Origin of the sequence: Micromonospora sp. NPDC048986, assembly GCF_040649335.1 — a bacterium.
In the GTDB taxonomy this organism is placed as follows: domain Bacteria; phylum Actinomycetota; class Actinomycetes; order Mycobacteriales; family Micromonosporaceae; genus Micromonospora; species Micromonospora alfalfae.
The window spans coordinates 1-55,961 of the sequence record NZ_JBEZFJ010000021.1 but is presented as its reverse complement, the minus strand read 5'-3'; the positions used below and the strand labels follow the sequence as shown (position 1 = coordinate 55,961).

56 protein-coding genes and 1 riboswitch (1 of these 57 running past the window's edge) are annotated in these 55,961 nt (G+C 72.2%); of the genes, 45 read left to right on the top strand and 11 right to left on the bottom strand.

The window, feature by feature from the left end; all coding sequences use genetic code 11:
• Positions 1-507, top strand: partial view of a primosomal protein N' gene (locus tag AB0B94_RS31575; protein ID WP_357289062.1) — the 3' end only. It extends 1,404 nt beyond the left edge of the window; only the last 507 of its 1,911 coding nucleotides appear in the window; its start codon lies off the left edge, out of view; the stop codon is at positions 505-507.
• Between the two features lie 257 nt (positions 508-764).
• Positions 765-1,748: an AAA family ATPase gene (locus tag AB0B94_RS31570; protein WP_357289059.1), complete on the top strand. Its 984-nt coding sequence runs from the start codon at positions 765-767 to the stop codon at positions 1,746-1,748.
• A gap of 79 nt (positions 1,749-1,827) precedes the next feature.
• On the opposite strand, the gene AB0B94_RS31565 is transcribed toward AB0B94_RS31570, so the two are convergent.
• Positions 1,828-3,108 carry a hypothetical protein gene (locus AB0B94_RS31565; RefSeq protein WP_357289056.1) on the bottom strand — a complete coding sequence of 427 codons (1,281 nt, stop codon included), beginning with the start codon at positions 3,106-3,108 and terminating at the stop codon, positions 1,828-1,830.
• A 239-nt stretch (positions 3,109-3,347) separates the two neighbouring features.
• On the opposite strand from AB0B94_RS31565, the gene AB0B94_RS31560 reads away from it, so the two are divergent.
• The 4 genes from AB0B94_RS31560 to AB0B94_RS31545 all read left to right on the top strand — a co-directional run bounded on the left by AB0B94_RS31560 (position 3,348) and on the right by AB0B94_RS31545 (position 8,833).
• A complete protein-coding gene (locus AB0B94_RS31560) occupies positions 3,348-5,825 on the top strand; it encodes a tetratricopeptide repeat protein (RefSeq protein WP_357289053.1) in 2,478 nt (825 codons plus the stop codon).
• Positions 5,826-5,910: 85 nt separating this feature from the next.
• Positions 5,911-6,468 carry a peptide deformylase gene (gene def, locus AB0B94_RS31555; RefSeq protein ID WP_091401921.1) on the top strand — a complete coding sequence of 186 codons (558 nt, stop codon included), beginning with the start codon at positions 5,911-5,913 and terminating at the stop codon, positions 6,466-6,468.
• Between the two features lie 5 nt (positions 6,469-6,473).
• The gene (gene fmt / locus AB0B94_RS31550; RefSeq protein WP_357289049.1) at positions 6,474-7,400 is read left to right on the top strand and encodes a methionyl-tRNA formyltransferase; all 927 of its coding nucleotides are present in this window, start codon (positions 6,474-6,476) and stop codon (positions 7,398-7,400) included.
• Positions 7,397-8,833, top strand: a complete 1,437-nt coding sequence (locus AB0B94_RS31545) for a transcription antitermination factor NusB (protein ID WP_238671591.1) — start codon at positions 7,397-7,399, stop codon at positions 8,831-8,833. The genes fmt and AB0B94_RS31545 overlap by 4 nt, the downstream gene beginning before the upstream one ends.
• A 133-nt stretch (positions 8,834-8,966) precedes the next feature.
• Here AB0B94_RS31545 and AB0B94_RS31540 read toward each other — a convergent pair whose 3' ends face one another.
• Both AB0B94_RS31540 and AB0B94_RS31535 read right to left on the bottom strand, forming a co-directional pair.
• Positions 8,967-9,857 carry a septum formation family protein gene (locus tag AB0B94_RS31540; protein WP_357289164.1) on the bottom strand — a complete coding sequence of 297 codons (891 nt, stop codon included), beginning with the start codon at positions 9,855-9,857 and terminating at the stop codon, positions 8,967-8,969.
• Between the two features lie 82 nt (positions 9,858-9,939).
• Entirely contained in the window at positions 9,940-10,830 is an 891-nt protein-coding gene (locus tag AB0B94_RS31535) for a septum formation family protein (RefSeq protein WP_357289044.1), read from the bottom strand.
• A gap of 254 nt (positions 10,831-11,084) precedes the next feature.
• Between AB0B94_RS31535 and rpe the strand changes: the two genes are divergently transcribed.
• The 7 genes from rpe (at position 11,085) to ribH (ending at position 17,300) form a co-directional block, all read left to right on the top strand.
• A complete protein-coding gene (rpe, locus tag AB0B94_RS31530; protein ID WP_238671589.1) occupies positions 11,085-11,765 on the top strand; it encodes a ribulose-phosphate 3-epimerase in 681 nt (226 codons plus the stop codon).
• A gap of 1 nt (position 11,766) precedes the next feature.
• On the top strand, positions 11,767-12,723 hold the full coding sequence (locus tag AB0B94_RS31525; protein WP_238671588.1) for a response regulator: 957 nt from the start codon (positions 11,767-11,769) through the stop codon (positions 12,721-12,723).
• A gap of 78 nt (positions 12,724-12,801) precedes the next feature.
• A riboswitch (FMN riboswitch) is annotated at positions 12,802-12,972 on the top strand.
• A gap of 166 nt (positions 12,973-13,138) precedes the next feature.
• Positions 13,139-14,200: a bifunctional diaminohydroxyphosphoribosylaminopyrimidine deaminase/5-amino-6-(5-phosphoribosylamino)uracil reductase RibD gene (ribD, locus tag AB0B94_RS31520; RefSeq protein ID WP_357289039.1), complete on the top strand. Its 1,062-nt coding sequence runs from the start codon at positions 13,139-13,141 to the stop codon at positions 14,198-14,200.
• A 1-nt stretch (position 14,201) separates the two neighbouring features.
• Positions 14,202-14,846 carry a riboflavin synthase gene (locus tag AB0B94_RS31515; RefSeq protein ID WP_357289036.1) on the top strand — a complete coding sequence of 215 codons (645 nt, stop codon included), beginning with the start codon at positions 14,202-14,204 and terminating at the stop codon, positions 14,844-14,846.
• The gene (gene pnuC, locus AB0B94_RS31510; protein WP_357289033.1) at positions 14,846-15,535 is read left to right on the top strand and encodes a nicotinamide riboside transporter PnuC; all 690 of its coding nucleotides are present in this window, start codon (positions 14,846-14,848) and stop codon (positions 15,533-15,535) included. Before AB0B94_RS31515 ends, pnuC begins: the two co-directional genes overlap by 1 nt.
• Complete coding sequence (locus AB0B94_RS31505; protein WP_357289030.1) at positions 15,532-16,797, top strand: bifunctional 3,4-dihydroxy-2-butanone-4-phosphate synthase/GTP cyclohydrolase II; 1,266 nt, start codon at positions 15,532-15,534, stop codon at positions 16,795-16,797. Before pnuC ends, AB0B94_RS31505 begins: the two co-directional genes overlap by 4 nt.
• 2 nt (positions 16,798-16,799) lie before the next feature.
• Positions 16,800-17,300 carry a 6,7-dimethyl-8-ribityllumazine synthase gene (ribH, locus tag AB0B94_RS31500; RefSeq protein ID WP_091401939.1) on the top strand — a complete coding sequence of 167 codons (501 nt, stop codon included), beginning with the start codon at positions 16,800-16,802 and terminating at the stop codon, positions 17,298-17,300.
• Between the two features lie 46 nt (positions 17,301-17,346).
• Here the strand turns inward: ribH and AB0B94_RS31495 are convergent, their stop codons facing one another.
• From AB0B94_RS31495 to AB0B94_RS31485, 3 genes are read right to left on the bottom strand one after another with little or no spacing between them, the layout of a single operon-like run.
• The gene (locus AB0B94_RS31495; protein ID WP_357289027.1) at positions 17,347-18,090 is read right to left on the bottom strand and encodes an amino acid ABC transporter ATP-binding protein; all 744 of its coding nucleotides are present in this window, start codon (positions 18,088-18,090) and stop codon (positions 17,347-17,349) included.
• A 3-nt stretch (positions 18,091-18,093) separates the two neighbouring features.
• Positions 18,094-18,930: an amino acid ABC transporter permease gene (locus AB0B94_RS31490; protein WP_357289160.1), complete on the bottom strand. Its 837-nt coding sequence runs from the start codon at positions 18,928-18,930 to the stop codon at positions 18,094-18,096.
• A 5-nt stretch (positions 18,931-18,935) separates the two neighbouring features.
• Positions 18,936-19,799, bottom strand: a complete 864-nt coding sequence (locus tag AB0B94_RS31485) for an ABC transporter substrate-binding protein (protein WP_357289024.1) — start codon at positions 19,797-19,799, stop codon at positions 18,936-18,938.
• A 133-nt stretch (positions 19,800-19,932) separates the two neighbouring features.
• Between AB0B94_RS31485 and AB0B94_RS31480 the strand changes: the two genes are divergently transcribed.
• From AB0B94_RS31480 to argH, 21 genes are all read left to right on the top strand, one after another.
• Positions 19,933-20,196, top strand: coding sequence for a phosphoribosyl-ATP diphosphatase (locus AB0B94_RS31480; protein WP_030335709.1), 264 nt, complete (start codon positions 19,933-19,935; stop codon positions 20,194-20,196).
• A gap of 49 nt (positions 20,197-20,245) precedes the next feature.
• Entirely contained in the window at positions 20,246-21,091 is an 846-nt protein-coding gene (gene hisG / locus AB0B94_RS31475) for an ATP phosphoribosyltransferase (protein WP_030488425.1), read from the top strand.
• Positions 21,092-21,390: 299 nt separating this feature from the next.
• Complete coding sequence (locus tag AB0B94_RS31470; protein WP_357289021.1) at positions 21,391-21,675, top strand: hypothetical protein; 285 nt, start codon at positions 21,391-21,393, stop codon at positions 21,673-21,675.
• Complete coding sequence (locus tag AB0B94_RS31465) at positions 21,668-22,141, top strand: PH domain-containing protein (protein ID WP_357289018.1); 474 nt, start codon at positions 21,668-21,670, stop codon at positions 22,139-22,141. The genes AB0B94_RS31470 and AB0B94_RS31465 overlap by 8 nt, the downstream gene beginning before the upstream one ends.
• 639 nt (positions 22,142-22,780) lie before the next feature.
• Positions 22,781-23,431 (top strand): translation initiation factor IF-3, encoded by a 651-nt coding sequence (gene infC / locus AB0B94_RS31460; RefSeq protein WP_091401946.1) that lies wholly within the window; start codon positions 22,781-22,783, stop codon positions 23,429-23,431.
• A 20-nt stretch (positions 23,432-23,451) separates the two neighbouring features.
• Entirely contained in the window at positions 23,452-23,646 is a 195-nt protein-coding gene (gene rpmI / locus AB0B94_RS31455) for a 50S ribosomal protein L35 (RefSeq protein ID WP_007458415.1), read from the top strand.
• Positions 23,647-23,677: 31 nt separating this feature from the next.
• Positions 23,678-24,070: a 50S ribosomal protein L20 gene (rplT, locus tag AB0B94_RS31450; RefSeq protein WP_030488429.1), complete on the top strand. Its 393-nt coding sequence runs from the start codon at positions 23,678-23,680 to the stop codon at positions 24,068-24,070.
• 29 nt (positions 24,071-24,099) lie between these two features.
• Positions 24,100-24,951 carry an RNA methyltransferase gene (locus AB0B94_RS31445; RefSeq protein ID WP_357289013.1) on the top strand — a complete coding sequence of 284 codons (852 nt, stop codon included), beginning with the start codon at positions 24,100-24,102 and terminating at the stop codon, positions 24,949-24,951.
• A 219-nt stretch (positions 24,952-25,170) separates the two neighbouring features.
• Positions 25,171-26,238, top strand: a complete 1,068-nt coding sequence (gene pheS / locus AB0B94_RS31440) for a phenylalanine--tRNA ligase subunit alpha (RefSeq protein ID WP_030335722.1) — start codon at positions 25,171-25,173, stop codon at positions 26,236-26,238.
• Positions 26,239-26,278: 40 nt separating this feature from the next.
• Complete coding sequence (pheT, locus tag AB0B94_RS31435; protein WP_357289008.1) at positions 26,279-28,828, top strand: phenylalanine--tRNA ligase subunit beta; 2,550 nt, start codon at positions 26,279-26,281, stop codon at positions 28,826-28,828.
• Between the two features lie 337 nt (positions 28,829-29,165).
• Positions 29,166-29,492, top strand: a complete 327-nt coding sequence (locus tag AB0B94_RS31430; RefSeq protein WP_357289005.1) for a hypothetical protein — start codon at positions 29,166-29,168, stop codon at positions 29,490-29,492.
• Between the two features lie 15 nt (positions 29,493-29,507).
• On the top strand, positions 29,508-31,616 hold the full coding sequence (locus AB0B94_RS31425) for an NB-ARC domain-containing protein (RefSeq protein ID WP_357289001.1): 2,109 nt from the start codon (positions 29,508-29,510) through the stop codon (positions 31,614-31,616).
• Positions 31,613-34,570, top strand: a complete 2,958-nt coding sequence (locus AB0B94_RS31420) for a hypothetical protein (RefSeq protein ID WP_357288998.1) — start codon at positions 31,613-31,615, stop codon at positions 34,568-34,570. Before AB0B94_RS31425 ends, AB0B94_RS31420 begins: the two co-directional genes overlap by 4 nt.
• Positions 34,571-34,628: 58 nt before the next feature.
• A complete protein-coding gene (argC, locus tag AB0B94_RS31415) occupies positions 34,629-35,630 on the top strand; it encodes an N-acetyl-gamma-glutamyl-phosphate reductase (protein WP_357288995.1) in 1,002 nt (333 codons plus the stop codon).
• Positions 35,627-36,799: a bifunctional glutamate N-acetyltransferase/amino-acid acetyltransferase ArgJ gene (gene argJ, locus AB0B94_RS31410; RefSeq protein WP_357288992.1), complete on the top strand. Its 1,173-nt coding sequence runs from the start codon at positions 35,627-35,629 to the stop codon at positions 36,797-36,799. The genes argC and argJ overlap by 4 nt, the downstream gene beginning before the upstream one ends.
• Positions 36,800-36,855: 56 nt before the next feature.
• Complete coding sequence (gene argB / locus AB0B94_RS31405; RefSeq protein ID WP_238671102.1) at positions 36,856-37,761, top strand: acetylglutamate kinase; 906 nt, start codon at positions 36,856-36,858, stop codon at positions 37,759-37,761.
• Complete coding sequence (locus tag AB0B94_RS31400; protein ID WP_357288988.1) at positions 37,758-38,987, top strand: acetylornithine transaminase; 1,230 nt, start codon at positions 37,758-37,760, stop codon at positions 38,985-38,987. The genes argB and AB0B94_RS31400 overlap by 4 nt, the downstream gene beginning before the upstream one ends.
• Positions 38,984-39,952, top strand: coding sequence for an ornithine carbamoyltransferase (argF, locus tag AB0B94_RS31395; protein WP_357288985.1), 969 nt, complete (start codon positions 38,984-38,986; stop codon positions 39,950-39,952). Before AB0B94_RS31400 ends, argF begins: the two co-directional genes overlap by 4 nt.
• A complete protein-coding gene (locus tag AB0B94_RS31390; RefSeq protein WP_238671099.1) occupies positions 39,949-40,464 on the top strand; it encodes an arginine repressor in 516 nt (171 codons plus the stop codon). The genes argF and AB0B94_RS31390 overlap by 4 nt, the downstream gene beginning before the upstream one ends.
• Complete coding sequence (locus AB0B94_RS31385) at positions 40,461-40,646, top strand: hypothetical protein (RefSeq protein ID WP_357289178.1); 186 nt, start codon at positions 40,461-40,463, stop codon at positions 40,644-40,646. Before AB0B94_RS31390 ends, AB0B94_RS31385 begins: the two co-directional genes overlap by 4 nt.
• A gap of 76 nt (positions 40,647-40,722) precedes the next feature.
• Positions 40,723-42,186 (top strand): argininosuccinate lyase, encoded by a 1,464-nt coding sequence (gene argH, locus AB0B94_RS31380; protein WP_357288981.1) that lies wholly within the window; start codon positions 40,723-40,725, stop codon positions 42,184-42,186.
• 43 nt (positions 42,187-42,229) lie between these two features.
• On the opposite strand, the gene AB0B94_RS31375 is transcribed toward argH, so the two are convergent.
• The 3 genes from AB0B94_RS31375 to AB0B94_RS31365 form a co-directional block, all read right to left on the bottom strand.
• On the bottom strand, positions 42,230-42,583 hold the full coding sequence (locus tag AB0B94_RS31375) for an MmcQ/YjbR family DNA-binding protein (RefSeq protein ID WP_238671096.1): 354 nt from the start codon (positions 42,581-42,583) through the stop codon (positions 42,230-42,232).
• Positions 42,584-42,675: 92 nt separating this feature from the next.
• Positions 42,676-43,101, bottom strand: a complete 426-nt coding sequence (locus tag AB0B94_RS31370) for a DNA-binding protein (RefSeq protein WP_210786251.1) — start codon at positions 43,099-43,101, stop codon at positions 42,676-42,678.
• 87 nt (positions 43,102-43,188) lie between these two features.
• The gene (locus AB0B94_RS31365) at positions 43,189-43,644 is read right to left on the bottom strand and encodes a hypothetical protein (protein WP_357288973.1); all 456 of its coding nucleotides are present in this window, start codon (positions 43,642-43,644) and stop codon (positions 43,189-43,191) included.
• A gap of 175 nt (positions 43,645-43,819) precedes the next feature.
• Here AB0B94_RS31365 and AB0B94_RS31360 point away from each other — a divergent pair, with 175 nt between their 5' ends.
• From AB0B94_RS31360 to AB0B94_RS31340, 5 genes are all read left to right on the top strand, one after another.
• Positions 43,820-44,461: a DNA-3-methyladenine glycosylase gene (locus AB0B94_RS31360; RefSeq protein ID WP_357288970.1), complete on the top strand. Its 642-nt coding sequence runs from the start codon at positions 43,820-43,822 to the stop codon at positions 44,459-44,461.
• Between the two features lie 87 nt (positions 44,462-44,548).
• Entirely contained in the window at positions 44,549-45,634 is a 1,086-nt protein-coding gene (locus tag AB0B94_RS31355) for an exo-alpha-sialidase (protein ID WP_357288967.1), read from the top strand.
• A 2-nt stretch (positions 45,635-45,636) separates the two neighbouring features.
• Complete coding sequence (locus AB0B94_RS31350; RefSeq protein WP_357288963.1) at positions 45,637-45,912, top strand: ubiquitin-like small modifier protein 1; 276 nt, start codon at positions 45,637-45,639, stop codon at positions 45,910-45,912.
• Between the two features lie 162 nt (positions 45,913-46,074).
• Positions 46,075-47,217, top strand: coding sequence for an LLM class flavin-dependent oxidoreductase (locus tag AB0B94_RS31345; protein WP_357288959.1), 1,143 nt, complete (start codon positions 46,075-46,077; stop codon positions 47,215-47,217).
• Positions 47,214-47,849, top strand: a complete 636-nt coding sequence (locus AB0B94_RS31340; RefSeq protein WP_357288956.1) for an FMN reductase — start codon at positions 47,214-47,216, stop codon at positions 47,847-47,849. The genes AB0B94_RS31345 and AB0B94_RS31340 overlap by 4 nt, the downstream gene beginning before the upstream one ends.
• On the opposite strand, the gene AB0B94_RS31335 is transcribed toward AB0B94_RS31340, so the two are convergent.
• Positions 47,842-48,714, bottom strand: coding sequence for a universal stress protein (locus AB0B94_RS31335; protein WP_357288953.1), 873 nt, complete (start codon positions 48,712-48,714; stop codon positions 47,842-47,844). The two genes, AB0B94_RS31340 and AB0B94_RS31335, sit on opposite strands and share 8 nt — an antisense overlap.
• Before the next feature lie 128 nt (positions 48,715-48,842).
• Here AB0B94_RS31335 and AB0B94_RS31330 point away from each other — a divergent pair, with 128 nt between their 5' ends.
• From AB0B94_RS31330 to AB0B94_RS31310, 5 genes are all read left to right on the top strand, one after another.
• Positions 48,843-49,346, top strand: coding sequence for a helix-turn-helix domain-containing protein (locus AB0B94_RS31330; RefSeq protein WP_357288950.1), 504 nt, complete (start codon positions 48,843-48,845; stop codon positions 49,344-49,346).
• A 49-nt stretch (positions 49,347-49,395) separates the two neighbouring features.
• A complete protein-coding gene (locus AB0B94_RS31325) occupies positions 49,396-50,871 on the top strand; it encodes a serine hydrolase domain-containing protein (RefSeq protein WP_357288947.1) in 1,476 nt (491 codons plus the stop codon).
• A 39-nt stretch (positions 50,872-50,910) separates the two neighbouring features.
• The gene (locus AB0B94_RS31320; protein ID WP_357288944.1) at positions 50,911-51,411 is read left to right on the top strand and encodes a GNAT family N-acetyltransferase; all 501 of its coding nucleotides are present in this window, start codon (positions 50,911-50,913) and stop codon (positions 51,409-51,411) included.
• Between the two features lie 9 nt (positions 51,412-51,420).
• Complete coding sequence (locus AB0B94_RS31315; protein WP_238671087.1) at positions 51,421-52,062, top strand: YgjV family protein; 642 nt, start codon at positions 51,421-51,423, stop codon at positions 52,060-52,062.
• 202 nt (positions 52,063-52,264) lie between these two features.
• Positions 52,265-53,602 carry a hemolysin family protein gene (locus AB0B94_RS31310; protein ID WP_357288940.1) on the top strand — a complete coding sequence of 446 codons (1,338 nt, stop codon included), beginning with the start codon at positions 52,265-52,267 and terminating at the stop codon, positions 53,600-53,602.
• Positions 53,603-53,624: 22 nt separating this feature from the next.
• Here AB0B94_RS31310 and AB0B94_RS31305 read toward each other — a convergent pair whose 3' ends face one another.
• Positions 53,625-54,014, bottom strand: coding sequence for a PaaI family thioesterase (locus AB0B94_RS31305; protein ID WP_357288937.1), 390 nt, complete (start codon positions 54,012-54,014; stop codon positions 53,625-53,627).
• Positions 54,015-54,113: 99 nt separating this feature from the next.
• Here AB0B94_RS31305 and tyrS point away from each other — a divergent pair, with 99 nt between their 5' ends.
• Complete coding sequence (gene tyrS / locus AB0B94_RS31300) at positions 54,114-55,406, top strand: tyrosine--tRNA ligase (RefSeq protein WP_357289155.1); 1,293 nt, start codon at positions 54,114-54,116, stop codon at positions 55,404-55,406.
• The last annotated feature ends 555 nt before the right edge of the window (positions 55,407-55,961 follow it).

Below are 55,961 nucleotides of genomic sequence, written 5' to 3'. Positions count from 1 at the left end.
GCCGAGGGCGGCTACGGCGCGGTGCTGCTGCTCGACTCGTGGGCCCTGCTGACCCGCGCCGATCTGCGCGCCGGTGAGGAGGCGCTGCGCCGCTGGCTGGCGGCGGCGGCCCTGGCCCGCCCGGCGCCGGCCGGTCGGGTGGTGGTGGTCGCCGACGGCGCGCTCGCCCCCGTGCAGGCGCTGCTGCGCTGGGACGCCGCCTGGTTCGCCGGTCGGGAGCTGGCCGAGCGTCGGGAGCTGGGCTTCCCGCCGGCCGTGCGGATGGCGAGCGTCACCGGAGCGGCCGAGGCGGTGGCGGACCTGCTGGCGGCGGCCCGGCTGCCGGACGACGCCGAGGTGCTCGGGCCGGTGCCGGCCGAGGAGGGCCGGGAGCGGATGTTGGTCCGGGTGCCCCGGGCCCGCGCCGCAGCGCTGGCCGAGGCGTTGCACTCGGCCGCTGGCGTCCGGGCCGCTCGCAAGGCCGCCGATCCGGTTCGTCTCCAGGTCGATCCGCTGAGCCTGTTCTGAGGTGTTTCGGCCGGTGCCGGCGGTCGCGGACCTCGCCCGCTGCCGGCGGCCCTCGCACACCGCGTCCGGCAGGGCGGTGGCGTCCGAGTGGTAGCATCGCCCGTCATGCCAAGGCGTACGACGGGCTCCAGGTCGCGAGGGGGCGTCAGCCGCGCCGAGCTGGAGCCGTCGTGGGATGCCGCGACGATGGCGGGAACGCGTCGCTCGGGCGCGAGGTCGATGATGTCAGTGAGCCGGTGATCAGGGGTGGACCAGTCGTGACCGTTGGACAATCGATCGTCTTCAACGGCGACCTCGGCAGCGGCAAGAGCACCGTGTCGGTCGAGATCGCCAAGCGGCTCGGCATGCGCCGGGTCAGCGTGGGGGACCTCTACCGGGAGATGGCGCAGCAGCGGCAGATGACCGCCCTGCAACTCAATCTGCACGCCGAGCTCGACCAGGCAGTGGACGGCTACGTCGACCAGCTCCAGCGGGACATCGCCGCCTCCGGTGAGCGCCTCGTGATGGACTCCCGGCTGGCCTGGCACTTCTTCACCGACGCGCTCAAGGTGCACATGATCACCGAGCCGGGCGAGGCGGCCCGCCGGGTGCTCGCCCGACCGTCCGGCCCGGCCGAGAGCTACGCCTCCCTGGACGAGGCCAAGGCCAAGCTCCGGGAGCGCAGCGTGAGCGAGCGCAGCCGGTTCATCATCCGGTACGGGGTGGACAAGGCCCGCCTGCGCAACTACGACCTGATCTGCGACACCACCCGGGCCACCGCCACCGAGGTGATCGAGCACATCGTGGCCGCGTACGAGGGCACGCTCGGCGCCGAGGTGCTGCGTGACGGGCCACCGCTGCTGCTGCTGGACCCGGCCCGGGTCTACCCGACCGAGGACATCGCCACCCTGCGGGGTCTGTGGGACACCGACTTCGTCGGTGGGGTGGCCGAGGCCGGCGACGAGGCCCTCGAACCGTTGAAGATCGGGTTCACGGGTGAGTACTTCTTCGTCGTCGACGGTCATCGCCGCCTCAGCGCCGCTCTGCAGAACGGGTTCTCCTTGGTGCCCGCCCAGTTGGTCGCCGAGGTCGACGAGCCGGTGGTGGGCGGGATGACCGCTATCGACTACTTCGCCGCCCAGGTGCGCCCCGGCCTGATCTACGACTGGGAGGCGGCTCACAAGATCCAACTGCCGTTGCCCGAGCCCGCGCTGCTCCGTGGCGACGCGGTGCTCGCGGGGGACCCGGGCGCCAGCGTCTGAACCGGCCTGTGGCCGGGCCGACGCGCGGGGTACGCGCGCCGGCCCGGCCACCGAGTCGTTCGGCGGTCGCCGAGACGGCTCAGCCGAGGACGACGCCCGAGGCGCCGACGCCGGCCATGCCGGAGAAGATGTCCTCGTAGTAGAACCGCCAGGCGCAGACCCGGCCGGCCTTCACGTAGCCGGTGCAGGCCGTCGACGTGTTGGTGTCGTCGATGGCGGTGTTGGTGCCGGTGGCCCAGACCTGGAGCGTGTTCGCCGAGTTCACGATCTCCACCGGGCCCCCGCTGTCGCCCTGACCGACGGCGTTGGTGCCGGTGGTGTTCTCCGCCTGGACCTGGCCGCAGACCTGACCAAAGTCACGCACGTTGATGCAGAGGTTGCGGGCCTTCACCTGGATCGAGCAGCGGGTGCCGGAGTACGCGCCGGAGGTGCACACCCAGTTGCCGACCTGGCTGGCCGACGCGCCGATCACCTGGTTGCTGAACTCGCTGACCACGTCGCCGTTCGCGGCGGTGCTGTTGTTGAAGACCCGACCGCCCGAGGCGCCGGAGAGCAGCAGGGTGTCGGTGCCGGCGTTGCGGGTGCCGACGATGCCCATCGACTGCCCGGTCGGGTCGGTCGCGGCGTTGTTGATGTTGCCGCAGTGTGCGGCGGAGAGGATGCGCGCGGACCCGCCCTGGAAGACCCCGAAGCCGGTCGAGCAGCCGCCGCCGGTGTTGGCGTTGCGCCAGGCGGCGCCGCCCCACCACGGCGCGGTGTCGTCCCACCGGGTCGCGGGCGCGGCGGCGACCTTGGTCTGCACGGTCACCGGCACGCCGGCCATCGCCGTCGCGCCGAGCAGCCCGTCCTGCGTGCCGACGAGCAGGCCGGCGCCGTCGGCGCGTGGCCCGACAGTGGTGATCTCGTCGCCGGCCTTGGCCCGCAGCCGATCGGCCGCGGCGAGAAGTTCCCGCTGCGAGTACGCGGCGGGCAGCACCTGGGTGGCGACGGTGGCCCGGGCGGTGGCCACCAGGCTCGCCGGCGCTTCGCCCTTCCAGTAGACCTGGAGGTGGCGGGTGGTGGGGTCGGCCACGATGCCGGCGAAGCCGGAGTTCGGGCTGCGCTGGGCCACCTTCGTGATCCGGTCGGCGGCGTTGTTCATGCGCTGTTGCAGTCGGAGCAGCTCCGACCAGGAGGCGAAGCCGCCGGGTACCGGCGTGCTGTCGACGAAGGAGCCGGTGGCGGCGGCCTTGCCGCCAGGAGCGGCGGTGGCCGGTGTGGCGGCCACGCCCGCGGCGAGCAGCGCGAGACTGACCGCGGTGATGGCGACGCGACGCAGCAGCGCCACGGGGCGTCGGGTGGTCGGTTGTGGACGGATCATCGGGTACCTCTTCCCCCAGGTGTCGTGGAGCGGGCCGGGCCCGCACCAGGACGGTGGCACTGGTGTCGACGCCTCGGGGCGGATCCTGGACGGGGCTGGACACCGTTGGACACCGCCGGACGGGGACACCGTCCGTAGTGGAACTGTCATACATTGGCAACCGTCTATCGAGCGGCGCGGGGTCGGAATTACCCTGCCCGTGCGCATCCGGGGGGCCGGATGACCGGGGTGGGGGTCGCATGTCTGAACAGTGGATACCGTCCGGCACTCATCAGACGTCACATGGGTTGCCCGAGCTGGCCCGCGCCGGCACCGAGGCGCAGACACTGCCCGAGTTGGCCGGACTGCTGCGCCAGCTACGTCGCCGCGAAGCCCGTCAGCAGGGCGAGACCCTGCTGACGTACCGGCAGTTGGCCGCGAAGACCGGCTGGTCGCGCGGGATCATCGGGGAGTACTTCGCCGGCAACATCCTGCCGCCGCCGGAACGGTTCGACGCTCTCATCCGACTGCTCGGGGCCACCCCCGCCGAACAGGGAGTGCTGGCCACCGCGCGGGACCGGGTCGAGGAACGGCGTCGCAGCCCGAACCGCGACCGGCCCACCACCGGGCGGGCGGCGGCGCGGGCCAGGGCCGGCGGCCCCGGCGCCACGTTTCACCGGTTCCCGACGCCCCGTCAACTGCCCCCGGCGCTGCCCGGGTTCGTCGGGCGCGCGGCCCAACTCGCCCAGCTCGACGACGAATGCGCTCGCGCCGGGGGGTCCGAGGACGACGGCGTGGCGTCGGTCACCGTCATGACGTTGTCCGGTACGGCCGGGGTCGGCAAGACGACCCTCGCCGTGAACTTCGCGCACCGGGTCGCCGATCGCTTCCCGGACGGCCAGCTCTACGTCGACCTGCGCGGGTTCGACGCCACCGGAACTGTGGTGACGGCCGTCGAGGCGGTCCGCGGTTTCCTGGAAGCCCTCGAGGTGCCGCCCGAGCGCATCCCCACCCACCTGCCCGCGCAGGTGGGCCTCTACCGCAGCCTGCTCGCCGGCCGCCGGATGCTGGTGCTGCTGGACAACGCCCGCGACGCCGACCAGATCCGACCCCTGCTGGTCGGCAGCCCGACCTGCCTGGTCCTGGTGACCAGCCGCAACCGGCTCGCCGGGCTGATCGCCGCCGAGGGTGCCCGGCCGATCGGCGTCGACCTGCTCAGCGCCGCCGAGGCCTGGCAACTGTTGGCCCGGCGGCTCGGCACCGACCGGTTGGCGGCCGAGCCGCAGGCGGTGGACGAGATCATCGAGCGGTGCGCGCGGCTGCCGCTGGCGCTGGCGGTGCTCGCCGCGAGAGCCGCGGAGAAGCCGACGTTCCCGCTGGCCACCCTCGCGGCCGAACTGCGGGCGGCGCCGCGACCACTCGACTCGTTCGACGGAGGGGACACCGGCACCGACGTGCAGGCCGTCTTCTCCTGGTCGTACCGGAGCCTGACCCCGGCGGCGGCCCGCCTGTTCCGGCTCTTCGGCTGCCATCCCGGACCGGACATCGGGTTCGCCGCGGCGGCCAGTCTGGCCGGGCTGCCCCGGGCCCAGGTGCCCCGACTGCTGGCCGAGCTGGCCCACGCGCACCTCGTCACCGAACACGCCCCCGGCCGGTTCGGCGCGCACGACCTGCTCCGGGCGTACGCGGCCGAGCAGGTCGAACGCCTCGAACCGGAGGGGGCCCGGCGGGCCGCCATCCGGCGTGGGCTGGACCACTACCTGCACACCGCGCACGCGGCGGCGCTGCTGCTGCAACCGGGACGGGACCCGGTCACCCTCACCGCCGCCGCGCCGGGTGTGCTGCCCGAGGAGATCGCCGACCTCAATCAGGCGCTCGCCTGGTTCAGCGTCGAGTATCCGGTGCTGCTGGCGGCGGTCGCCCACGCGAGGCGGGTCGGGTTCGACTGCCATGCGTGGCAGCTGGCCTGGACACTTGTGGACTTCCTGCAACGCCGGGGGCGGTGGCCGGACCTGGCCGTGGCCCAGCGGAACGCCCTGGCCGGGGCGCAGCGGGCCGGCGACCGACAGGGGCAGGCGAACGCCCACCGCGACCTCGCCCGGGTGCTGTCCCGGCTGGGTCGGGTGAACGAGGCGGCGAGGAACTACCGGCAGGCCCTGGTGATCTTCGCGGAGCTGGCTGACCACACCGGGCAGGCCCGCACCCACCGGGCGTTCGGCGCGATGCTCGACGGGCTCGGCCGGCACGCCGAGTCCCTGGAGCAGAGCGAGCGGGCGCTGGCGCTGTACCGGGCCGCCGGGCACGTCGCCGGGGAGGCCAGCGCCCGCAACGCGGTGGGGTGGGCCTACGCCCAGCTCGGCCGGTACGAGCCGGCGCTCGGGCACTGCCGGGAGGCGTTGGCGCTGCTGCGGACGACGGGCGACCGGCACGGCGAGGCGAACACCTGGGACAGCCTCGGCTTCATCCACGCCCGACTGGCCGACCACCGGGCCGCGATCCGCTGTTTCCAGCGGGCCCTCGGGCTGTACCGGCGGGTCAGCGACCGCTACGACGAGGCGGACACCCTGTCCCGGCTCGGCGAGAGCCGGCGGGCGGTGGGGGACGTGGCCGGCGCCGCGCGCACCTGGCGGCGGGCACTGGTCATCCTCGACGATCTCGGCCACCCGGACGCCGAGCGGGTGCGGGAGCTGTTGGCCGGGGAGCCCGCCGGTGACGCTGGGCACACCGGCGGTGGTTGAGCGAGGTGCGCCGCCCGCCGCCCGGCCGGGCACTCCGTAGACTGGTACGGCACCGCTCGTCCACCCGAAGAAGGAGCCGTCCCGCGTGACCGTCCAGCCCATCCGTCTGTTTGGGGATCCGGTGCTGCGCACGCCGGCCGATCCGGTGGTCGACTTCGACGCCGAGCTACGTCGGCTCGTCGCCGACCTCACCGACACGATGCGTGAGCAGAACGGCGCCGGCCTGGCCGCGCCGCAGCTCGGTGTGAGCCTACGGGTGTTCACCTTCGACGTCGACGACGTCCTCGGGCACCTGATCAACCCGGTGCTGGAGTTCCCCGACGAGGAGGAGCAGGACGGCCCGGAGGGCTGCCTGTCCATCCCCGGGCTCTACTTCGACACCAAACGTCGGCAGAACGTCGTCGCCAAGGGCTTCAGCTCGTTCGGCGACCCGATGCAGATCGTCGGCACCGGCCTGATGGCGCGCTGCGTGCAGCACGAGACCGACCACCTCGACGGGGTGCTCTTCCTGGACCGACTGGACCCGGAGGGGCGCAAGGAAGCCATGAAGGCGATCCGCCAGGCCGAGTGGTACGACGCGGCGGCCCCGCCCACCGTCAAGCTCAGCCCGCACATCAGCGACCCCTTCGGTCTGGGGCGCTGACCCGGATGCGCGTGATCTTCGCCGGCACGCCGGCCGTCGCCGTTCCCGCCCTGGCCGCCGTCGCCGCCTCCCGACACGAGCTGGTGGCAGTGGTCACCCGACCCGACGCGCCCGCCGGGCGTGGGCGGGGCCTGTCCCGCTCGCCGGTCGGCGCGTGGGCCGACGAGCACGGCGTCGAGGTGCTCACACCGGCCCGCCCCCGCGAGCCGGAGTTCCTCGACCGGCTACGCGAGTTGGAGCCGGCCTGCGTGCCGGTGGTCGCCTACGGCGCGCTGGTGCCGCCGGCGGCCCTGGAGATCCCCCGGCACGGCTGGATCAACCTGCACTTCTCCCTGCTGCCCGCGTGGCGTGGCGCCGCACCCGTGCAACACGCCGTGCTGCACGGTGACGAGCTGACCGGGGCCAGCGTCTTCCAGTTGGAGGAGGGCCTGGACACCGGCCCGGTCTACGGCACGCTGACCGACGAGATCCGCGCCACCGACACCTCCGGTGACCTGCTGGGGCGGCTCGCCGATTCCGGTGCCGGGCTGCTGGTGGCGGTGCTCGACGCGATCGCCGACGGCACCGCCCGCGCCGAGCCGCAGCCGGCCGACGGGGTGTCGCTGGCGCCGAAGCTGACAGTGGATGACGCGCGGGTGCGCTGGAGCGACCCGGCCTTCGCCGTGGACCGGCGGATCCGGGCCTGCACGCCCGCGCCGGGTGGCTGGACCACGTTCCGCGACGAGCGGGTGAAACTCGGCCCGGTCGTCCCGGTGCCCGATGGCCCCGAGTTGAAGCCGGGGGAGTTGCTGGTGGAGAAGTCCCGGGTGCTGGCCGGCACGGCGACAGTGCCGGTACGTCTCGGCGAGGTCCGCGCCGCGGGCAAGCGGGCGATGGACGCTACCGACTGGGCGCGCGGCGTCCGGGTCGGCACTGGAGAGGACTTCGCGTGACGGCACCGGAGGGAACCCGACCGACGCGCTCCGGCCCGTCGACCGGCCGTGGCGGGGACCGGCGTCCGGTCCGACCACCGCTGGACCGACCGCGCCGTGCCGCGTACGAGGCGGTGGCGGCGGTGCACCGGGACGACGCGTTCGCCAACCTGGTGCTGCCCATCATCCTGCGGGAAGAGGGGTTGTTCGGTCGGGACGCGGCCTTCGCCACCGAGCTGACCTACGGCACCCTGCGCCACCTGGGCACGTTGGACGCGATCCTGACCGATGCTGCCGGCCGGGACGTGGCCCGGATCGACCCGCCGGTACGCGACGCGCTGCGGCTCGGGGCGTACCAACTCCTGCACACCCGGGTGCCACCGCACGCCGCTGTCTCCTCGACTGTGGATCTGGTCCGTTCGGTAGCACCGGGCGCGACCGGCTTCGCCAACGCGGTGCTGCGCGAGGTGTCCACCCGTGACGCCGACGCCTGGGTGGCGAAGCTCGCTCCACCGATGGAGACCGACCCGGTCGGGCACCTCGCGCTGGCGTACAGCCACCCGCAGTGGATCGTGCGGGCCTTCTCCGAGGCGCTCGGCGGCGATCTGGGCGAGACGGAGCGTCTCCTGATCGAGGACAATGAGCGCCCGCCGGTGCACCTGTGCGCCCGGCCCGGCCTGATCGACCCGGTCGAGCTCGCCGACCAGGTCGGTGGTGCGCCAGGTGCCTTCTCGCCGTACGCCGTCTATCTGCCCGGCGGGTCGCCGGGCGACATCCCGGCGGTGGTCGACGGCCGGGCCCACGTCCAGGACGAGGGCTCCCAGCTGGTGGCCACCGCGCTCGCCGACGCGCCGCTGGACGGCCCGGACGGACGTTGGCTGGACCTGTGCGCCGGCCCGGGTGGCAAGGCCGGGTTGCTCGGCGCGCTGGCCGCGCAGCGGGGTGCCCGGGTGACAGCGGTGGAGGTGGCCGAGCACCGCGCCCGGCTGGTCTCCCTGGCGACCCGGGACCTGCCGGTGGCCGTGCTGACCATGGACGGCCGTGAGGTCGGCGGCGACCCGAAACTGCCGGAACAGCACTTCGACAGGGTGCTTGTCGACGCGCCGTGTACCGGGCTGGGGTCGCTGCGCCGTCGGCCGGAGTCGCGCTGGCGTCGCCAACCGTCCGACCTGCCGCCGCTGACCCGGCTGCAACGGGAACTGCTCGGCGCGGCGCTGCGGGCGGTCCGCCCGGGTGGCCTGGTCGCCTATGTCACCTGTTCGCCGCACACCGTCGAGACGCACGTGACGGTGACCGAGGCGGCCCGCCGTAGCGGGGTTCCGGTGGACTTCGTGGACGCCCGCCCGTTGCTGCCGGCCGGCATGCCCGGTCTCGGTGACGGGCCGACAGTGCAGCTCTGGCCACACCGCCACGGCACCGACGCGATGTTCCTCGCCGTCCTGCGCCGGGGCTGATCCGTTCCAGGCGTCCGGCCGGTCAGCCGACCGGCCGGACGCCGTGCGCTCACGCTCGGCTCGACCGACGCTCCCGAAACACGCCCGGGCCTGTGCTGAGCCCGCAGGCCGGCCGGGGGCTTTGACACAGGCCCTAGGTGACCGGGAGGCCCTTGGTGCCGGCGCTCTTCATCGAGCGGGTCAGGTTCCGGTCGGAGATCCAGAGGAAGCACTGCACGCCCCGGTTCCCGTTGCGCCACTCCTCCTCGTACGGCTGGTAGTAGATCGTGCCGGCGCGGAAGTCGAGCTGGGAGTTGTCCGGAACCTTGGCGTACTTGGCGATCATCGTCTGGCAGGCCCGGTGGGTCCGCTTGGTGCTGCGGGTGAACTCGGCGTAGCTGGTGTCCGGCGCCTGCCAGACGCCGACGAACTCGGCGTGGTGCTTGGCGGTGCAGGAGACCGGCACCATCTCGTCGATGTCGTCCTTCACCAGCTTCGGGTTGAAGCAGCGGTACGCCAGCGGGGCCGCTCCGGACAGCGCGCCCCGCAGGGTGCCGGTGCGCAGGTCGACCGCCGTGTCGTCGATGCTGGCGATCTCGGTGACGTCGCAGCGGTACCAGCGGGCTCCGCCCGACCAGGCCTGCGGCGACGGCAGCACGACGGTCAGGCCGAGTCGCCCGGAACGCCAGTCGGCCCCCACCGCCTTGTTGACAGCCGTGTCGCACCCGGTCTGCGCGGCCCGCATGCCGGCCGAGCCGGGCTGCGGGGGTGTGCCGCCGTCGGCGCCCGGGCCGGTGAGGGTGCCGACGTGCATGGTCTCCACCCGGTGCGCCTCGGTGCACGCCGTCGGGTTGTAGCCGGTCAGGAAGCCGACCTGCTGGGAGCTCTGGTGGCAGACGTCGGCAGCGGGGACGAACTGCTGCGCCGCGACGGGCGCCGGCCAGTCGTCGATGAGGTCACTGTCGATGCCGGCGGGTGCGCCGCACCCGGCCAGCGCCAGGGCCAGCGCCCCACCCCCGGCGAACGCCGCCAGCCACCGTCGCATCCCGACCTCCCGCCGCTGCTGGCCCCCGACCGGACCCGGCCGGTCGATAGCGCCACGGCGCAGCAGCATACGGCAACGATGCTCAGATCGCGGGCAGTCCCTCGGGACCGGCGCCGCGCATCGAGCGGGTGAGTTTGCGGTCGTCGCTCCACAGGAAACAGCGCACTCCACGGTCGCCCTCCTCCCACTCCCGCTGCGACGGCGGGTAGTAGATGGACCCGGCCCGGTACGGCAGCTCGCTGTTGTTGGGCACCGCGGCGTACTCGGCGATCAGCGCCATGCAGCGCTGGTGCGCCTGTTCGGCGGACTTGGCGAACTCCGCCCAGCTCATGTCCCGCTCCTCGTAGACGCCAACGAACTCGGCGCGGTGCGGCTCGGTGCAGAGCACCGGCGCCATGTAGTTGAGGTTGTCGCCGATCAGCTTGGGGTCGAAGCAGCGGTGCGTCAGCGGCGTGTCGCCGATCAACGCGCCGCGCAGGCTGCCGGTGCGGTTCACCGGGCGGGTGTTGTCGATGCTGCCGGTCTCGCTGATGTCGCAGCGGAACCAGCGGGCGCCGCCGGCCCACGCGGCCGCGGACGGCAACGCGAGCGACAGCGCGAGTCGGGCCGTGTGCCAGTCGCCGCCGAGCACCTGCCGGGCCCGCTGGTCGCACTCGGCGCGAGCCGTGCGCAGCGCCGAAGATCCGGGTTCCGGTCGGGCCTCGGTCAGCGCGTCGGGCCCGACGAAGGTGCCGACGTGGATGGTCTCGGCCAGGTGGTTGCGTGCGCAGTCCACCGTCTCGTACGTGCTGGCCTGCACGACAGTGGCGATCCGCGGCAGGCAGGTGTCGGTGGCGGGGGTGAACGGCTTCGGAACCCGCAGCGTCGGCCAGTCGTCGGTGAGATCACCGTCCGCGCCCCGGGCCGGCGTGCAGCCGGCCAGCAGCATCGTCGTGACGCTGGCCAGCACCAGCGCTGGAAGCCACCGTCGCATCGTCCGCCCTCCCGGGAGCTGGCGGCCGGTCGCCGCGCCCCGCGGCGAGACCCCGGCGGGCGTGCAGCCTACGGCACCGTCCCGGTTGGAGTGTCGTCGCGTTTCCGTCGATCGGCCAGTGGCTGATGTCTGTTCGTCCGGATTCGGAGGTCCGGAGCGTCCAATTCTGCACCAATGGTCATTGCTGGGTCACAGGGCGTCCCCAAAGGTGCCGCGATGCGGGTGGCGGGTGGCCACGTTCGTACACTGGCCCCGTGACCGTACCGCCGCCGATCGTCGCGCCGAGCATCCTGGCCGCCGATTTCGCCCGCCTCGCCGAAGAGGTCCGTGCCGTCGAGGACGCCGCGGACTGGTTGCACGTCGACGTGATGGACAACCATTTCGTGCCGAACCTGACCATTGGGCTGCCCGTGGTGCAGAGCCTGCGGGCCGTCACGGCGATGCCCTTCGACGTGCACCTGATGATCGAGGACCCGCGCCGGTGGGCCCCCGGGTACGCCGACGCCGGGGCGTACAACGTCACCTTCCACGCGGAGGCGTCCGACGACCCGGTGGCGCTCGCCAAGGACCTGCGTTCGGCCGGTGCGAAGGCGGGCCTGGCCATCGACCGGGACACCCCGATCGAGCCCTACCTGGACCTGCTGCCCAGCTTCGACACCCTGCTGATCATGACGATCAAGGCGGGCTTCGGTGGGCAGCGGTTCATTCCGCAGCTACTGGAGAAGGTGCGGACGGCCCGGCGGCACGCGTCGGCCGGGCACCTGGAGCTGCGCATCGAGGTGGACGGCGGGATCGCCGCCGACACCATCGAGCAGGCGGCGGCGGCGGGCGCCGACGCGTTCGTGGCCGGCACCGCCGTGTACGGGGCCGCCGACCCGGCAGAGGCGGTACGGCACCTGCGGGCACTGGCGGAACGCGCGGCGCCCGGGGCCTGAGGTGGAGCCCGAGGCCGACCGCAAGGACATCATTCTCGTCGTCGACGACGACGAGGACATCGCCCGGTTCGTCGAGTTCAACCTGCGGTTGCACGGCTTCGAGGTGATTCACGCCAACGACGGCCAGGAGGCGCTGGAGGTCATCGAGCGCCAGCGGCCGGACCTGGCGGTGGTCGACCTCATGATGCCCCGCATCGACGGGCTGGAGCTGACCCGCCGGCTGCGCGCCGACCCGATGACGTCCGCCCTTCCGGTGATCATGCTGACCGCCAAGGGGATGACTGTCGACAAGGTGCACGGGCTCAGCGCCGGCGCGGACGACTACCTGGTCAAGCCGTTCGACACCGCGGAGCTGGTGGCCCGGGTCTCGTCCACGTTGCGCCGCAACAAGGAGTTCCGGGAGGTCTCCCCGCTGACCGGGCTGCCCGGCAACAGCCGGATCCGTCGGGAGATCAGCGATCGGGTCCGAAACGGCGTGGACTACGCCGTCGGCTACGTCGACATCGACCGGTTCAAGAGCGTCAACGACCGGTACGGCTTCGTGCGCGGCGACGACTTCATCTCCGCGCTGGCCCGCAGCCTGCACCGGGCGGTGGTGGGCGTCGGCCTGCCACCGGCCTTCCTCGGTCACGTCGGCGGTGACGACTTCGTCATCGTCTGCGCCCCGGACCAGGTGCGCCCACTGACGTCCCGGGCGGTCGTCGACTTCGAGAACGCCGCCGACACGCTCTACGACCAGACCGACCGGGAGCGCGGCTTCGTCGAGTTGAAGGATCGGCGCGGCAACATCCGGCGGGCGGCTCTGGTCACGCTCTCCATCGGGGTGTCCCTCTCCGACGCCGGCAAGCGGTTCACCGACCCGCTCGAAGCGATAGCGGTGGCCTCGGAGATGAAGACGGTGGCCAAGAGTCAACCGGGCTCCTACGTGGCGGTGGACCGGCGTCGCGGCGTCACCTGAGCGTGATACCGCTGTGAAGTAGCTCGCCTAGGTGGCGGCAGAGCCGGATGAACGTGTAAGACTTCCCGTGTACCCACCACGCGCTGGCGGGACTCGGTGAAATTCCGAACCGGCGGTGATCCACGGTCCAACCGTGGTCAGCCCGCGACCCGGACGGCTGTGCCGTCCGGTGGACCTGGTGAAAATCCGGGGCCGACGGTTGGGGGCGGTTCGTCCGCGCCCAGACAGTCCGGATGGGAGACAGCGCGCGGGACGGACGGGTCCTCACCGGCCGCTGGCTTCAGCGTGCCGTGCCGACCCCCCGGGGCGGCTGTGCCGTTCCCGGAATCCGCCACCGCCTGCCAGTGGCCCCATGGCCACCGCCTCCCTGACCGCCCGCGCGCGGACCGGCGAGTGAGAGGGCAGGGGCAGGGCGATGGCCAGCGTCTCCGTTGATGAGGCGATGCGGCGTGCGATCGAGTTGGCAGCACGCGGGCTCGGCACCACCAGCCCCAACCCCGTGGTCGGGTGCGTGCTCCTCGACTCCGACGGCGAGGTGGTGGGCGAGGGCTTCCACGCGTACGCCGGGGGTCCGCACGCCGAGATCGTCGCCCTGGCGCAGGCCGGGCAGCGGGCCAAGGGCGGCACAGCTGTCGTCACACTGGAGCCCTGCGACCACACCGGCCGCACCGGCCCCTGTAGTTCGGCGCTCGTCCAGGCCGGGGTGGGCCGGGTGGTCATCGCCGTACCCGACCCGACCCCTGTCGCTTCCGGGGGCGCGGCCACCTTGCGCGCCGCCGGGGTCCGGGTCGATCTGGGGGTACGCGGCGAGGAGGCCGAGGCCGGCAACGTCGCCTGGTTGACCTCGATGCGCCGAGGCTGGCCGTACGTGATCTGGAAGTACGCCGCCACGCTCGACGGGCGCTCCGCCGCTGTCGACGGCACCAGCATGTGGATCACCTCGGAGGCGGCCCGGATCGACGTGCACGCGCTGCGCGGCACCGTCGACGCGGTCATCGCCGGGGTGGGCACGGTGCTCGCCGACGACCCCCGGTTGACCGCCCGCAACCTGCGCGACGGCAGCCTGGCCATCCGGCAGCCGCTGCGGGTGGTGGTGGACAGCTCGGGGCGTACCCCGGCTGACGCCCGGGTCCGCGACGGCGCCGCGCGCACGTGGATCGCGACCGCCGACGAGGTCGGCGCCGACCCGGACGGCCGGGTCGACCTGTCGGCGCTGCTCGCGGCGCTGCACCAGCGCGGGGTGCGCGCGGTGCTGTTGGAGGGCGGCCCCCGGCTGGCCGGCGCGTTCCTGGAGGCCGGCCTGGTCGACAAGATCGTCGGGTACGTCGCGCCGCGGTTGCTCGGCGCCGGCCCGACCGCTCTGGTCGACGCGGGAGTGACCACCATCGCCGAGGCCATCGATCTGGAGTTCGTCGACGTTACGCAGATCGGTCCGGATCTCCGGATCACCGCTTTGCCCCGCAAAAGGGAGGGCTGAGATGTTCACCGGCATTATCGAGGAATTGGGCGAGATCGTCCGGGTGGCGCCGACGGCAGGCGATTCGGCGCTGCTGGGCGTACGCGGCCCGTTGGTCACCTCCGACGCCCGGCACGGCGACTCGATCGCCGTCAACGGTGTCTGCCTGACCGTCGTGGAGGTGGCCGACGGGGTCTTCACCGCCGACGTGATGGGGGAGACGCTGCGCCGCTCCGCGCTGGGCGCGCTGCGCCCCGGCGACCCGGTCAACCTGGAGCGGGCCGCCGCGCTCGGCAGCCGGCTCGGCGGGCACCTGGTGCAGGGCCACGTCGACGGCGTCGGTGAGCTGATCTCCCGGAAGCCGGCCGAGCAGTGGGAGACCGTCCGGTTCCGACTGCCCGCCGCCCTGTCCCGGTACGTGGTGGAGAAGGGCTCGATCACCATCGACGGTGTCTCGTTGACGGTGGCCGCCGTCGGCGCGGACGAGTTCGCCGTCGGGTTGATCCCGACCACGCTGAAGCTGACCACGCTCGGCGCGAAGGGCGTCGGCGACCCGGTCAACCTGGAGGTCGACGTGCTGGCCAAGTACGTCGAGCGGCTGCTCGGCGACCGGCTCACCCAGGCCGACGCCAGCGGGGCGGCCGCGCGGCCGGGCGGGGTGGCGTGATGGGTCCGCTCGGTTGGCTGCTGGATGCCCAGGTACACGTCGCCGGTTCTCCGGTGCTGGCCAGGGAGATCGTCGGCAACGCGTTCGGGCTGGTCTCGGCGCTGCTCGGGTTGCGCCGGCTGGTCTGGGCGTGGCCGGTCGGCATGATCGGCAACGCGCTGCTCCTCACCGTCTTCCTCGGCGGGGTGTTCGCCACCCCGCAGGAGCACGACCTGTACGGGCAGGCCGGCCGGCAGGTGTTCTTCTTCGCGGTCAGCGTCTACGGCTGGTGGCGCTGGCAGCGCAACCGTCGCGCCGACGCCGGGCAGGCCGCGGTCGTGCCGCGCTGGGCCACCGGACGGGAGCGACTGATGCTGCTGGTGGCCGCCGTGATCGGCACCGCCGCGGCGTACCCGCTGCTCAAGGCCCTGGGCTCGTGGGGCCCGCTGCCCGACGCCTGGATCCTCACCGGCAGCCTGCTGGCCACGTACGGCATGGCCCGCGGCTGGGTGGAGTTCTGGCTGCTCTGGATCGCCGTGGACGCGGTGGGCGTGCCGCTGCTGCTGCGCGGCGGGTTCTACCCCTCGGCCGTCATGTACCTGATCTACGGCGCCCTCTGCGTCTGGGGCTTCGCCGCCTGGTGGCGCACCTCCCGCGCCGCCCGACCGGCGACCGTCCGTACGCCCATCTACACGGAGGCTGTCGCATGACCAGTTTTGGGGATATCGAGCAGGCGGTCGCGGACATCGCGGCCGGCCGGCCGGTCGTCGTGGTCGACGACGCGGACCGGGAGAACGAGGGCGACCTGATCTTCGCGGCCGAGTTGGCCACGCCGGAGCTGATGGCGTTCATGGTCCGCCACACCTCCGGGTACGTCTGCGTGGCGCTGACCGAGAGCGAGGCCGACCGGCTCGACCTGCCGCCGATGCACCACACCAACCAGGACCGGCGCGGTACCGCGTACACGGTGACGGTGGACGCCCGCGAGGGGGTCGGCACCGGCATCTCGGCGGCCGACCGCGCACACACCAGCCGGTTGCTCGCCGGCGCGGCGACCGACCCGACCGACCTGTCCCGCCCCGGGCACGTGGTGCCGCTGCGCGCTCGCGAGGGCGGGGTGCTGCGCCGACCGGGGCACACCGAGGCGGGGATCGACCTGACCCGGCTGGCCGGGCTGCGTCCGGCCGGTGTGCTCTGCGAGCTGGTGAACGACGACGGCACCATGATGCGCCTGCCGGATCTGGAGAAGTTCTCCGCCGAGCACGGCCTCACCCTGGTCACCATCGCCGACCTGATCGCCTACCGTCGGCGTACCGAGAAGCAGGTCGAGCTGGTCGCCGACGCCCGGATGCCGACGAGGCACGGGGTGTTCCGGGCGCTCGGCTACCGCGCCGAGCACGACCCGGCCGAACATGTCGCGATGGTGCTGGGTGACCTCGGTGACGGCCAGGACGTGCTGGTCCGGGTGCACTCCGAGTGCCTGACCGGGGACGTGTTCGGCTCGCTGCGCTGCGACTGCGGGCCGCAGCTGGATGCCGCACTGGCTCGGGTCGGGCAGGAAGGCCGGGGCGTGGTGCTCTACGTCCGGGGGCACGAGGGGCGCGGCATCGGCCTGCTGCACAAGTTGCAGGCGTACCAGTTGCAGGACCTGGGCCGCGACACCGTCGACGCCAACCTCGACCTGGGTCTGCCGGCCGACGCCCGCGACTACGGCACCGGCGCGCAGATCCTCTACGACCTGGGCGTGCGGTCGATGCGGCTGCTGACCAACAACCCGGCCAAGCGGGCCGGGCTGGAGGGGTACGGGTTGACCATCACCGGCCGCGAGGGGCTGCCGGTCGGCGCGCACCCGGAGAACATGCGCTACCTGCGCACCAAGCGGGACCGGATGGGTCACCTGCTGGACGAGTTGGACGAGGTGTCCGAGGCGCCGCTGGGGCGTCCGGTCGCCAACGACGAGATCGGAGCATGACGATGGCGGGTTTCGGTGAGCCGGGAGTCGAGGCGGTCGACGCCGCGGGGCTGACCGTCGGGGTCGTTGCCGCCCGCTGGCACGGCGAGCTGACCGACCACATGCTGGAGCGTGCGGTGGCAGCCGCCGAGGCGTGCGGGGCGCGTTCCGTGGTCGCCCGGGTTGCCGGCTCGGTCGAGCTGCCGGTGGTCGCGCAGGCCCTCGCCCGCCGCTGCGACGTGGTGGTAGCCCTCGGCGTGGTGGTCCGGGGTTCCACCGCCCACTTCGACTACGTCTGCCGTTCGGTCACCGACGGGCTGACCCGGGTGGCGTTGGACGAGGGCAAGCCGGTGGCGCACGGAGTGTTGACGGTGGAGACCATCGAGCAGGCCCGCGACCGCGCCGGTCTGCCCGGCTCGGCGGAGGACAAGGGCTGGGCCGCCACGGTGGCGGCGCTCGACGCGGCGCTGGCCGTGCGGACCGTGGCGGCGGGCAACGCCCAGCGGGTCGGCTTCGGCGGCTGACGCCTCGGCCGTCTCTGGCGCCTCGGCCGGCTCCGAGGGCGGGCCTTCAGAGCCGGCCGGCCTCGATGATCCGGCGCAGGAACTGCCGGGTACGAGGCTGCGTCGGCTCGCCGAGCACCTGCCCGGGCGGGCCGCTCTCGACGACCCGCCCGGCGTCGAGGAAGCACACCTGGTCGGCGACCTCCCGGGCGAAGCCCATCTCGTGGGTGGCCAGCACCATTGTCATGCCGTCGGCCTTCAGATCGCGGATCATCGCCAGCACCTCGCCGACCAGCTCCGGGTCGAGCGCGGAGGTGACCTCGTCGAGCAGCATCAGTCGAGGTGAGTTGGCCAGCGCCCGGACGATGGCCACCCGCTGCTGCTGCCCGCCGGAGAGCCGGTCCGGGTAGGCGTCCGCCTTCGCGGCGAGCCCCACCCGGTCGAGCAGCTCCCGGGCCTGCGCCTCCGCCTCCGCCCGGCCCCGCCCGTGTACGCGGCGCGGCGCGAGGGTGATGTTGTCCAACACGCTCAGGTGCGGAAAGAGGTTGTACGCCTGGAACACCATGCCGATCCGCCGCCGGACCCGGTCCGGGTCCACCCGTGGATCGGAGATGTCCTCCCCGTCCAACTCGATGGTGCCGTCGTCGAGTTCGTCCAGCAGGTTGACGCAGCGCAGCAGGGTCGACTTGCCGGACCCGGACGCGCCGATCACTGCCACCACCTGATGCTCGGCGACGGTCAGATCGAGGTGGTCGAGCACGGCGTGGCCGCCGAACTCCTTGCGCAGGCCCCGACAGCGCAGCAACGCCATGGGTCAGCCTCCCGACTGTCGGCGGGCCGCGCGTAGCGTCACCCAGTCGGTGACCGCGATCAGCGGGATCGCGAGGAGCACGAAGAGCACCCCCGCCACGACGTACGGCGTGTAGTTGAAGGTCTGCGCGGTGGCGATCTGCGCGGCGCGGACCGCGTCGATCGGCCCGGCCAGCGAGACCAGCCCGACGTCCTTCTGCAACGCCACCACGTCGTTGAGCAGGGGTGGCGCCACCCGGCGGACGGCCTGCGGCAGGACCACGTGCCGCATCGTCTGCCGATAGGTCAGGCCCAACGAGCGGGCCGCGGCGAGTTGGCTGGAGTGCACCGACTCGATGCCGGCCCGGAACACCTCGGCGAGGTAGCCGCCGTAGGTGAGGACCAACGCGATCCCACCCAGCACCAGCACCGGCGGCATGCCCTGCAACCGCAGCCCCGGCACGCCGAGGGTGAGCAGGTACAACACGATGATCAGCGGTAGGCCGCGGAAGGTGTAGGTGTAGCCGGCGGCCAGCGCGCGGACCGGGAAGAAGACCGGCCCGCGCAGCGTCCGCAGCACGGCGATCACCAGCCCGAGCAGCAGCGCGCCGACCGCACAGCAGACCAGCAGCCGTACGTTGAGCCACAGCCCGCTCAGCACCGTCGGCAGCGCGTCGCGGGCGATCTCCGGATCCAGGAACGAGCGCCGGACCCGGTCCCAGCCCGGCGCTCCGGTCACCGCGATCACCAGCAGCGTGCCGAGCGCCGCCGTCGAGGACGCCGCGACGAGCACGCTGTAGACGGTCTGCCGACGCCGGTACGCCGACCGCCGTAGCTGCGCCTGCGAGGGCACCCGATCCAGGAGCGTCACCGCAGCTCGGCCGCCCCCGCCACCTGCGCGAGCCACTTCTGTTCCAGCTCCTTCAGGGTGCCCGCCGTGGTGAGCTGACCGACCGCCCCGCTCACGCAGGCAGTCAGTGGGGAGTTCTTGTCCAGCAGCAACCCGAACGCCTCCGGCGTACCGACCTGCGGCACCTGCCCGACGATCGTCGCGTCGGTGATCTCCGCACCGGTGATGTAGAAGGCGGTCGGAAGATCGACCACGAGACCGTCGAGCTGCCCGTTCTGGAGGGCCTTCTTGGCGTCGTCGTTGCTGTTGTAGACGTTCGGCTTGGTGGTCGGCTTGATCACGTCGGTGATCGCCTGGTAGCTGGTGGTGCCGACCTGCGCGCCGAGCCGGGCGTCCCGCAGCTCGGCCAGCGACTTCCGGCCGGCGATCTTCGAGGACTTCAACGCGATGACGGTCTGCCGTACCAGGTAGTACGGCGCGGAGAAGTCGACCGCCTGCTTGCGCTCGTCGGTGATGGAGAACTGGTTGATGTCGAAGTCGAAGTACTTCGGCCCCGGCGCGATGGCGCTGTCGAACTTGACCCGGGTCCAGGTGACGTCGGCACGGGCGTAGCCGAGCTTCTCGGCCACCGCGTACGCGACAGCGGATTCGAAGCCCTCGCCGCTGTCCGGCTTGTCCTTGGCGAACCACGGCTCGTACGCGGGCTGGTCGGTGGCGATGGTCAGCTTGCCCGGCGTACGCGTGGGCAGGCTGTCCTTGGCGCAGGACGGCGCTGCGGTGACAGTGGGGGTGGGTTTCTCGTCCTGTGGCGCGCATCCGGCGGTGGCTACGACGACGGCACTGGCGAAGGTGAGCGCGAGAAGACGTGAGCGGCTGGCCATGGCGGACAGCGTAGAGCTCCATGGGCATCGATCGACAATTGTCCCACCATGTTGGTAGGGAATTGTCCGCTTACTGGATTTCGGCGGACCCGGACGCGCGGTGCCGCCCGGGTGGCTGGAAGAATCGTTCCCCGTGAAGACGTTCGAGGAGTTGTTCGCCGAGCTGCAGGCCAAGGCCGCCGCCGGCACCCCGGGCTCGGGCACCGTCGCCGCGCTGGACAAGGGCGTGCACTTCATCGGCAAGAAGGTCGTCGAGGAGGCGGCCGAGTCGTGGATGGCCGCCGAGCACGAGGGGCCGGAGCGCACCGCCGAGGAGATCTCCCAACTGCTCTACCAGGTCCAGGTGCTGATGCTCGCCAGCGGTCTCGAGCTCAAGGACGTCTACCGACATCTGTGAGTGCCCCCACCCCTGTTGATCGCCAACCGGATCGAAGGAGCACTCCGTCATGCTGCGTGTCGCCATTCCCAACAAGGGCACCCTGGCCGAACCGGCCGCCCAGATGCTGCGCGAGGCGGGCTACCGCCAGCGCACCGACCCCAAGGACCTCGTCTGCCGGGACGAGGCCAACGACGTCGAATTCTTCTACCTGCGCCCGAAGGACATCGCCACCTACGTCGGCTCCGGTGACCTCGACCTCGGGATCACCGGCCGGGACCTGCTGATCGACTCGGCCGCGCCGGCCGAGGAGGTCGTCGACCTCGCCTTCGGCCGGGCCACCTTCCGCTTCGCCGCCCGCCCCGACGACATCGCCTCCGTGCAGGAGTTGGGCGGTCACCGCATCGCCACCGCGTACCCGGGTCTGGTCGAACGGCACCTCGGCGAGGTGGGCGTCAAGGCCGACGTGATCCGCCTCGACGGCGCCGTGGAGAACGCCGTACGCCTCGGCGTCGCCGACGTGATCGCGGACGTGGTGGAGACCGGCGCGACCCTGCGCCAGGCGGGCCTGGTGGTCTTCGGCGAGCCGCTGCTGCGCTCGTCGGCGGTGCTGGTCCGGCGCGCCGGCGCGCCCGCCCAACCGCAGGCCGAGCAGTTGCTGCGCCGCCTGCACGGTGTGCTGGTGGCCCGCCGCTACGTGATGCTCGCCTACGACGTGCCGGCCGGTCTGCTGGACCGGGCCAGCGGGCTCACCCCCGGCATCGAGTCGCCCACCGTGTCGCCGCTGCACCGCGAGGGTTGGGTGGCGGTGCAGGCGATGGTGCTCCGCGACGACGTGCACCGCATCATGGACGAGCTGTACGAACTGGGTGCCCGCGCCATCCTCGTCACCAACATCCACGCCTGCCGCCTCTGACCGTTTCCGTACCCGAGGCGCCTCCGTGGCTTGATCCACTCCGGTTTCTTGAAATGGGGGTGTCCGCACGCCAGGGACACCCCCATTTCCCTGAACCCGAGTGGATCTGGCGCGCCGACGCGGACCTTGCTGCGCGCGGACCTGATGCGACCGGGACCTCGTGGGTCGAACCCGGAGATCCGCAAGGTGAGGCCCGTCCGACGACCACGCCCCGCGACCAGGCGCAAGATCGCCCTCGATCCTGGAAACAGTGGCCTCGGGCGGGGTCGAGGCCACTAGATCCAGGATCCAGCACGATCTTGCGGCGGGCCGCGGGCGGCGGGCGGCGGGCGGCGGGCCTGGACCCGGACCCGGACCTGGGCCTGGACCTGGACCTGGACCTGGACCTGGACCTGGGCTGGCCGGGCCCAGACCTGGACCTGGGCTGGCCGGGCCCAGACCTGGACCTGGGCTGGCCGGGCCTGGGCCTGGACCTGGGCCTGGACCTGGACTGGCCCGGGGTCCTGGGTCGGGCTCGGGGTGGTGGCTCGGCGGGTGGTGCGTCTGATGGGCCAGTGCGGGTGGCAGAATGCTGGGGTGAGTGAAACCGAGCTGGTCCGCCTGAAGCCCCGCCGAATCCGCGTGGTCTGCTGGTCGGCGGCGGCTGCCCTGGTGGTGGTGTTCGGTCTGGTCGCCACGTCGCTGAGCGGCCCGACCGGCGACGGTTACGGCAGCTTCCAGCGCGGCGACCAGATCGCCATGATCGGCCTGGGTGTCTTCGGGGCAATGGGCTTCCTGCTGTTCACCCGTCCCCGGGTGGAGGCGGACGCGCGGGGCATCCGGGTCCGTAACGTCATCAGCTCGTACGAACTGCCCTGGGAAGTTGTCCGGGGTGTCCGCTTCGACCGGGGCGCGCCGTGGGCCAGCCTGGAGCTGCACGATGACGACCTGCTGCCGATGGTCGCGTTGCAGGCCGCCGACAAGGAGTTGGCAGTCGACGGGGTCCGCGCGCTGCGCCGGCTGCACGAGGCCCACCAGGCCCGCCTCGCCGAACGCGCCGTCGGTCGCTGACCCGGCCGAATCACCGCCGCCCAGCGCCCACACCGCCCGTCAGCCGGCCCGCATCGCCCGTCAGCCGGCCCGCATCGCCCGTCAGCCGGCCCGCATCGCCCGTCAGCCGGCCCGCATCTCCCGTAGCGGGCCAACATCGCCCGCCCTGCCGCGCTCTCCCGCCACGAGGGACAACTTTCCTGAAACTGCCGCCTCAGCGTGCCGGGAGGCAGTAGTTTCAGGAAAAGTGCGCGGATCTTGACGAAACGGCGCGCCGACCGCGCCACACCGGCACCCGACCACACCGATGACCGGGTCGCGCCGACACGAGGCCGCAGGTCATGCCCGGTTTGGGGGTCGTCGGGGCGCCGGTGTAGTGTTATCGAGTCGACCAGGCTGTCTCCGCGTGCGAGCAGACAGCCTTGAAAGCGGAGCGCCTGCTCCCACCCGAGTCGCCGCTACGGTGGCCGGGTCCGGTCACCGGTTCCGGGCATGTCCCGGTGCCGGATGCGCGATCCTTGTGATCGTGCTGACCGGTCGAGCGGGCCCTGGCATGCGCCGGGGCCTTCTGCTTTTCGGGTTGGTTCCCTCCCGGGAGCCGCAGGGGTCGGCGACAGAGCAGAAACGACTCGAGGAGGCCCCATCAGCGTCGAACCACGCGTGAACGAGCAGATCCGGGCACGTGAGGTCCGACTGGTCGGCCCAGAGGGTGAGCAGGTGGGCATCGTCCCGCTGGAGCGCGCTCTTCAGCTGGCCGCGGACGTCGATCTGGACCTGGTCGAGGTTGCGCCGATGGCGCGCCCGCCGGTGTGCAAGCTCATGGACTTCGGCAAGTTCAAGTACGAGAGCGCACTCAAGGCGCGCGAAGCGCGGCGTAATCAGCAGCAGACCGTCATCAAGGAAATGAAGCTTCGGCCGAAGATCGACCCGCACGACTACGAGACCAAGAAGGGTCACGTGGTGCGGTTCCTCAAGGCGGGCGACAAGGTCAAGGTGACGATCATGTTCCGCGGTCGCGAGCAGAGCCGCCCGGAGCTGGGTTACCGGCTCCTGCGCCGGCTCGAATCCGAGATCACGGAACTGGGATACGTCGAGGCCGCTCCGAAGCAGGACGGCCGAAACATGATCATGGTTCTCGCCCCGCATCGGGCCGTCAAGGCCTCCGCGGTCGCCGCTACGGCGTCTCGCGGCGGACCTCGGGACCGGGCAGCGGACGAGTCCGCCACTCCGGAAGCCGATGAGACCGCGGCGGTCAGCGAGACCGCAGCAGCCGGTGACACCGGCCTCGCCGCCGACACCAGCGGCGAGTAACAGGGGAGAAGACGTTCCACATGCCGAAGATGAAGAGCCACACGGGTATGGGTAAGCGGGTCAAGGTGACCGGCAAGGGCAAGATCGTTGCCCAGCAGGCCGGCCTCCGCCACAACCTGGAGAAGAAGCCCTCCACCCAGACCCGCCGGCTGACCGGCACGGTCGTGCTGGCCAAGGCCGACGTCAAGCGCATCAAGAAGCTGCTCGGCCGCTGACGCGCGCCACCTTACGTAATTAGGAGTTGAGATGGCACGCGTCAAGCGGGCTGTAAACGCCCAGAAGAAGCGTCGTACCCTGCTGGAGTCCGCGAGTGGTTACCGCGGTCAGCGCTCCCGCCTGTACCGCAAGGCCAAGGAGCAGGTGCTGCACTCGATGCAGTACGCCTACCGGGACCGTCGCGACCGCAAGGGCGACTTCCGGCAGCTGTGGATTCAGCGGATCAACGCGGGCGCCCGGGCCAACGGGATGACCTACAACCGTCTGATCCAGGGCCTGCGTCTGGCCGGCATCGAGGTCGACCGCAAGATCCTGGCCGACATGGCTGTCAACGACGCCGCCTCTTTCGCGGCGATCGTCGAGCTGGCCCGGGCCGCGGTCACTGCCGAGGGCACCGGCGGCGCGGCGGCTCAGGCCGCCTGATCCCCACGCACCAGAGCGAGGCGTCTCCCGTGTCGGCACCGCCGTCCGGGGGGCGCCTCAATCGTGCCGGAGGAGCGCACATCATGGCTTTCACCCCGCGTACCCCCAGGGTTGTCGCCGCCCGCCGCCTGCAACGCCGCCGGGACCGCGACGCCACCGGCCGTTTCCTGGCCGAGGGCCCGCAGGCGGTCCGCGAGGCCCTCGCGCGGCCGGGGGTGGTCACCGAACTGTTCGGTACGACCACAGCCCTCGACCGGTATCCGGAGTTGGCCGCCACGGCGGCCCGCGCCGACGTGCCGATCTCCGAGGTGACCGACGACGCCATCGCGGCGCTGGCCGAGACCGTCGCCCCGCAGGGGCTGGTGGCCGTCTGCCGGCACCTGGACGTGTCGCTGGAGCAGGCCCTCGCGGGTGCGCCCCGGCTGGTGGCGGTGCTCGCCGAGATCCGTGACCCGGGCAACGCCGGCACCGTGCTGCGCACCGCCGACGCGGCCGGCGCGGGTGCTGTGGTCTTCGCCGGAGACGCCGTCGACCCGTACAACGGCAAGTGTGTGCGGGCCTCGGCCGGCAGCCTCTTCCACCTCGACGTGGTGCGCGCCACCGACCCGGTAGCGGTGGTCGAGGCGTTGCGCGCCGCCGGGTTGTCGATCTTCGCCACCACCGGGTACGGCGACGACGACCTGGACGACCTGACCGACTACGGTCGGCTCGTCGGGCCGACCGCCTGGTTGTTCGGTTCCGAGGCGCACGGCCTGTCCGAGGAGTTGACCGCCGCCGCCGACGCCCGGGTGCGGGTGCCGCTGTACGGGCGCGCGGAGAGCCTCAACCTGGCTGCCGCCGCCGCGGTCTGCCTGTACGCTTCAGCGAGAGCGCAGCGCTGAGGGTGAAAGCCTGCGGCGCGACTGACAGCAGGGGAGAGCGTCCGTCCATGAACGCGACACGGCGTTCGTTTAGCCAGCCCGCCGGTGTCGGCGGGCGGCGGGCCTGACCTGCTCCCTGCGTAACTCCTACCGGCGGGCTGCGGCACAGCCGCGCGTCCGTAGACTCGCCTAGCCGCCCCGGTGAGGGCTGGCGCCGCCGTGAGGGAGTGCCCGTACGCCATGAGCTACCGCAACGATCCGTACGACCCGAAGCAGGTCGCCCTGCTCGACCCCGCCGCCCTGGCCGAGGCCGTCGCGGACGCCACGAAGGCGTTCGAGGCCGCCGCCGACCCGGACGCGCTGACCGCGCTGCGCTCGGTGCACCTGGGTGACCGGTCACCGGTCTCCCTCGCGCGCCGGGAGATCGGCGCGCTGCCGCCGGCCGCGAAGTCCGACGCCGGCAAGCGGGTCAACGAGGCCCGCCGGGCGATCGAGTCCGCGTACGCCGAGCGCGCCGAGGTGGTGGAGCGCGAGCAGGCCGAGCGGGTGCTGGTCGAGGAGCGGGTGGACGTCACACTGCCCTACGACAGGCGTCCGCGTGGCGCCCGGCACCCGTTGAGCACCCTGATGGAGTCGATCAGCGATCTCTTCGTCGGGATGGGCTACGAGGTGGCCGAGGGGCCCGAGGTCGACCTGGAGTGGGTCAACTTCGACGCCTTGAACATCCCCGCCGACCACCCGGCCCGCGGGTTGATGGACACCTTCCACATCGCACCGGAGGGCTCCGGCCTGGTGCTGCGTACGCACACCTCGACGGTGCAGACCCGCACGATGCTCAGCCGCAAGCCGCCGATCTACGTGATCGTGCCCGGTCGCGTCTACCGCACCGACGAGATCGACGCCACCCACAGCCCGGTGTTCCACCAGGCCGAGGGCCTGGTGGTGGACAAGGGCATCACGATGGCCCACCTGCGGGGCACGCTGGACCACTTCGCCCGGGCGATGTTCGGCCCGGAGGCGAAGACCCGGTGGCGGCCGCACTACTTCCCGTTCACCGAGCCGTCGGCGGAGTTCGACGTGTGGTTCCCGGAGCACCGTGACGGCCCGCAGTGGGTCGAGTGGGGTGGCTGCGGCATGGTCAACCCCCGGGTGCTGCGCGCCTGCGGCGTCGACCCGGAGGTCTACTCCGGCTTCGCGTTCGGCATGGGCATCGACCGGACCCTGATGGTCCGGCACGGGGTCAGCGACATCCGCCATCTCTTCGAGGGCGACGTGCGGTTCAGCCGCGCGCTCGGGACCGGGGCGTAGGCGATGCGGGTACGAGACACGGGAACGGTGGTCTGAAGTCATGCGAGTTTCTGTCAGTTGGCTGCGGGAGTACGTCGACCTCCCCGCCGACCTGCCCACCGGTGACCTGGAGCAGGCCCTTGTCGACCTCGGTATCGAGGTCGAGTCCGCTGTGGACCTGGCCGAGACCGTCACCGGCCAACTGGTCGTCGGTGAGGTCCGCGAGATCGAGGAGCTGACCGGGTTCAAGAAGCCGATCCGGTTCTGCCGGGTCGACGTGGGTGCCGCCAACGGCACCGGTGAGCCGCAGGAGATCGTCTGCGGTGCCCGTAACTTCGCCGTCGGTGACCGGGTGGTGGTGATCCTGCCCGGCGGCGTGCTGCCCGGCGGTTTCGCCATCGGCGCCCGCAAGACGTACGGGCACAACTCGGCGGGCATGATCTGCTCGGCCAAGGAGTTGGGCCTGGGCGACGACCACTCCGGCATCATCGTGCTGGGGCCGGACGTGACGGCCAAGCCGGGCGACGACGCGCGCCCGGTGGTCGGCCTGGACGACGTCGTGCTCGATCTGGAGATCACCCCCGACCGGGGGTACGCGCTGAGCCTGCGCGGCCTGGCCCGGGAGTTGTCGCACGCGTTCGACGTGCCGCTGCGCGACCCGGCCCTGGCGCCCGCCCCGAGCGGAACGCCGACGCCGGCGTACCCGGTGGAGGTCCGCGACACGGTCGGCTGTGACCGGTACAGCGCCCGCCTGGTGCGCGGCGTCGACCCGGCCGCGCCCACGCCGTCGTGGATGGCCCAGCGGCTCGTCACCGCCGGCATCCGCAGCATCTCGCTGCCCGTCGACATCACCAACTACGTGATGTTGGAGCTGGGCCAGCCGATGCACGCCTTCGACGCCGACCGGATCGCCGGCCCGCTGGTGGTCCGCCGTGCCGAGGCGGGGGAGAAGTTGACCACCCTGGACGGTGTCAACCGGGTGCTCACCGCCGACGACATGGTCATCTGCGATGACACCGGCCCGATCTCGCTCGCGGCGGTGATGGGCGGCGAGACCAGCGAGGTCGACACCGGAAAGACCACCAACGTGCTCTTCGAGGCCGCCCACTGGGATCCGGCCATGGTCGGGCGCACGGCCCGCCGGCACAAGCTGTTCAGCGAGGCCGCGAAGCGCTGGGAGCGGGGCGTCGACCCGGCGGTGCCGCTGGTCGCGCTGGAGCGGGCCGTGGGGCTGCTCACCGAGCACGGCGGCGGCGCTCCGAGCGCCGAGATCCTGGACATCGACCACGTCCGGCCGCGTACCCCGATCACCCTGCCGGCGGACCTGCCGACCCGGCGGGTCGGCGTCGAGTACCCGCCGGCGCGGGTGGTCGCCCTGCTGGAGCGGGTCGGCTGCACTGTCGCGCAGGGCGCGGACCGGTTGTCCGAGGATCCGGGCGCGGTCGGCGTGGCCGGCGGCGTCGGGGCGGTGCTGAGCGTCACCCCGCCGACCTGGCGGCCCGACCTGACCGACCCGGCCGACCTGGTCGAGGAGGTGGTCCGCCTCGACGGGTACGACAGGGTGCCGTCGGTGCTGCCGACCGCGCCCCCGGGGCGCGGTCTGACCCCGCGGCAGCGTCGCCGCCGGGCCGTCGCCGGGTCGCTGGCCGAGCGGGGGTACGTGGAGGTGCTCGCGCACCCGTTCGTGTCGCCGGAGCTGGCCGACCAGCTCGGCCTGCCGGCCGACGATTCGCGTCGGCCCGCGGTGCGACTGGCCAACCCGCTGTCCGAGGAGGAGCCGCTGCTGCGCACCACGCTGCTCGGCCCGCTGCTCGGCATCCTCAAGCGCAACCTCGGCCGGGGTCACCGCGACCTGGCCCTCTACGAGATCGGTGCGGTCTTCCACCCGCGCGTCGGCGCCGGCAGCCCGCCGGCGATGGGCGTGGACCGACGCCCCACCGACGAGGAGTTCGCAGCCGCCGACGCGGTGGTGCCGGCGCAGCCGGTGCACGTCGCGGTGGTGCTCTCCGGCGACCTGGACCCGGCCGGCTGGTGGGGTCCGGGCCGGCCGGCCGGCTGGGCGGACGCGATCGAGGCGGCCCGTGACGTGTTGGCCGCCGCCGGGATCCCCGACGAGCGGGTCGAGGTGCGCGCCGCCGAGTACGCCCCGTGGCACCCGGGTCGCTGCGCCGAGCTGCGGGTCGACGGCTCGGTCGTCGGACACGCCGGCGAGCTGCACCCGGTGGTGGTCGCGGCGTTGGAGCTGCCCCGCCGCACCAGCGCGATGGAGCTGGACCTCGACACGCTGCCGCCGACCCCGGTCACGCCAGCGCCGGCGGTCTCCGGCTTCCCGCCGGCGCTGATCGACGTGGCCCTGGTGGTGGACGAGTCGGTGCCGGCGGAGCAGGTGCGCCGGGCGCTGGAGGCGGGCGCCGGTGAGCTGCTGGAGGACGTGCGGCTGTTCGACGTGTATTCCGGCGCGCAGCTCGGCGCCGGCCGCCGGTCGCTGGCGTACAAGCTCACCTTCCGGGCACTGGACCGGACGCTCACCGTCGAGGAGGCGGTCGCGGCACGGGACGCGGCGGTCGCCGTCGCGGCGGAGCGCCTCGGCGCCACCCTGCGCGGCGCCTGACGCGACCCACGACGGCCCCGGTACCCGGCAGCGGGTAGCGGGGCCGTCGTCGTTTCGCCGCCGGCTGCGCCGTGTCGGGCTTCCGACAGGCCGCGCCGGCCCTCGTCGGCGGCGATGGCCCAGTGGTCGGGCCGTCGTGGCTGGCACCAGGCATCAGTCGCCGGTGGCATGCGTCGGCGTCGATGCGGAGTGGTCTTCGGGTGACCGGCCGGAGGCTCGGCGTCGACGTTGCCGACCATGTCACGAGCCTTTCCGAGGTCGATACGAATCGGTAGCCTTGCCTGGCGAAGGGGTGAGCGCCGACGCCTGTCGCAGGGCTTCAGGCAAGGAGCAGCGCATGATCGAGGCAATCGTCGCCGCGGCGCTCGTCAAGATCGCCGAGGGGTCCGGGGCGGCACTCGTCGACCTGATCCGGCGGCGGTTCGTCCGCAGCGACGAGCCGGCCGGGATGCTCGAATCCCTGGACCGGGTGGCGCAGGGCGACGTCTCGGCGGACGACATGGCGCGACTCCGTGCGCTCCTGACCCGGTGCGCGGCCGAGGATCCGGAGTTCCTGCGGGAGCTCCGGCAGGGGGCGACGTCGATCGGCGGCACGAACGTGGTGGCCTCCAGCAACGTGGGCAAGCTGGTGCAGGCCCAGCGCGTCGGCGACATCACGATGTAGCCGGAGGTGACCGACATGGAGCCCGACTCCGGAAGCTCGTCGCACAACGTGGCCGAGGGACTGTCGGCGCACCAGGTCCTCCAGGTGGGCTCCTCCGGCCCGATCTACGTCGAACAGCCGCGAGCGGCGGTGCGCGTCCCCGAGCCACCGCACATGCTCCCGGGCGGCATCGGGAGGATCGTCGGCCGGCACCACCTGCTGCACGAGATGGACGAGGCGATGACGACGCCGGGCTCGCGCTGCTGCATGGTGTGGGGCCTGGCCGGCTCGGGGAAGACCACCCTCGCTGTCGCCTGGGCCAGCTCGCGCATCGCCGAATACCCCGACGGGCAGTTCTTCGTCGACATGTGCGCGTACTCCGGCACACCGCGCATCGAGACCCGGGACGCCCTGCGCAGCTTCCTGGCCACGCTGGGGATCAACCGGTCCGACCTTCCTGACAACGAGGCGGAGTGGGGCGGTGTCTTCCGCGCCGTCACCGCCGGCCGGCGGTGCCTCGTGATCGTGGACAACGTCGGTTCCTACGAGCAGGTTCGCGACCTGGTGCCGGGCTTCGGGTCGGTGCTGGTGGTCACCAGCCGCCGGGCGATCCCGGAGATGAGCGTTCGTCACGACGCCCGGGTGATCAAACTTCCGTTGCTCACCCTCGACGAGGGGGTGGAGCTGATCGCCGAACGTGTCGGGTTCGTCCGCGTCGAACGGGAGCAGGCCGCCGCCCAACGCATCGTGCAGCTTCTGGAGGGGCATCCGTTGGCGTTGGCCATCGTCTCGGCGAAGCTCGCCATCCAGAGCACCTGGACAATCGACGACGCCGCGAGGGGAATCGAGGAGGAGCAGAGCCCACTTCGCTTCCTCGATGACGCCGGCCTGGGCATCGAGGTCGGTCGCGTCATCTCCTGGTCGCTCGACGACCTCGACGCGGCAACGACGAAGGTCCTCTACGTCGCGTCCATGCTGCCCAGCAACGAATGCTCGGTGGCGGTGCTCTGCCTCGTCCTCGACCAGCCACGGCGGGTGTGTGACCGCACTCTCCAGGCCCTGTGCCTGGCATCCCTCATCGACGAGATCAGCCCCGGCCGTTACCGCTTCCACGACCTGATGAAGGCCTATCTCGCGGAGACGCTCGGTCAGGTGCTGGACCCCGCCGAGCAGGAGCTGACCGCGCGCCGCATCCGCACCGTCTACCTGGCGTTGAGCTACGCCGCCGATCGCGCCATCGATCCACACCGGGACTCCCTGCCGGTGGACCAGGAGCTGCTGACCGTCGCCGGGTCGGCCAGCTTCACGGTGGCGCAGGCCCTCTCCTGGTTCGAGTCGATCACCGCGGCCATGACCTACCTCATCGAGCAGGCCCGGGCCGACGACGACTTCGCCTTCATCACCCGGTTCGCACGGGCATTCAACACGTTCCTGTACTGGCGTCAGGACGTCACGAGAACGCTTTCCGTCCAGCGGGAAGCTGTTGCCGCGGCGGCCGGCGGTGACCCGGCGATGGAGGCGCTGTCCCGACGCGCCCTGGGGCGTGCCTACGCGGACATCGGCCAGCTTGAGCCGGCGAAGGAGCAATTGCGCGCCTCCATGGCGCTGGAGGCGGCGTCCGGCGACGGTTCCGGTCGGGCGTCGTCGCATCACGCCATGGCCGAGCTCTGTCTCCGGTCGGGTGACTATCGGGACGCGCTGCGCTGGGGGCTGCGGGCGGCCCGGCAATCCCGCAACGGCAACAATGTCGTCCGCGAGGCCCGTGGGCTGTACGACGCGGCCCGAGCTTTGAACGAACTGGGCCACTGGGCCTGGGCCCGAGGGCTCGGCCTGCGCAGCCTCGCCATGTGCGAGGAGCGCGGCAACGACTACGGCCGGGCGTTGGCCCTGCGTCTGCTCGGCGCGACCGGCCTCCGGTCGGGTGAGGTCGAGGAGGGCTGCACCTGGTTGGAGCGGGCCTGGCGGGTCGAGGAGTCCCTCGGCAACTTCCGTTCCGTCCGGACGATCCTGGACCAACTCGAACAGGCGTACGGTCAGTGCGGGAACGTCAGCGCCGTGGAAGAGGTCCGACGGGCGCTGGCCCGCCTGGAGCACTACCCGGATCTCACCCAGTCGACGTTGGTGGTCGGGAGTCCGGCGATATGAGTCCTCGGTACGCGCCGCTCGTCCCGGCTGACGAGTTGGCCAGCCCTGCGTCGTATCGGCAACTGCGGCGGGAGCGGGAAGCCGCGAGGTTCCGACGCGAGATCGAGGCGATCGTCGACGGTGCGTGCCGGGCGGAGCCGGCCGGTCCGCTCCTCCGGGACACCTTCACGTCGCTGAGCGGGAACCTCGCGGCCGAGGGTGCGCTCAGCTTCGCCGGGCTCGTCGCACCCGAGCGGTTCGACAGCGCGCGGCGGGCGTACGACTCGGCGATCGACACCAGGGGCAGCCGTGGCTCGCTGCACAACTACCTGAACGTCGCTGACGCGGGCTCCCTGGTCGAGCATCCGGAATTCCGGGAGGCGTTCGCTCATCCGCTGCTGGTCGCGCTCGTCGCGCACGCCCTCGGCGGACCCGTGAAGATCATCGACCTGCGGGCGAAGGACACGCAGCCACTCGACGTCGTGGCGCGCGACAACACCCTGCACGTCGACAACAGCCCTTTCATGGACGAGTTCAAGGTGATCGTCACCTGGACGATGGGCACCGGTCGAGGGCCCTCGGGGCAGGGGCTCACCTACCTGCCCCGCACGAATCGGCTCCTGCGGCAGTGCTTCGTCGACGACGACGGGACCGCGTGGAGCGACGAGGACAGCTGCATCTTTCCCTCTCAGGCCCGGGTGGACGAGGCGCTCGCCGCCCAGGCCCGCTTCTTCGACGACGGCCGTCCGAGAGTCGTCCATCTTCAGGACATCGCGACCCCCTGTCACACGATCTTCGCCGCGAGTCGGCTGGTCCATCACCGGTACCGTACGTCCGCGGGCGGGCCACGCAGTGCGATCATGGCGGCGTTCCACCGGACCGACGAGGGCACCGGCTTCCTCGGCGCCAGCGACCTCTCCGGGTCGGCTCTCGACCGGTTCCTGTTGGCGACCGGGGACGGGCGTCCCTTCCTGGAGCTTCTCGCCGACGAGATGCCCCGGGTCGTCGCGGCGCTCGCGGCCGCCGCGTCCCGGCCCGGCCTCGTCGTCGACCCGGACCGGCATCTCCTGCGCGACGAGGGCTTTCGCGCCTGGTACGAGCGGCTGAGCGCGGGGGTCTCCCTCGACCGACTGCGCCGCGCCACGCTGGCCACGGCCGCCGACGACGACACGCCCCTCGCGCAGCGACTCGTTCTGCGCATGCAGTACGACCTGCAGGGCGCCCTCAACATGCCGCTCTACACCGACCTGCGGGAGGAGGTGCGCAAGCGGGCGCGGATCGTGATCCGGGAGATGACGCCGGAGCACATCCGGGACATCGTCACGCGGTACGACCTCGCTGCGCTCCTGCGCGCGCAGTCGGCGCCGCAGCGCCGGCCGGTCAGCGAACTCGCCGAGGAACTGCACGACGTGCTGGTCGCTTTGCGGCGGCTCCTGTCGACGGCGGTCGCGTCCCGCCCCGCCGGCCCGATCTGGGGTTCGACCGACGGGAACGCCGCCGCGCTGTCCCTGCGGCGCTTCATCGTCGACCTGTGCGTCGCGGCCGCTGACGTCGGCGACGACGCGTCGCTGACCACCGGGTGTGTGTTCGGTGCCCTCGGCTCCGTGCTGGCCGACGACCTCTTCGACCTCGGCGCCGCGGGCCGCGAGGTCACCGGCGAGTTGTTCGGGATGTACCTCCGGCTGGCGGCCTCCTCGCTGGGCGAACGCCCGGCACACCCGGAGAAGGAGAAGCTGGACACCTACCTCGAATCCGTGAACGAGGAGAGGCAGACCGCCAAGCTGGCGTCCGAGGTCTGGTTCCAGGCCGCTTCCGCCGAGGTGACCGCGCGCAACGACGATTTCGTTCGCGCGCTGCTGCGGCGTGTGCTGCCGCCGGGGCGACCGTCGCCGGAGTCCGGCGATCTCGGCGCGCTGCTGGCGGATCCCGCCGCCCTCAGCGCGCACTACTGGAAGCGGGTGGTGGTGGGGAAGCCGGTGGCGGTGCGCTTCGGCGCGGCCGACCTCGACACCCTCGACGGCTACTTCGGGCTGACGGCCGAGCGGAGCCTGCCGGCCGCTGTCGTTCGGCTACGCGAGGAGACCACTCCCGGCTCGCCGGCCGAGCACCTGCTGCGCGGCATCGAGCGGCTCGCGTCACGACGGGGTCGGTCCCACGCCGAGGCGTGCCGGGATGTCATGAGCCGCTTGTCGGCGCACTGGCCGGACCTCGTTCACCTGTGTCGGGGTGGCCCGGATGCTCCACCGCTGCCGGCCGACCGTATTCTCTCGACGCTCCACGATGCGATCGGCGCCGTGGACGAGGAGGGCGGGCGTTCGCGCCGGTCGTCGTCGGGCGTCCCCTCGCCGCGCGCGGGGTCGGCCGAGGTGTTGTTGACGACCGCCGAGGCGCGCGAGTTGGCCCGCGTCTACATGCTCGCCCGGTTCTGCTTCAGCGCTGAGGAGTTCCGGGTCGCGCAGTTGCTGGCCGGTGATCCGCGTGTCCGGTACGCCGTCCTCGCCACCCATCTGTACCTGGTCGACGAGGTGTCGCTGTCGGCGTCGGAACTGGTCGAGGCCTGGAGCACGGCGAAGATCCTGCTGCCCTTCACCGAGGCCTTCGTCAACGTCTCGGGCTACTCGTCGTCAGTCATCGACCTCGTACCGAATCCGAAACTGATCACGGTCGTCAGCAACAACCTGTTGCCGGCCGTGGCCGGCGAGTTGCTCAGGCGGGACGCCAGCGTCGACGAGTTGGATGCGGACATCCTCGCCGCGGGTGTCCAGGCCGCCGTGCGGCGCGGCGTCTTCGACGTCACCATCGGCCTGTTCCACCAGACCGACCGGCGGGACGTGGTGTCAGTGTCCGGCCTCAGTCGGCGGGTCTGTCCGGCGGTCCGGCCGTTCGGCGCGTTCTGTCAGCGTTGGTTGCCGTACTTCTTCGACAGCCATCCCAGCGCTCCAACCGGTCGTACTTTCATGCAGTGCTCCACATAAAATTGCAGTCACCACGTAGTGCTGCTAGCCTTCGCTGCATAGTCATGCGGAGGTGGGTATGGGGATCCGAGTCGCGGTCGCCGGAGCGAGCGGGTACGCCGGGGGTGAACTGCTGCGCCTGATCGCCGGGCACCCGGAGTTCGACCTTGTCGCCGCCACCGCACACAGCCAGGCCGGACACCGCGTCGACGTGGTGCACCCGCAGCTCACCGGGCTCGGCCTGGTGCTCGGCGAGACCGATCCGACGATCCTGGCCGACGCGGACCTGGTCTTCCTGGCCCTGCCGCACGGCCAGTCGGCGGCTCTCGCGGCCCAGCTTCCGGCCGAGGTGCGGATCGTCGACCTGGGCGCCGACCACCGGCTGGCCGACCCGTACGCCTGGGCGCAGTACTACGGCGGCACGCACGCCGGGCAGTGGACCTACGGCCTGCCCGAGTTGCCCGGCCAGCGGGAGCTGATCGCCGCCGCCACCCGGGTGGCGAACACCGGCTGCTACGCCGCCGCGATCACCCTGGCGCTCGCGCCGCTGATCGCCGACGGCGCGGCCAACCCCGCCGACGTGGTGGTGGTCGCCGCCTCCGGCACCTCCGGCGCCGGCCGGGCGGCCAAGGCGCACCTGTTGGCCAGCGAGGTGATGGGCGACCTGTCGCCGTACCGGGTGGGCACCCACCAGCACGTCCCGGAGATCAAGCAGGCCACCGGCGCGACCGGCCTGTCGTTCACCCCGGTCCTGGCGCCGATGCCGCGCGGCATCCTGGCCACCGTCACCGCGGTGCCGGCGCGCGGCGTCGACCCGCAGGAGGTGCTGGCCCGGGCGTACGCGGACGCGCCGTTCGTGCACGTGCTGCCGGAGGGCCGCTGGCCGCACACCGCCGCGACCCTGGGCTCCAACTCGTGTCACCTTCAGGCCACAGTCGACGTCGACTCGGGTCGTCTGATCGTGCTCAGCGCGTTGGACAACCTGGGCAAGGGCGCGGCCGGTCAGGCCGTACAGAACGCCAACCTGATGCTCGGCCTGCCGGAGACGACGGGCCTGTCGATGTGGGGCGTCACCCCGTGAGCGTCACCACCCCCCGGGGGTTCCGGGCGGCCGGTGTGGCCGCCGGCCTCAAGACCAGCGGCGGCCCGGACGTGGCCCTGGTGGTCAACGACGGCCCGGACGCCGGTGTGGCCGGTGTCTTCACCACCAACCGGGTCAAGGCCGCGCCGGTGCTCTGGACCCAGCAGGTGGTGCAGGGCGATGTGGTCCGTGCCGTGGTGCTCAACTCCGGTGGCGCCAACGCCTGCACCGGTCCGGCCGGCTTCCAGGACACGCACGCCACCGCCGAGCACACCGCCGCCGCGCTGACAGCGGTCAGCCCTCGGTTGATCCTCGGCGCCGGTGAGGTCGCCGTCTGCTCGACCGGCCTGATCGGTGAGCGGCTGCCGATGCCGAAGCTGCTGCCGGGCGTCCGCTCGGCGATCCGTGGGCTGTCCCGCGACGGTGGCCCGGCCGCCGCCGAGGCGATCATGACCACGGACACCCGGCCGAAGACCACTGTGACCCGGGGGAGCGGCTGGACGGTCGGCGGCATGGCCAAGGGCGCCGGGATGCTCGCCCCCGGGATGGCCACCATGCTCTGCGTGTTGACCACCGACGCGGTGGCCGGGCCGGCGACGCTGGACGAGGCGTTGCGGGCGGCCACCCGGGTCAGCTTCGAGCGGGTCGACTCCGACGGCTGCATGTCCACGAACGACACCGTGTTGCTGCTGTCCAGCGGCGCGAGCGGCATCGAGCCGACGCCGGCCGAACTGACCGCCGCCGTCACCGCGGCCTGCCACGACCTGGCCCAGCAGTTGGTGGCCGACGCCGAGGGCGCCACCAAGCAGATCGCCATCGACGTGGTCGGCGCGGCGGACGAGGACGAGGCGGTCGAGGTGGGTCGCACGGTGGCCCGCAACAACCTGGTCAAGACGGCGCTGTTCGGCAACGACCCCAACTGGGGTCGGATCCTGGCCGCCGTCGGCACCACCGCCGCCGCGTTCGAGCCGGACGAGGTGGACGTGGCGGTCAACGGGGTGTGGGTGTGCCGGGGCGGCGCCGCCGCCGAGGACCGCTCCAAGGTCGACCTGACCGGGCGGGACGTGACCATCCGGATCGACCTGCACGCTGGTGCGTCGGCCGCCACGATCTGGACCAACGACCTGTCCCACGGGTACGTGCACGAGAACTCGGCGTACTCGACGTGAGGCGCGAGGAACGCAGCGCGGCGGAGTTCCGCAGTCGCGAACGAAAGGCCGGCACTGTGAGTCTCAGCAGCGATCTGGCTCGCGCCCAGGTGAAGGCGGAGACGTTGATCGAGGCGTTGCCCTGGTTGGCGCGCTTCAGCGGCTCGACGGTAGTGGTCAAGTACGGCGGCAACGCGATGACCGACCCGGAGTTGCAGCGGGCGTTCGCCGCCGACATGGTCTTCCTGCGCTACGCCGGCCTGAAGCCCGTGGTGGTGCACGGCGGCGGTCCGCAGATCTCCGCCATGCTGGGTCGCCTCGGCATCGCCAGCGAGTTCCGCGGTGGTCTGCGGGTGACCACCGCCGAGGCGATGGACGTGGTCCGGATGGTGCTCGTCGGTCAGGTGGGCCGGGAGCTGGTCGGTTTGATCAACTCGCATGGTCCGTACGCCGTCGGCCTCTCCGGCGAGGACGCCCGGCTGTTCACAGCGGTGCGGCGTCCGGCGTACGTGGACGGGGTGCCGGTCGACGTGGGCCAGGTCGGGGACGTCGAGTCGGTCGACGTGTCAGCGGTGACCGACCTGATCGAGGCCGGCCGGATCCCGGTGATCTCCACTGTGGCGCCGGACGTGGAGGGTGTGCTGCACAACCTCAACGCGGACACCGCCGCCGCCGCGCTGGCCATCGCGTTGCGGGCCCGCAAGCTGGTAGTGCTCACCGACGTGGCCGGCCTGTACGCGGACTGGCCGGACACCACCAGCCTGGTCTCCGAGATCGCCGCGGACGACCTGGCCAAGCTGCTGCCCAGCCTGGAGTCGGGGATGGTGCCGAAGATGGAGGCCTGCCTTCGGGCGGTGCGTGGGGGAGTGCCCGCCGCGCACGTCGTCGACGGCCGGGTGGCGCACTCCACGTTGCTTGAGGTGTTCACCTCGGAAGGGTTCGGAACGATGGTGGTGCCGGGAGACGGGACGGACGCGACATGAGCACGTTGGCGCAGCGGTGGAAGAACTCCATGATGGACAACTACGGCACGCCGCCGATGGCGTTGGTCTCCGGTCACGGCGCCGTCGTGGTCGACGACGCCGGCCGGGAGTACCTGGACCTGGTGGGTGGCATCGCGGTCAACGCCCTCGGTCACGCCCACCCGGCGGTGGTGACGGCGGTGTCGAAGCAGGTAGCGACCCTTGGACACGTCTCCAACCTCTATGTCGCCGAGCCGCCGGTCGCCCTCGCCGAGCTGCTGTTGGCGCTCGCCGGCCGACCGGGCCGGGTGTTCTTCGCCAACTCGGGCGCCGAGGCGAACGAGGCGGCGTTCAAACTCTCCCGGCGTACCGGCCGCACCCAGGTGGTGGCCACCACTGGCGGTTTCCACGGCCGCACCATGGGCGCCCTCGCGCTGACCGGCCAACCGGCCAAGGCCGACCCGTTCCGGCCGCTGCCCGGCGAGGTGACCCACGTCGACTACGGCGATGTCGCCGCCCTCGACGCGGCCGTCTCTGAGGCCACCGCCATGGTGATCCTGGAACCCGTGCAGGGTGAGAACGGCGTCCGGGTCCCGCCGGCCGGCTACCTCGCCGCGGCGCGACGGATCACCGCCCGGCACGGCGCGCTGCTGGTCCTCGACGAGGTGCAGACCGGCGTCGGGCGTACCGGGCACTGGTTCGCGCACCAGGCCGAGGGTGTGGAGCCGGACGTGGTCACCCTGGCCAAGGGGCTGGGTGGTGGGCTGCCCATCGGTGCGACGCTGGCCTTCGGTCCCGCCGCGGACCTGCTCACGCCCGGCTCGCACGGCACCACGTTCGGCGGCAACCCGGTCAGTTGCGCGGCGGCGCTCGCCGTGGTGGCGACCATCGCCAACGAGGGCCTGCTCGACAACGTCAAGCGGGTCGGCGAGCGGTTGCGCCACGGCATCGAGGCGCTGGGCCACCCGCTGATCGCCGAGGTACGCGGGTCCGGGCTGCTGCTCGGTGTGGCGCTCACCGCGCCGGTGTCGTCGGTGCTGGCCGAGGCGCTGCGGGAAGCCGGCTTCCTGGTCAACCCGGTGCAGCCGGGTGTGGTCCGGTTGGCTCCGCCGCTGATCCTCACCGCCGCCCAGGCGGACACCTTCCTTGCCGCGCTGCCGGCCGCACTGGACGCGACCGCCCCGGCCGCTGCCGGCGCGCAGATCGCACCAGCCACAGTGACCACCACGGCGGGGACGACTCGATGACCCGGCACTTCCTGCGCGACGACGACCTTTCGCCGGTCGAACAGTCAGCGGTCCTCGACCTGGCGGCGCTGATGAAGGCGGACCGGTTCGGCCACCGGCCGCTGGTCGGCCCCCGCTCGGTGGCGGTGCTCTTCGACAAGCAGAGCCTGCGGACCAGGATCTCGTTCGACGCCGGGATCGCCGAGCTGGGCGGACACCCACTGGTGGTGGACACCCAGGTCACCCACTTCGGTCGCGGTGAGTCGCTCGCCGACGCGGGGCGCGTGCTGTCCCGCTACGTCGCGGCGATCGTGCTGCGGACCCACGGTGACGAGCGGATCGCCGAGGTGGCGGCGGGCGCGACGGTGCCGGTGGTCAACGCGCTCACCGACGGGTTCCACCCGTGCCAACTGCTGGCCGACCTGCTCACCATCCGGGAGCGGTGCGGTGGCACGGCCGGCCGCACCCTGGCGTACGTGGGGGACGGCGCGAACAACATGGCGCAGTCGTACCTACTGGCCGGGGCGACCGCCGGGATGCACGTGCGGATCGCCGGCCCGGCCGGTTTCGCGCCCGACACGGCAGTGGTGGAACGGGCCGCCCAGATCGCCGCGCGGACCGGCGGGTCGGTGCGGGTGCTGACCGACCCGACCCAGGCGGTACGCGACGCCGACGTGCTGGCCACCGACACCTGGACGTCGATGGGGCAGGAGTCCGACGGGTTGGACCGGATCACCCCGTTCCTGCCGTACCAGGTCAACAAGGAGCTGCTCGGTCAGGCCGCACCGGACGCGATAGTGCTGCACTGCCTGCCCGCACACCGTGGTGAGGAGATCACCGACGAGGTGCTCGACGGCCCGCAGAGCGCGGTCTTCGACCAGGCGGAGAACCGGCTGCACGCGCAGAAGGCGCTGCTGACGTTCCTGCTGGGCACCGGCACGGGAGGCCAGGCGACCGGCGACGCCGGCACCGGAGGGCAGCGATGACAGCGCCGCTGACTCGCGCGGCCCGGCACGCCCGGATCGTGGAGCTGATCCGCGACCGGTCGATCCGGTCGCAGACCGAGCTGGCCGACCTGCTCGCCGCCGACGGGGTCGGCGTCACCCAGGCCACCCTCTCGCGGGACCTGGAGGAGTTGGGCGCGGTCAAGGTGCGCGGCGGCGACGGTCCGGCCGTCTACCTGATCCCCGAGGACGGGCAGCGACCGTTGCGCGACGCCGAGGCCGCGCCGGCCCGGCTGGTGCGGCTGCTGCGCGAACTGCTCAACGGGGTCGACTCCAGCGGCAACATCGCCGTGCTGCGGACACCGCCGGGTGCGGCCCAGTACCTGGCGAGCGCGTTGGACCGGGCGGGCCTGCCCGAGATCGTCGGCACCATCGCCGGCGACGACACCATCCTCGTGGTGGCCCGTGAGGCCGTCGGCGGCGCCGCACTCGGAGACAAGCTCGCCGGCTGGGCCCGCCGGGAAGACACCGCTGAAGGGAACATCACGTCATGACCGAGCGGGTCGTGCTCGCGTACTCCGGCGGGTTGGACACCTCCGTCGCGATCCGGCGGCGTGCCCCGGACTGCGGCGACACCTTCGACCAGTCCCTGGCCGAGGGCTTCGTGCAGCCGTGGGGGCTGCCGAGCCGGATGGCCGCCGCTCGGCACGCCCGGCTGGGCGGTGGCGGCCAGTGACATCTGTGAGCGCGGAGACTGAGCAGGCGCGGCAGGCGGGCCCCGCAGTCGCGAGCGAAAGGCAACCAACGCAATGATGGGCGACGTGGACGACAAGAGCCTGACTGAGAACAGCGCCGCCACCAACCGGACGAGCCTCTGGGGTGGCCGGTTCGCGGGCGGCCCCGCCGAGGCGCTCGCCCGACTGTCGGTGAGCGTGCAGTTCGACTGGCGCCTGGCCCCGTACGACATCGCCGGGTCCCGGGCGCACGCCCGGGTCCTCGCTGGCGCGGGCCTGCTCGATCCGGAGGAGCTGGGCCGGATGCTGGCCGCGCTGGACGACCTGGAGGCCGCCTGCGCCTCCGGAACGTTCCGCCCCACCATCGACGACGAGGACGTGCACACCGCGCTGGAGCGCGGTCTGCTGGAGCGTCTCGGCAGCCTCGGTGGCAAGCTGCGCGCCGGCCGGTCCCGCAACGACCAGGTCGCCACCGACCTGCGGCTCTACCTGCGCGACCACGCCCGGGGCGTGGCCAGCCGCCTGGTCGAGCTGGCGGATGCGCTGGTCGAGCAGGCCGAGCGGCACGTCGACACCGCCGCGCCGGGCATGACCCACCTCCAGCACGCCCAGCCGGTCACCTTCGGGCACTGGCTGCTCGCCCACGTCCAGCCGCTGCTGCGTGACCTCGAGCGGCTGCGCGACTGGGACCACCGGGCGGCGATCAGCCCGCTCGGCGCGGGCGCCCTGGCCGGGTCCGGGCTCCCACTGGACCCGGTGGCGGTGGCGAAGGAACTGGGCTTCCGTACGTCGTTCGCCAACTCGATGGACGCCGTCGCCGACCGGGACTTCGTGGCCGAGTTCCTCTTCACCACCGCCCTGATCGGGGTGCACTTGTCCCGGCTCGGTGAGGAGGTGGTGCTCTGGACCTCGCACGAGTTCGGCTGGGTGGAGCTGGACGACTCCTTCGCCACCGGCTCGTCGATCATGCCGCAGAAGAAGAACGCGGACATCGCCGAGCTGGCCCGGGGCAAGTCCGGGCGCCTGGTCGGCGGCCTGGTGACGGTGCTCACCATGCTCAAGGGCCTGCCGATGACCTACGACCGGGACATGCAGGAGGACAAGGAGCCGGCCTTCGACGCGGTCGACACCCTGGAGCTGCTGCTTCCGGCCCTGGCGGGAATGATCTCCACGATGACGGTCCGGGTGGACCGCCTCGTCGCCGCCGCTCCGGTCGGCTTCTCCCTCGCCACCGAGGTCGCCGACTGGCTGGTCCGGCGCAACGTGCCGTTCCGCGACGCGCACGAGATCACCGGCCAGTTGGTGGCACTCTGCGCGGCTCGGGAGTGCGAGCTGAACGACGTCTCCGACGAGGACCTGACCGCGATCAGCGGGCACCTCGACCCGTCGGTGCGGGATGTGCTCTCGGTCCGTTCGGCTCTCGCGGCCCGGACCACACCTGGTTCCACCGGCCCTGGCCCGGTCGCCGACCAGCTCGCCGCCGCGGCGGACCGGCTGGCCGGTTGGCGGGAGTGGGCCACCGAGCCTGTCGTTCCGCGCTGAGCTGTGCCGTGGCGTCGGCGCTGGCCGCCGGCGCCGCGGCGGTTCAGGCCGTCGGGCGCTCCCGCTTGGGGAGCTTCGCCACCACCATGTCGTACGACGAGTCGACCGCCTCGGTCAGCTCCTCGTCGTCGATTCCGCCGTCCAGGCGCAGCGTGTTCCACCCGGACCGGCCGATGTAGGCCATCACGCTGGCGTCGTCGGGGTGTCGGTGCAGCCACTCGTCGGCCACCTCCCGGGTCGCGCCGCACTTGATGCCGACCGTCGGCTTGCCGTTGTCGCTGCCGAGGAACGCGAAGATCCGGCCGCCCACCTTCACCACCTCGTCGCCCTCCCACGGCTGGTCCAGCCACGCTCCCGGCTTGGCCAGGCAGTACGCCAGCATCTCCGCGCGCTCCATGGGTGCCTCCTCGTCGTGCGCACAGTGTGCCCGCCCCGCAGCCGTCGCAGGCGCGGCGTGCCGATCCGGGCGTCGGTTTAGGACGTGCCGGATCAGGGGGTCTGCTCGGCCGAGCGGGCGGCGACCCGCTCGTAGCGCTGCCGGGCCGCCTGTGCGCTGCCCAACCCCAGCCCGTAGGCGATCGCCTGCCAGGTCAGCCCCCGGTCGCGGGCCAGCGTCAGCAGGCCGGCCTCCAGGGCGTCGAGCTCGGCGCGGACGTGGGGCAGCAGGGTCAGCGCGGCGGTCAGGTCGGCGGCGTCGATCGGCTCTTCCGCGGGTTCGCGCTCGGCCCCGCCAGCGGCCAGCGCGGTGACCAGGGCGACCGCCTCCCACGGGTCGAGCACGTACGGGTGGGCCCACCGGCCCCGCCGCGTGTCGGTGCCGGCGTGCCGCTCGCTGATTCGTTGCAACGCCTCGTGGGTGCGGTGGGCGCGGGCTCGGCCCGGGTCCGGCGCGGTGAAGATGTCCTCGGTCGTCATACCCCGAGCACACCTTATGAACGTCAAATTGTCAACGAAACGTTGAAGCCTGGCGGCACGGGCATGCCCGTGCCGCCAGGCGACACCTCAGAACGCCAGGTTGAGCTGGCGCTCGTCGTGCATGGGCGTGCAGTACGGGTCACAGGGGCTCGCGGTCAGCACGCCGAACGCGACGCCCGCTGCGAACGGACGCTCGACCGGGATCACCGCGATCCGCACCTGCTGGGTGCCCTCCGCGCAGGTGACCCTGCGAACCGTCGTGCCCGCGCGCATCGTCTGGCCGACCGCCTGCGCGACCTTGACCGTGAGGTCGAAGTCGATGGCCTTCGAGCAGGTGACGGTGACCGGCACGATCGCCGCCGCGCCCTTCGCCTCGATCTTGCCCGTGGCGCCCACCACGAACGCGGTCACAGACGCGTCGTCGGCCTGCGCCGCGGCCCGCAGCGGGACGCTCGCGCTGGCCGACGGGGTGAAGGCCAGGGTCGCGGCCGCCGCGACGAGACCGGTGGCGATCAGTGGTCGCCGGATGCTCCGTACGGTCATGGTGGTTTCCTCCCGTGTGTGTCGTCGCTCCCTGCGACGACATCGGGAACACTCCCGAACCGGCGCTCGGGTTTCACAGTTCGGCCGGCTGTCCGATGTGCGACGTGAGTCTTGTTCGGGCGGCGCGGAAAGGTCAGCGCGCCCGGCCGGTGGCGCGATGGGTACCGTCGGGGACATGACCCTGTCGTCCGGTGACCGCAGCACCGCCGCCGACCTGGTGGCGCTGGCGGACCTTCTCGCCGGTCCACTGCTGCCGGCGGCGCGCGGGCTGTTGGGCTGCCGGCTGCACGTCGGCGGGGTCACCGTCCGGATCACCGAGGTCGAGGCGTACGCGGGAAGTGGCGGTGATCCCGCCTCGCACGCCCATCGGGGCCGCACCCCGCGCAACGCCGTGATGTTCGGCCCCGCCGGGCACGCCTACGTCTACTTCACCTACGGGATGCACTGGTGCATGAACGTGGTCACCGGGGTCGAGGGGGAGGCATCCGCCGTGCTGCTGCGCGCCGGCGAGGTGGTCGACGGGCTGCCCACGGCACGGGAGCGCCGGCCGGCCATCCGGCGGGACGTGGACCTGGCCCGCGGGCCCGCCCGGCTCTGCTCCGCGCTCGGCATCGACCGCGAGGCGTACGGGGCGTACCTGCTCGGCGACGGCCCGGTCCGCCTGCGTCCGCCGGCCCGGCCGGTGCCGCCGGAGACGGTGGTGGCGGGCCCCCGGGTCGGCGTGACCGGCGCCCACGATCTGCCCTGGCGGTTCTGGCTCGACGGCGACCCCACGGTCAGCGCGTACCGCCGGCACGTGCCCCGCATCCGGCGCTGAGCGCGCCGTCCGCGTGTGGGCACGGAAGTCTGTCGGGGGGTGTGGCCATAATCACCGGACCTGCTCACCGACGGTTCGGAGGACGTCATGGCAAGACTGCTCGCGATCGGCACGGCCAAGGGATTGTTTCTCGCCACCAGCACCGACGACCGGCGCAGTTGGGAGATCACCGGTCCGCACTTTCCGATGACCGGTGTCTACGCGGTCGCTGTCGACACCCGGCGTTCCACCCCGCGGCTGCTGGCCGGCATGACCAGCTTACACTTCGGCCCCAGCGTCGCCACCAGCGACGACCTCGGCGCTTCCTGGGACGAGCCCGACCAGGCGCCTGTCGCGTTTCCGGCCGACACCGGCGTCTCCCTCGGGCGGGTCTGGCAGTTGATGCCGGCCGGCCCGGACGAGCCGGACGTCGTCTGGGCGGGCACGGAGCCCTCGGCGTTGTTCAAGTCCACCGACGGTGGCCGCAGCTTCGAGCTGGTCCGGGCCCTCTGGGACCACCCGCACCGCCCGCAGTGGGAGGGCGGCTTCGGTGGTCAGGCGGTGCACACCGTGCTGCCCCACCCCCGTGACCCGGCTCGGCTGCTTGTCGCCATGTCCACCGGCGGGGTCTACCGCTCGGAGGACGCCGGGGCGAGTTGGGCGCCGGGCAACACCGGCATCCGCGCCTACTTCCTGCCCGACGAGTGGCCGGAGTTCGGCCAGTGCGTGCACAAGGTCGCCCGGGACGCCGGCAACCCCGAGCGGCTGTACGCGCAGAACCACCACGGCGTCTACCGCTCCGATGACGACGGCCGCACCTGGTCCTCGATCGCCGATGGGCTGCCCAGCGACTTCGGCTTCCCGATGGTGGCCCACCCGGGGCGCGGCGGCACGGTGTGGACCTTCCCGTTGGTGGCCGACGGCGAGCGGTACCCGACCGACCACCGCTGCCGGGTGTTCCGTTCCGCCGACGGGGGCGGCAAGTGGGAGCCGCTGTCGGTCGGGCTGCCCGAGGGCCCGTTCTATCCGGCGGTGCTACGCGATGCGATGTGCGCCGACGACGCCACCCCCGCTGGCGTCTACTTCGGCACCCGCTCCGGCTCGGTCTTCGCCAGCCGCGACGAGGGCGACTCCTGGTCGTTGGTCGCGGCGCACCTGCCCGACGTGCTCTGCGTTCGCGCCGCGGAGGTCTGAGCGTGGTCACCGTGCTGCTGCCCGGCCCGCTGCGCGGCGAGGCCGGGGGCGCGAGTCGGCTGAGTGTCACCGCCGCCGGGACGCTACGGGCGGTCCTCGACGAGATGGCCGCCGCGCACCCCCGGCTGGCCCGGCGCATCCGCGACGAGCGTGGCGAGTTGCGCCGCTACGTCAACGTCTTCGTCGACGGGGAAGACTGCCGGCACTCCGGCGGTCTGGCCACCCCGGTCAAGGACGGCGCGGAGGTGCAGGTGCTGCCCTCGGTGGCGGGCGGCTGACCGGGCCCACGCGGTGGGAGTTCCCGACCCGATGTCCGGTTGCGGGGGGTGACCGGCGCCACTGCGGGGCGTCCCGCCGGCGGAATAGTTGCGTCGTCAAATAAGTTGAGAGCTGCGTCCGGGTACCACGACGGCACCCGGTTGACACGCGAGGAGCTGGTCATGCAGTTCGGAATCTTCACCGTCGGTGACGTCACTGTCGATCCGACCACCGGTCGGGAGCCGACCGAGCATGAGCGGATCAAGGCGATGGTCGCCATCGCGTTGAAGGCCGAGGAGGTCGGCCTGGACGTCTTCGCCACCGGCGAGCACCACAACCCGCCGTTCGTGCCGTCGTCACCGACCACAATGCTCGGCTACATCGCGGCGCGCACCGAGCGGCTGCTGCTGTCCACCGCCACCACGCTGATCACCACCAACGACCCGGTGAAGATCGCCGAGGACTACGCGATGCTCCAGCACCTCTCCGGCGGCCGGGTGGACCTCATGATGGGCCGCGGCAACACCGGCCCGGTCTACCCGTGGTTCGGCAAGGACATCCGCGCCGGCATCCCCCTGGCCATCGAGAACTACGACCTGCTGCACCGGCTGTGGCGCGAGGACGTGGTCGACTGGAAGGGCAAGTACCGCACCCCGTTGCAGTCGTTCACCTCGACGCCGCGCCCGCTCGACGGCGTGCCCCCGTTCGTCTGGCACGGCTCGATCCGCAGCCCGGAGATCGCCGAGCAGGCCGCGTACTACGGCGACGGCTTCTTCGCCAACCACATCTTCTGGCCCAAGGAGCACACCCAGCGGATGATCGCGCTCTACCGCCAGCGGTACGCGCACTACGGCCACGGCTCCGCCGACCAGGCCATCGTCGGCCTCGGTGGGCAGGTGTTCATGCGCCGCAACTCGCAGGACGCGGTCCGGGAGTTCCGGCCCTACTTCGACAACGCCCCGGTCTACGGGCACGGGCCGTCGTTGGAGGAGTTCACCCGGGAGACCCCGCTGACCGTGGGCAGCCCGCAACAGGTCATCGACCGCACGCTCGGCTTCCGGGAGTACGTCGGTGACTACCAACGGCAGCTGTTCCTGATGGACCACGCCGGGTTGCCGCTGAAGACAGTGCTGGAGCAGCTCGACCTGCTCGGCGAGGAGGTCGTGCCGGTGCTGCGCAAGGAGTTCGCGGCGCTGCGTCCGGCGCACGTGCCGGCGGCGCCGACGCACGCCTCGCTGGTCGTCGCCGCGGGCGGTGCCACTGACAGCACCGTGCACGCCGTCGACGACGTGACGGGCAAGGCGCCGGAGGGGGCGACCCGATGACCCGCCGCACCCTGGCCGTGGTCTCGGCGGGGCTGAGTCAGCCCTCGTCGACCCGGCTGCTCGCCGACCAGCTCGCCGCGGCCACCCGCGACGAGTTGGTCCGGCGCGGCTCCGACGTGGAGCTGCACGTCGTCGACCTGCGCGAGTACGCCCACGACGTGGTGAACAACATGCTCACCGGGTTTGCGCCGGCAGCGCTTCGCGAGGTCATCGACACGGTGACCGGGGCGGACGGGCTCATCGCCGTCACCCCGATCTTCAGCGCCTCGTACAACGGGCTGTTCAAGTCCTTCTTCGACGTCTTGGATTCCGAGTCGATGGTCGACAGGCCGGTGCTGATCGGCGCGACCGGCGGCACCGCCCGGCATTCGCTGGCACTGGAACACGCCGTCCGCCCGATGTTCGCCTACCTCCGGTCGGTGGTCGTCCCGACAGCGGTCTTCGCCGCCCCGGAGGACTGGTCCGACGGCACCGCCGATGGCGCGTTGCGCGCTCGGATCCGGCGCGCCGCCGGCGAGTTGGCCGACCAGATCGAGCGCCGGCCACCGGCCACCGGTCCGGCCGACCCGTTCGCCCTCACCACCGACTTCCTGCAGATGCTGGGCAGAGGTGACGGCGAGCCGGTCAGCTGACCGGGTGGGCGACCAGCACCGGGCAGTGCGCGTGCTGGATCGTCGCCTGACTGACCGAGCCGAGCAGCAGACCGGCGAACCCGGCCCGGCCCCGGGTGCCCACGACCAGCAGCGACGCCGTGCCGCTGGCCTCGATGAGCCCCTGGGCCGCGCCGTCCGCCCGAACCGGATGCTCCCGCACCACAAGGTCGGGGTGTGCGGCGCGCACCGCGGCTGAGGCGTCGGCGAGGAGTGTCACCGCCTCGGCCTGGTACACGGCCTGCGACTCCTCGATCTCGTCCGGCACCCTCCGGTCCTCGTTCGAAGGACCGACGTGCACCAGCACCAGCGGCACGTCCCGCAGCCTCGCCTCGTCGGCGCCCAGGCCCGCGGCGAGCCGGGACGACTCGGACCCGTCCACGCCGACCAGCACCGGGCCGTCGACCGGGATCGGCTGCTCGTCCGGGCGGACCACCAGCACTGGGCAGTGGGCGTGCGCGGCCACCTGCGCGCCGACCGAGCCGAGCAGCAGACCGGTGAACCCGCCCAGGCCCCGGCTGCCCACCACCACCAGCTCCGCCCGGCGGGACTCCTCGATCATGGTGGCCGCCGGGCCTCCGAGGACCTGACGCACCTCGACGGCGAGGCCGGTCCATCGGCCGGTCAGCTCGGCCGCCGTGCGCTCCAACATCTGCTGCGCCTCCTCGGGCGGCGCCGGCACCCCGAGGTCGTACGGGTTGAGCGGCACGCCGTAGCCGGACGGATGCAGGTAGCCGTGCACCAGGAGCAGCGGTCGGGACCGGAGCACGGCGGCCCGCGCCGCGTGTTCGGCGGCGACGAGGCTGGACGGCGATCCGTCAACGCCCACCACGACAGGTCGGTTCATCGGCGCTCCCTGGGTCGGTCAGGTCATTGTCGACCGCTCGGCCGCGCCGCAGGGGCGGACGCGCCGGTTCCGGCGGCCTATCGACTCGACGCTTGCACGTAATTACGTATGTTCGTATTATCGATGGCATGGATACCGTGGAGGATCGACTCGCCGCGCTGGAGGCACAGGTTGCCGCGTTGAGCGAACGGCTCGCCGCCGCTCCGCCGCCGCCACCCGCGCCCGAGGGCACCTTCTGGGCGCTCGACGGCCTCAAACAGCGCCTGCCAACGGACGGGTCGGGCGCGGTGCTCTACACCGGCACCGTCCGCGTCGGCGACCAGCACTACGACTGGCAGTACGGCCGCACCGTCGACGACCTGCTCGCCGTCGACTGGACGGAGCTGTCCAGCATCCTCTCCGCGTTGGCCCACCCGGTGCGGCTGCGGCTACTGCGGGAGATCATCGGCGGCCGGCACAGCACCAGCGAGCTGGCCGAGATCGAGGAGTTGGGCACCACCGGCCAACTGCATCACCACCTGCGCCAGATCACCGCCGCCGGTTGGCTGCGCAGCACCGGCCGAGGCCGGTACGCGGTCCCCGCCGAACGCGTGGTGCCGCTGCTGGCCATCCTCACCGCCGCCGGCCGCTGACCAGACGCGGCTAGGCCGCCCATCCGACGACCCCCACGGAGGAACCACCATGCGCCGGCCGACCGTCACCGTCCTCGTCGTCGCGCTGATCGCCGGCCTGGTCGGGGTAGCGTTGATGCCCCGGGTGCCCCGACTCGGCGCGCAGACCACCGGCGATCGCGACCTGGCCGCTGCCGTACGGTCCGCCACGCCCGACCCGCCAGGGCTGCGCGGACTCGCCGTCGCCCTGGTCGAGAACGGCCGGATCCGCACCGCCGGACTGGGTGACCGGGACCTCGCCGGTCGACCAGTGGAGCCGGGCACCCCGTTCGAGATCGGCTCGGTCACCAAGGCACTCACCGGCATGCTCCTCGCTGACCAGGTCGCCGCCGGCGTCGTCGGCCCCGACGACCGGCTCGGCAGCACCTGGCCCGAGGTCACCGGTCCCGCCCGTGACGTCACGCTCGCCGAACTCGCCAGCCACCGCGCCGGCCTGCCCCGGCTCGCCCCCGGCTCCCCGCTGGGATGGGCCCGCATCCTCTGGTCCAACGTCTCCGGCGGAAACCCCTACGCCGGGCAGGGCGTCGACGCCATCCGCAGCGCCGCCGACCGGGTCAGCACCGAGGACGACGAGCGCGGCGAGGTCCACTACTCCAACCTCGGGCCATCCGTGCTCGGCCACGCGCTCGCCGCGAAGGCCGGCGTCGCGTACCCCGAGCTGCTGCACGACCGCCTGCTACTGCCGCTCGGGATGACGGCCACCATCGTCGCCACCCGCGACGACGACCTGCCGGCCGATCGCGCCCAGGGCAGCCGGGCCAGCGGCCGGCCGCTCGATCCGTGGGCGGGAGCCGGTTACGCGCCGGCCGGCACCGGCCCCTGGTCCACGGCGCAGGACCTCGGCCGGCTGCTCGCCGCAGTCCTCGCCGGCACCGCACCAGGTGCCGACGCCGCCACCGCCCGCTACCGCGAGGACGACGACACCCGCATCGGGTACGGATGGTTCACCACCCGGCACGGCGACCGAGAGGTGGTCTGGCACAACGGCGCTACCGGCGGGTTCCGGTCCTACGTCGGCCTCGAACGGGCGACCGGCCGGGCGGTGGTGGTGCTCGGCAACACCGACAAGGGCGTCGAGCCGATCGGGCTGCGCCTGCTCGGGGTGCCACCGAAGGAGGCCGACTCGGCGACGTCGATGGTGCTGCCGTGGATCGGCGCCGGCCTCGCGGTGGCCTTCACCTTCCTCGGCGGCATCTCCCTGCTCGGCACCGCCCGCCGTCGCCAACTGGACCAGGTGACGCTGCTGGCGGCGGCGGTCTGGGCGTTCGCCTATCTGGGGTTGGGGCACCGGTTGGGGGACTGGTCCGTGGTGCCGGCCTGGCTGTGGCCGCTCGGCGCCTGCCTGTCGGCGGCGGGGGTGGCCCTGGCGGCGACCCGGTGGCGGGCCCTGCCGGTGGTCGACGCGCGGGTGCCGTGGCGTCGACTGCTGTCGGTGGCGAGCTCCGTGGGCGCCGCCGTGCTGGCGGTCGTAGCCGTCGCCGGCTGACTCGGCACCGCTGTCCCCCCCGTTGCGTACCCTCGGCCGATGACCTCCGATCTGCTGCTGCGCCCGGTCCGTGAGGACGACCTCGTCGAGTTCTTCCTGCACCAGCAGGACCCGGAGGCCAACCGGATGGCCGCTTTCGGCCCCAAGGACCCGTCTGACCGTCGGGAGTTCGCCGCACACTGGGCCCGGGTGCTCACCAACCCGGCGAACCTGGTCCGCACCGCCGAGGTCGACGGCGAGGTGGTCGGCTACGTGACCGCCTTCCCGGCCGAGGGGCAGACCGAGGTCAGCTACTGGATCGACAGGGCGCGCTGGGGTCGGGGCCACGCCACCGCGGCCCTGGCCGCCCTGCTGCGCGAACTGCCCCGGCCGGTGCACGCCCGCGCCGCCAAGGACAACGCCGCCTCCCTCGCGGTGCTGCGCAAGTGCGGGTTCGTGGTGGTCGGCGAAGACTCGGGGTACGCCAACGGCCGCGGCGAAGACGTCGAGGAGTGGCTGCTGGAGCTGCCCGCCGACGGCCCTGACCTGGGCGGGCACTAGTCTCGCGGCGTGAACTGGTTGGATCTCGTCGGCTGGGCCGGCTCCGCGGTGCTGGTCTGGTCGCTGCTGCAGTCGCGCATCCTGCGGTTGCGGGCACTCAACCTCGTCGGCTGCTTCGTGCTGATCGGCTACAACGCCGCGATCGAGGTCTGGCCCGGCGTCGGGCTCAACGTCGTGCTCGCGGTGATCAACATCTGGTACCTGCGCGGGATGCTCGCCACCCGGCACGACGAGAAGACCTACCAGGTGGTGGAGGTCGGCGTCGGTGACCAGTTCCTCGCGCACACGCTGCGGGTGCACGCCGCCGACATCGCCCGGTTCAACCCCGGCTTCCACTGGGACCCGGACGCGTCGGGGCGCTCGGCGTTCCTCGTGGTCACGGCCGACGAGGTGGTCGGCGTGGTGCTGTCACACGCCGAGGCGCACGGTGTCGCCCAGATCGACCTGGACTACGTGACCCCGAAGTTCCGTGACTTCACCCCGGGCGAGTTCGTCTACCGGCGCAGCCACCTGTTCACCGAAAGGGGCTTCCACCGGGTGGTCAGCCCGCCCCGGATGGTGGCCCCCTACTACCACCGGCTCGGCTTCCGCCCGGAGGGCGACTCGTACGTCCTCGACCTGCCGACGTCGCCGACGCCCCAGTCGGCGTAGCGTCACCGTCGCCCCAGCCGGCGTAGCCTCACCGACGCCGATTCGGCGTAGCGTCACCTCGCCCGATTCGGCGTAGCGTCGCCCGGGCAGGATTCGGCCGGCACCGGACGGGGCAAAGACACGCCTACGCCGGGCGGGCTCGCCGACCGGCGGGTGCCGCGTGTAGCGGCCGGTGCCACCACCACGAGGGAGCGAACCGGGCGTGCAGAGCTACGGGAGCCAACTGGCCCTGGTCGGAGTCCTGGTCGTGATCAACGCGCTCTTCGCGGGCAGCGAGATGGCGTTGGTGTCGCTGCGCGACAGCCAGATCCAGCGGCTGGAGCGCACCAGCCGGGCCGGGCGGGTGCTGGCCCGGCTCGCCAAGGACCCGAACCGCTTCCTGGCCACCATCCAGATCGGCATCACCCTCGCCGGCTTCCTGGCCTCCGCCGCCGCGGCGGTCTCGCTGGCAAAACCCCTGGTGCCGCTGCTCGGGGTGTTCGGCGGCGCCGCCGAGACGGTGGCCATCGTGGCGGTCACCCTCGCGCTGACCTTCGTCACCCTGGTCTTCGGCGAGCTGGCGCCCAAGCGGATCGCCATGCAGTCCGCCGAGCGCTGGGCGCTGCTGGTGGCCCGCCCGCTCGACCTGCTGGCCAGCCTCACCCGGCCGGCCGTCTGGGCGCTCGGCGCCACCAGCGACGTGGTGGTCCGCCTGGTCGGGCTCAACCCCAAACACGAGCCGGAGGAGATCGGCCCGGACGAGCTGCGTGACATCGTCGCCGGCAACCACGGCTTCACCAAGGAGCAGCGCACCATCATCGCGGGTGCCGTGGAGATCGCCGACCGGCGGCTGCGGGCTGTCCTCGTACCCCGGTTGCAGGTCTTCACGCTCGACAGCGGGACCACAGCGGAGGCCGCGCGGCTCGTGCTGGCCGCCACCGGGCACTCCCGGGCGCCAGTCGTGCGCCACGGCGGGCTGGACGACACGGCCGGAGTGATCCACCTGCGTGACCTGGTGGGCGTGCCCGACGACCGGCCGGTCGACGAGATCGCCCGACCGCCGATGCTGCTGCCCGACTCGCTACCGGTGGTGGACGCGCTGCGCCAGTTCAAGGCCGAGCGTCAGCACATCGCGCTCGTCGTGGACGAGCGCGGCGCCGTCGACGGCATCGTGACGCTGGAGGACATCCTGGAGGAGATCGTCGGCGAGATCTACGACGAGACCGACCGGGATGTGCGATCGGTGCGGCGCGACCCCGACGGTGCGCTGGTGCTGCCCGGCACCTTCCCGGTGCACGACCTGCCGGACATCGGCGTGGAGCTGCCGTCGCGCCCGGCCGGTGACTACACCACGGTCGCCGGGCTGGTGCTGACCCGGCTCGGGCACATCCCCACCGTCGCGGGGGAGGACGTCACGCTCGACGGTTGGGTGCTGGTGGTGGCCGGCATCGACCACCGGGCGATCACCGAGGTACGGCTCAGCCGCGTACCCGACGAAGCCGACGGCGACGCCGACACCGACCAGGCCGCGGAGCCGATGCTGGACGAGGCCCGCAGTTGACCGGTCCGGCTGATGCCGCCGCTCAGGCGGGCGAGAGGTTCTGCAGCCGGACCTGACCACGGGCGACCAGCCGCTCGTCGGCGTCGGTGATCTCCACCTGCCAGAGCTGCTGGCTGCGGCCCCGGTGCACCGGCGTGCCGACAGCCCTCAGCTCCCCGTCCCGGACGGCCCGCAGGAAGTCGGTCTGGTTCGACACCCCGACCACTCTGCCCCGGTCGGCCAGCCAGAGGGCGCCACCCACGCTGGCCGCGGTCTCCACGACCGAGCAGTACACCCCGCCGTGCTGGATGCCGAACGGCTGGTGCAGCTCGGGGCGGACCTGCCAGCTGATGACCACCCGGTCGGCGCTGGCATCCTCGAACTTGAGGCCGAGCAGGGCGACGAGACCGCCCGTCAGATCCGGAATCTCCATGGCAAGGCCCTCCTTGATCAACGGGCGCAAGCCTAGCCGGGGCGGGTTGCGCCAAACCCGGTACGGGTTGGTGCCGGCGATGGGGGAGAATCGGTGACCGTGACCGACAGCAGCCCTCCGCCGCCCGGGCGGGACTCCCTGACCGACGACCTGCTCTGGCGTGGCCTGATCCAGGACTCGACCGGCCTCGACGAGCTGCGCGAGCTGCTCGACGGCGGGACGGCCGCCACCTATTACGTGGGCTTCGACCCCACCGCCCCGAGCCTGCACGTCGGCAACCTCATGCAGGTCACCACGGCCCGCCGGCTGCAACTCGCCGGCCACCGCCCGTTGCTGCTGGTCGGTGGGGCGACAGGGCAGATCGGTGACCCGAAGGAGAGCGCCGAGCGGACCCTCAACCCGCCCGAGGTGATCGCCGGCTGGGTCGAGCGCATCCGTGACCAGCTGGCGCCGTTCGTGTCGTACACCGGGGACAACGCGGCCCAGGTGGTCAACAACCTGGACTGGACCGGCGAGATGTCGATCGTCGAGTTTCTCCGCGACGTGGGCAAACACTTCCCGGTGAACAAGATGCTCGCGCGGGAGGTGGTGCGGGCCCGGCTGGAGACCGGCATCAGCTTCACCGAGTTCAGCTACCAGCTGCTTCAGGGCAACGACTTCTTCGAACTGCACCGCCGGCATGGCTGTCAGCTCCAGTTCGGTGGCTCCGACCAGTGGGGCAACATCACCGCCGGCGTCGACTACGTCCGCCGACGCGGCGCGGGGCCGGTCCAGGCGTTCACGACGCCCCTCGTCACCAAGGCCGACGGCACGAAGTTCGGCAAGAGCGAGGGGGGCGCCGTCTGGCTCGACCCCACGATGACCAGCCCGTACGCGTTCTACCAGTTCTGGCTCAACGTCGAGGACCAGGAGGTGGACCGCTACCTGCGGTACTTCAGCTTCCGGACCCGCGACGAGTTGGAGGAGCTGGCGAAGGCGACAGCCGAACGACCGGCGGCCCGGTTGGCGCAGCGGGCGCTCGCCGAGGAGCTGACCACCCTGGTGCACGGTGCCGACGAGACCCGACAGGCGATCGCCGCCAGCCAGGCGCTCTTCGGCCGCGGATCGTTGGACGAGCTGGCGCCGGAGACCCTGCGCGCCGCCCTGACCGAGGCGGGTCTCGTACGCCTCACCGGCGAATTGCCGGATGTGGCGGGTCTGCTGCGCGACTCCGGTCTGGTGAGTGGCCTCAAGGAGGCTCGGCGGGTGATCGCCGAAGGCGGGGCCTACGTCAACAACAACCGGGTGACCGCTGTGGACGCCGAGGTGTCGCCGGCCGACCTGCTGCATGGGCGATACCTGGTGCTGCGCCGGGGAAAGCGCTCCTTCGCCGGCGTTGAGCTGGGTGAATAGCCATCTGTCGACGATGTGACGGGGGACGCGTCCGGCGGATTTGACGATCATCCCGCCGGACGCGTAACTTTCTCTCTGCCAGCGCGGAACGGACGAAACAGGCGAAAGCCGAAAGCGGCCGGAGCGCAGGTCAACGGCCTGGGGGTCGGGTGGGCACGCCCACCGGAGCCCCACCCGGGAGGTGCCGCCAGAATCGCCGCGAGGCGGATTTGGCGCCGCGAAACCGACCGGGTATGGTTACGAACCGGCAGGGCACCGGGCGGGTCGCGGGAAATCGCGACGGCCGGCCTGCCGAATCCATGACGAGAGCGGCGCAAGCCGGTTGCGACATGGTGCCCGCATTATCGGTTGAAGCATGACGAACCGCGAAATATCGGTTTGACACGGTGGAAACGAGCGGGTAACGTAGTAAAAGTGCCTGGCGCTGATAGCGCTGGGGACGGGGTACGGAAAAGCCCCGGGTTGGGGTTCCACGTGGTGGGGCTTCTGGTCGGTGTGTGGTTGTTCTTTGAGAACTCAACAGGGTGCTTGTAAAGCCAGTGCCAATTATGATTT

Coding starts and splice junctions, on each gene's coding strand:
- AB0B94_RS31325 (WP_357288947.1), top strand. CDS start 49,396: ATGCGCCGGCCGACCGTCACCGTCCTCGTCGTCGCGCTGATCGCCGGC.
- AB0B94_RS31370 (WP_210786251.1), bottom strand. CDS start 43,101: ATGACGACCGAGGACATCTTCACCGCGCCGGACCCGGGCCGAGCCCGC.
- AB0B94_RS31495 (WP_357289027.1), bottom strand. CDS start 18,090: ATGGCGTTGCTGCGCTGTCGGGGCCTGCGCAAGGAGTTCGGCGGCCAC.
- AB0B94_RS31320 (WP_357288944.1), top strand. CDS start 50,911: ATGACCTCCGATCTGCTGCTGCGCCCGGTCCGTGAGGACGACCTCGTC.
- AB0B94_RS31560 (WP_357289053.1), top strand. CDS start 3,348: ATGTCTGAACAGTGGATACCGTCCGGCACTCATCAGACGTCACATGGG.
- AB0B94_RS31535 (WP_357289044.1), bottom strand. CDS start 10,830: ATGCGACGGTGGCTTCCAGCGCTGGTGCTGGCCAGCGTCACGACGATG.
- AB0B94_RS31365 (WP_357288973.1), bottom strand. CDS start 43,644: ATGACCGTACGGAGCATCCGGCGACCACTGATCGCCACCGGTCTCGTC.
- pheS (WP_030335722.1), top strand. CDS start 25,171: ATGAGCTACCGCAACGATCCGTACGACCCGAAGCAGGTCGCCCTGCTC.
- AB0B94_RS31345 (WP_357288959.1), top strand. CDS start 46,075: ATGCAGTTCGGAATCTTCACCGTCGGTGACGTCACTGTCGATCCGACC.
- AB0B94_RS31485 (WP_357289024.1), bottom strand. CDS start 19,799: ATGGCCAGCCGCTCACGTCTTCTCGCGCTCACCTTCGCCAGTGCCGTC.
- ribD (WP_357289039.1), top strand. CDS start 13,139: ATGGCCAGCGTCTCCGTTGATGAGGCGATGCGGCGTGCGATCGAGTTG.
- rpmI (WP_007458415.1), top strand. CDS start 23,452: ATGCCGAAGATGAAGAGCCACACGGGTATGGGTAAGCGGGTCAAGGTG.
- AB0B94_RS31540 (WP_357289164.1), bottom strand. CDS start 9,857: ATGCGACGGTGGCTGGCGGCGTTCGCCGGGGGTGGGGCGCTGGCCCTG.
- fmt (WP_357289049.1), top strand. CDS start 6,474: ATGCGCGTGATCTTCGCCGGCACGCCGGCCGTCGCCGTTCCCGCCCTG.
- hisG (WP_030488425.1), top strand. CDS start 20,246: ATGCTGCGTGTCGCCATTCCCAACAAGGGCACCCTGGCCGAACCGGCC.
- argH (WP_357288981.1), top strand. CDS start 40,723: ATGGGCGACGTGGACGACAAGAGCCTGACTGAGAACAGCGCCGCCACC.
- AB0B94_RS31360 (WP_357288970.1), top strand. CDS start 43,820: ATGACCCTGTCGTCCGGTGACCGCAGCACCGCCGCCGACCTGGTGGCG.
- pheT (WP_357289008.1), top strand. CDS start 26,279: ATGCGAGTTTCTGTCAGTTGGCTGCGGGAGTACGTCGACCTCCCCGCC.
- rplT (WP_030488429.1), top strand. CDS start 23,678: ATGGCACGCGTCAAGCGGGCTGTAAACGCCCAGAAGAAGCGTCGTACC.
- AB0B94_RS31515 (WP_357289036.1), top strand. CDS start 14,202: ATGTTCACCGGCATTATCGAGGAATTGGGCGAGATCGTCCGGGTGGCG.
- AB0B94_RS31430 (WP_357289005.1), top strand. CDS start 29,166: ATGATCGAGGCAATCGTCGCCGCGGCGCTCGTCAAGATCGCCGAGGGG.
- argC (WP_357288995.1), top strand. CDS start 34,629: ATGGGGATCCGAGTCGCGGTCGCCGGAGCGAGCGGGTACGCCGGGGGT.
- argF (WP_357288985.1), top strand. CDS start 38,984: ATGACCCGGCACTTCCTGCGCGACGACGACCTTTCGCCGGTCGAACAG.
- AB0B94_RS31355 (WP_357288967.1), top strand. CDS start 44,549: ATGGCAAGACTGCTCGCGATCGGCACGGCCAAGGGATTGTTTCTCGCC.
- AB0B94_RS31330 (WP_357288950.1), top strand. CDS start 48,843: ATGGATACCGTGGAGGATCGACTCGCCGCGCTGGAGGCACAGGTTGCC.
- ribH (WP_091401939.1), top strand. CDS start 16,800: ATGGCGGGTTTCGGTGAGCCGGGAGTCGAGGCGGTCGACGCCGCGGGG.
- AB0B94_RS31505 (WP_357289030.1), top strand. CDS start 15,532: ATGACCAGTTTTGGGGATATCGAGCAGGCGGTCGCGGACATCGCGGCC.
- AB0B94_RS31375 (WP_238671096.1), bottom strand. CDS start 42,583: ATGGAGCGCGCGGAGATGCTGGCGTACTGCCTGGCCAAGCCGGGAGCG.
- AB0B94_RS31420 (WP_357288998.1), top strand. CDS start 31,613: ATGAGTCCTCGGTACGCGCCGCTCGTCCCGGCTGACGAGTTGGCCAGC.
- AB0B94_RS31305 (WP_357288937.1), bottom strand. CDS start 54,014: ATGGAGATTCCGGATCTGACGGGCGGTCTCGTCGCCCTGCTCGGCCTC.
- AB0B94_RS31425 (WP_357289001.1), top strand. CDS start 29,508: ATGGAGCCCGACTCCGGAAGCTCGTCGCACAACGTGGCCGAGGGACTG.
- AB0B94_RS31335 (WP_357288953.1), bottom strand. CDS start 48,714: ATGAACCGACCTGTCGTGGTGGGCGTTGACGGATCGCCGTCCAGCCTC.
- AB0B94_RS31565 (WP_357289056.1), bottom strand. CDS start 3,108: ATGATCCGTCCACAACCGACCACCCGACGCCCCGTGGCGCTGCTGCGT.
- AB0B94_RS31400 (WP_357288988.1), top strand. CDS start 37,758: ATGAGCACGTTGGCGCAGCGGTGGAAGAACTCCATGATGGACAACTAC.
- AB0B94_RS31390 (WP_238671099.1), top strand. CDS start 39,949: ATGACAGCGCCGCTGACTCGCGCGGCCCGGCACGCCCGGATCGTGGAG.
- pnuC (WP_357289033.1), top strand. CDS start 14,846: ATGGGTCCGCTCGGTTGGCTGCTGGATGCCCAGGTACACGTCGCCGGT.
- AB0B94_RS31340 (WP_357288956.1), top strand. CDS start 47,214: ATGACCCGCCGCACCCTGGCCGTGGTCTCGGCGGGGCTGAGTCAGCCC.
- AB0B94_RS31385 (WP_357289178.1), top strand. CDS start 40,461: ATGACCGAGCGGGTCGTGCTCGCGTACTCCGGCGGGTTGGACACCTCC.